This is a genomic window from Marinobacter sp. (genome assembly GCF_034669625.1).
In the GTDB taxonomy this organism is placed as follows: Bacteria; Pseudomonadota; Gammaproteobacteria; order Pseudomonadales; family Oleiphilaceae; genus Marinobacter.
This window is the reverse complement of the sequence record NZ_JAXMOY010000021.1, coordinates 1-51,473: the sequence shown is the minus strand read 5'-3', so window position 1 is coordinate 51,473 and position 51,473 is coordinate 1. Positions and strand designations below refer to the sequence as shown.

The following is a 51,473-nucleotide window of genomic DNA, read 5'->3' as shown; positions in this document are numbered from 1 at the left end:
CATTGGCGAGGGTGATACTGATGATCTGTTCGGTGGTGCCACCTTCGTCGTCGGTAACCGTGACAGTGAACTGATCGGAACCAAACCAGTTGGTATCAGTCGGCGTGAAGGTCCAAGCGCCGGTTTCGGCATCAATGGTGGCGGCTCCATTACTCGCTGCGCCCGTGACACTGAAGTAATTGCCGTCAGTCAGGCCATCGACATCGGTCGCATCCAAATCACCGGACACGGCATCACCTTCGTTACCGGTGAAGCTGGTATCGCCGGTAATGACTGCCGCATCGTCCACGTTCGCCAGGGTGATACTGATGATCTGTTCAGTGGTGCCACCCTTATCGTCGGTGACCATGACCGTAAACTGATCCGTGCCAAACCAATCTGGGTCGTTGGGTGCGAATTTCCAAGCCCCGGTCGCTGAATCAATCTTCGCGACTCCATGGGTAGCTTGGATGGTCACCGTGAAATACGAGCCATCGTTCAGACCTTCCACATCAGTAGCGTTGATATCACCGCTCACCGTATCGCCTTCGTTACCACTAAAACTGGTGTTTCCGCTGATTAGTGCTTTATCGTCTTTACCAGTGATAGTGACTGAGACTACCTGGGTTGAACCATCAGCACTGGTAACGGTGAAGCTATCACTCAGGTCTTCTCCTTCGCCCAAAGCTTGTACGGTAAAGTTCGAGTTATCGAGGCTGTACGTCCAGTTACCGGCATTGTCGAGATCGACAGTGCCGTAGCCACTGGTCGATGCCGCTGACGACTGTGGAATGAACACCGCTTCACCATCATCGGTATCGCTAATGGTCAGCGTACCGCTGTCCGTCAGGCTACCGTCTTCGCTCACCGCAGCCGCGGAATCCCCACTAATCACCGCGGCATCGTTGGCACCCGTAATGGTGATGACCTGGGTTTGTGTGGCGCCGTCATCACTGGTGAAAGTGATGGTATCTGAAAGAGTATCGCCAGCCGCCAAGGCCTGCACTGCAGCGTGGCTGCTATCGAGTGAGTAGGTCCAGTTGCCGCTGCCATCCACTGCGACCAAGCCGTAGTTTGCGGTGCTGCTGATCAAGCTACCTTCACCAGCATCCGGATCGGTGATGGTGACGGTGCCAGCTGCCGTATTGTTTCCAACGTCGTCTTCGGTTACTGACGTGTCTGTAGCGGTCACGTTGATGACGGCAGCATCATTCGTACCTGTTACCGTAATCGTTACTGTCGCAGCATTCGAATCCACCATGCCGTCGTTGGCGGTATAGCTAAACGTATCCACCGCAAACTCACCGGCACGAAGGTAATCAAACATGCCATTGGGATCGTAGGTGAAACTACCATCGGGATTGAGCATCACTAGGCCAAGCGTGCTCGTGGTATCTAGGTTGGTTGCGGTAAGGGGGTCGGATTCGACATCTATGTCGTTGGCCAAAACACCGTTAATTGCTGCGACGGAGGTATCAAGTACAGCATCTTGGGTAGTCTGATAGCCACGCCACGCGGGCTCAGAGGCAGGCGCATCCAAACCTCCGAGAGTTCCGTGGTTGGCAAAAGTAGACTGATCTGTAACGGTGGTGCCAGCGCCTTCGTCGAATCGCCAGTTGCCTACCAGGCCGACTTCATTTCCTGCCAGCAATCCATCCAGGTTTTGTTGAATTTCGGTTTCTGTTCGGGTTGTATCCCAGATTCGCACCTCATCGATGAGGCCACTGAATCGTTGATCTGTGGAGTTCTCGCGACCACCAATTCTCAGTTCGTCGAAGGCTGGGTATACGTCGCCTATCGCCCCCGATCGGCTGAACGTATCAACCAATAGGCCGTTGACATAGGTTTTTACCTCACCTGCAATTCCATCGTAGGTAACAGCGATGTGCGCCCACTCACCAGGCTCAACGAAATAACCTGTGTTGTGCCACCCCCAAGTCGGCGTGGTGTCAGCAATGGCCCACTTTATTTCCCCTGTATCGGCGGTAATACCAATTTCGTATTCACCCTCCTTGCCAACAATGATCTGAGATCCAGTGCCAGACCCGCTATGATTGATCCATGCCTCCATTGTCAGGTGATCAGTCATTACCAAACTGTCGCTGTGCGGGACGACGACGTAGTCATCCACTCCGTCAAACGACAGTCCGACACGATCATCCTGCGCGACCGGCGCATCGTTGACCGGGCTGAGCGTAATAGTTATTTCCTGCTCTGTCGTCCCGCCCTGATCGTCAGTCACCGTCACGATAAAGCTGTCTGTGCCAAACCAGTTGCTATCCGCAGGCGTATACGCCCAGGCCCCCGAGGTCTCACGGATGTCTGCCGTACCGTATGCGCCTTGCGAACTGACGGTGTAGTATGTCCCGTCGGTCATGCCGTCAGCGTCTGTCGCAGAGAGGGTTCCGCTGACAGCGTCACCCTCGTTGCCGCTGAAGCTGGTATCGCCGGTGATCACCGCATCACGATTGAAACTGACCGTTTGAATAACGTCGGGGTTATCACCCCCATCGCCATCTCTTAACTCAAAACGGATCTGGCGGTCGGTGGTATCAGGGGTACTCGATTGGTTTTCATAGAGGATATTTCTTACCAAGGCCTGGACCGCGTCGGAAGTCGCATCTGCATTAAGCGTTACGGTGAGTAACCCCAAGCCAGTGCCATTAGAAGTCGCCCCTATAACGACTCCGCTGTATGTCACGGAGCTACCTGAAACACCGATTTGGCCTACCCCAGCACCCTGATTTCGGATGCTCAGAACATCATTGGATGTGCCGGTACCTCCGAAGAACCCAATTCGCAAGTCACCACCGGCAAAGTTCACCGAATCGACATCGCTGACCGTCGCGTTAGCATCGATAACAACAGCGCCCTCGCCCGGTGCGTATGTTGCTGGGGAGCTGGGCAGTGTGACCACGGGGTTATCGTTAACCGCCGTTAGCTGGATCACCTTGGTGGTCACGTTAGAGCTATCCACCCCGTCATCAAAACTGAAGGAGATGGTGCGATCCAGCTCGCTGGGGGTATCGCTGCCGTTATAAAAAGTGACACTTTGCAGCGCCGCTTCAAACTCAACTACGGTCGCGGTTTGTCCACTGATTACGCTCAGCGTCAGTTGGTTACCAACCAGATCACCCTCAATCTTCGCAGTATTGGTGAAGCCAAGAACATCGTCGGCAGTGTAATTGCCCGTAATTCTCACTACGCCTACATACTGATCTGAAGGATCAGCACCATCGAAACCGTCCGGATCTTCTAGGGTTATACCGGGATCAACAACTACTGCGGATTGTTGCTCGGTATAACTGGTTTCGCCGGCGGATCCTGCCACTAGCGGCGCTTCGTTAACAGCATTGACAATTAAACTGGCGGCATTGCTATCGGAGGAGAATGCGGTGCTACCGCCTCCCAGCCCCGTATATTGAATCTGAACATTGTCGATAGATAACTGGTTATTTCCAGCGCCAGTTACTCCATCGGAGACGTAGAAACGAACCTGCGTGTTTGAGCCAACATAAGCACTTATGTCGAGTGTGAGGGTGTCACTACCTTGGTTCGTACTTGCATCAAATATCACCAGAGTGTCGAAGGTAGCACCGCCGTCTTTCGAAACCTGAGCAAAAAGCTGGGCAGAACTCCCTAGTCCGTTATCGTAGGAAAACGAGAGGGTCGCACCGGTCGCTTTTTCAAGGTTAACTTCACGGGTAATACTATCCCCTTGGTTGGCGACCTGGATCTTCAGCTCATTCCCCGAAACACTGAACCGACCATCTTCTGCCGGGTTAGGCTTAGAGCCGCTTCCATCGACTTCGACCCAGTCAGTACTCCAAACGTTCGTGCCATCGCTATTGCTATAAGAGACACTGCTGAATTCATCCCGCACGACCCATAAACTTTCCTCGATCGCTATCGAGCCGCCATTGGCACCGCTGGTCTGGTCCCAGGCATAGAAGGTAATTCCGTTGATGACCGTACCGTTCCAATCCGCATCAGGCACGAATCGCACTAGCGTGTTCACATCGGCAGCCAGCAAACGCGCAGCCGAGGAGCTTGGCGAGCCAAACGCCGTCCAGACACCACCGCCATTAGTGGTGTACTCCCAAGTACCGTTGGTGTTATCGACCCCAACCACCGCAATACCTGCACTCGACCCACTATCGGCATCGGACACCTGCCCGGCGATCAGGTCCGAGACAAGAGTGCCTGAGTTATTAAGATCGTCTTCGTTGATCGGATTAAGGTCGTTAGCTCCGGTAAGTTCAGGCGCACTGTTACCGTTAGCGATCACGACATTCGCAGCAAACTCCGAGGTATCTCCATACGCAAGCTGGTCATCACTGCCCACCTGCCCGGCATCATCAATTCTGGTAGCCGTTGCAGTAACGTAATCCCCTTCGCTTAACGTAACGCCGCCTAGAATTACATCAGTGAAACTGCCATCGCCGTTAACATCCGTGGTTACTTGCGTGCTTCCCAAAAAGAAGCGCCCTTCGCCATTGGTTGAATCCTGAGTTCCGACCGTATTACCAAAAAACTCGACTCTGTATCCGGTGCTTACACCATTGGCGTCGAGAGTCCCACTCAGAGTTAGGTTCGTACCGGTAAGGTCTGCCCTGGTAATGATGGGGTAATTTTGAAGATTATTAGCACCATCGCCGGAGTCGTTACCGGTCACACCACTGGGGCCTAAATCTATTCCCAAGCCACTATTGGAATGGATCTGGTTGCCAAGCACTTTATTGCCACTGCCGTTTAAAACATTGACACCATCCAGCGCATTGAAGGCAATGAGGTTTCCAGCGCCTGTTTCGGTGCCGCCGATCAGGTTGCCTGTTGCACTTCCCTGGATTTCAATACCGTCATCACTGCGGTTGCCGCGATCCAGCGTGCCGCTTGCGTCGGTGCCGATGTAGTTACCCTGAAAGATATTATTTGAGGTGTTGACCTCGATGCCTTCGAAATTATTAGAGATGACGTTGCGCGCTGAAGCGGTAGTGCCGCCTATGGTATTACCTGAGCCTGAAATGATCGCGATACCAACATCGGCATTACCTGAACCGGAAACACCGTCCGGATCCAAGCCAATGTAGTTCCCCTGAATGAGATGTGCGGTGACTCCTGTGCCAGCAATGTTAATACCTTCATCGCTGGCGTTGGTGATCACGTTGCCCTCGTTAGGGCCAGCGCCTCCAATTGTGGCATGGGAGCCGATCAACTCAATGCCATCATCACCGTTACCAACGCCCGTTGAACCAGCGCCTGACGTTCCGATCCAGTTGCTGGTGAACGTCAGGTGGTCGGCGCCTGCCCGAACGAGAATTCCGTCTCTTGTGAACCCGGTTATCATCATGCCTCGGACAATACTGTTGTCCGAGGTGGCCGAAAAACTGAGGCCGTCGACATTATTTCCCGCAGCACTCCCATCAATACGAATCACAGGTGTCCCGGAGAAATCCGGTTCGGAAGTACCGTCAATCACCAAAGTATCGGTAATTGTGGGCAAGGCACTGCCAAACTCAATGGTGTGCGCACCATTGGCCAAAGCATCGGTGATATTGAACCGAATCACATCGGAGACATCGCCGTTGGGTGTCGCATTTGCCGCTGTGATGGCCTCACGCAACGATATCTTGCCATCGGTGCCTTTATTGAGGAGCAAGGCTTCAATGGAGGATGTGTCACCATTGACCTCATCACTGGTGGTATCGACTGTCAGTTGACTGTAGTTATATAGCGCTAGAGCATAAGGACTTTCCTGATTTGGTTGGCCAGTCGATGGATCGGTTTCCGGAGGAACAGGTGCCTCCCAGTTATTCAAGCCGACGTCACTACCGTCAAAGAACATAGTTGCGGTGCCTGCGGTCGTGCCCATACCGGTGGAAGTCAGGCTCAGCACGAAAACATCATTCATGTCGACCGCTAGGCTATTGCTGCCGACACCGGACACATTGTCATCTACGTTTAACGTCGCGAGGATATCGCCTTTGGCCAGTGACTGACCGCCTATGGTGGTCGCGGCCTCGATCACTTCAATTCCACGCAGTCGATTCGCATCAATACCCAGATCACTGAGATCAATCAACGGTGTCACCGTGCCAGTGGTGGTAGCGCCAACCCCCGTCGGTACAAACAGATCAATAGATGTGGTTGTGGATGTTTCCGCAATGAGCAAAAAGCTGCCAGCAGCAATGTCGGTGCCACCAATGGTGGTGTCCTGTTCGATCAGGGTGACACCCTTAAGATCGTCATCGACCGCACCCTTAAGCAAAACGGAGAACGTTCCTGCGCTGTAATCGTTGAATGCATTCGGACGAAATACCAGAAGATCCTGATCCTCTACCAGCATATCCAAACCGGTAGATGAGTATGTGCCACTGATCGTCTCGTCCTGTAAAAAGGAAACCAGCACATCACCGGCTTTTAAATCGAAGGTGCCATTGGCGCCACCTACGGTCATATCCTGCGAGACGAAATGCAGCGCCCCGGCATCGACTGTATCGAGAGTGAAGTTGTCAAAGTCGATAACCATCGATAAGTCGCCGGCAGTTGGATCGCCGTGATCCAGCGATGCGCCCGAAAACTCAAGTACCTGCCCTTCTGTCCAACTATCCAAGCCATTAGCGCCTGATGACGCAACATTGGAGTCGGTGCTCAACCACAGCATCGGTGACAAACTGCCCTGCCAAGTCGCCTGAACTTGCTCACTGAACGCAATCTGCGCATCAATCTGGCCAACGCTGTACTCCAACGCCCAATCGCCGCCCAAATCTGCACTGCCCGTTAAATCATCCGACGCAGCAATATCGGCACCCGTTAAGGTTGCGATGCGATCGATCAGGGCTTGTCCGTTCTCTGAGGCCGCCAGATCGCAACCATAAAAAAGAATATCGGCATCGGCAGTCAGGTGCTCGGTCCAGGATTGCAGCTGGGCTTGATAAGCAGCGAGATTCTGGTTATTTAGCTGTGTATTACCAAGGTCAACAGCGCCGTCCTCACCGTGGGAGATCAGGTGAACGGCATCGATTGATTGATAGCCTTGCAGGGCGCCGGTGATCTGCTCAACGCCATCACTGGTATTATCGAGCAGGATCACGTTAAAACGGCGACTGTCATCGCTGCTGGATAACAGATCGTCAACAAGTTGCTGGTAATCCGGGGTGTCGGTATCCACAAATACCAACTCAATACGCGGGGAGACTTCTGCGAGCGGAGGTGCAGCTTCGCCCTCTTCGGTTATGGGGTCTGCTATCGCGGCATCTGCTTTCTCTTTGTGCAGCTGGGCGGTCTGTTTTTCCAGAACGGCGGCAGTGTCATCCAGCAGTGAGGCCAGGGAATCATCTGCGGCGGGGTTATCAACGGCTCCGCCAAACAGGTCGGCGGAGAACATCATTCGGGGTTCGAGAGCCTCGATGATTGGCGCGGTGCGTTTTTTCGATTTCCTATCCATGAGGCGCCTTACTCCATTTACTTTTCTGCTTCGCTGACGCTGCTTAACGGCCCGCCAATTCAGGATAACAAGCCATTGGCTCGAAGGTGGCCGCCGATGCGATGGAAGCGGCAATACTTTGTAGCTGGTCAGGGCTGTTCACCTCGGCTGTTAAGGCCACATCCAGCCAATATTGCTCAGTGTCTTTTCTATGAGGCAGAATTTCAGTAGCAAACCCCTTCTGCGCGAGCATTTCCTGGCGCTTATTAGCGAATTCAAGCTTGCGAAAATACCCCAGCGCCAAACGCCCTTTGCTTTCCCCTTGTGCTAGAACGAATCGGTCTGTAATGCCGGCTTGGTCAAGGCGGGCGAGTAACGGTTTCACCTCTTCAGGGGTCGCAGCCTCAGCCGCCAGCACCCGGTACCCTACAACGACGCTTTCGCTATCAGCCCGTAGCAACAGGCTTTCACTTCGTTGTTCAAACTCTTCGGCTAGCAGCGCTGCGGTACTTTCGTCCACAACCGGTCCAACGCTATAACAACGTTCAATTGGAGCCTTACTCGCCACTTTGTCGGCAACTGAAATAGCCTCGTCATCAGCCACCTGCGGGGGTTCAGCCGGTAACTGCGGTAAGAATTTCAATTGGCACCGTAAACCGGCAGGTATGGTGTATTCAGGATTGGGAAGGCTTAAACGAACACCGTATGTGCCGCTGGCAGCATCGGCCACACGATCAACACGCTCTACGGTTGCCCGATAGGTTTCGGAGTTCGCCAATCCCGTAGTTACGTCCGCCTGCATGCCCGGGACAATGCGGCCCAGATAGTCCACCGGCACGATAACTTCCACATGAAGGGGGTTCAGCTGAGCAACACGAGCCACAGGATCGTCTTCCACAAACTCACCTACCGATTTGAAGCGCTCCATGACCACACCATCAACCGGGCTGCGGATACGACGCTGTTCCAAAACCAACTGCGCACGACGGTATTCAAGTTCAGCAATCGCCTTAGAATCTTGCTCTTGCTTCACCTGCAATTCTGCGATGCGGGTTTCGGTGTTGGTTTTATCCCATTCATGCTGGGATATTGCCGATTTGCGTAAAAGTGCCTGCTCTCGTTTTTGAGTGAGCGTGCCGAAGCGGGCGCTTTCCTCACGTAATTCAATGGCCGTATTCTGATTGGCCCGAGCTCTGGCAAGCTCCAGGGAAGCTCGCTCTACACTTGATTCAAGCTCAACAATGACGGCGCCTTTTTTAACCAAGTCACTGCGATGGACATGAATCGCATCCACAACCCCGGGGACAATACTTCCCACGTCAACGATTTCGCTAGGCTCCATGACGCAATCCTGCACCGGAATTCCATCATCCACGTCTTCCGTCAAATACCCGTTGGCCTGAACTCGTCCAATAAACAAAACTATGAGCGCCAGCAGCGATAACGTCCGTGTGTTCATTCTCATAGATAAACTCTTAAACAACTTTTGAATGGATGTTGAATCAACGCCCTTCCTACTCCTCCCAACTCACCGCTCTCGAAAGACCGGCATGTACTTAAATATGGCACAACTTTGCCTTTCCACAAGATCACAACGAGAGCCGACTTAACAACAGCTGGCGACCATTCCTTAACCATTGGCTGGCCAACGGCTCAGCGCCATGATCAAAGCGCACATATGCTCGCTCGCCCACGCCCGCCAATTCCAGATTCAAGGGCAGTGACAAGTCCACATGAAAGACTTCGTTGGCCGCCGTTGTTCCACCGTTATCGCTCATTTTCACAGCGATGTTTCCTCCACCAGCCGTCCCCAAAGCACGGCTGGGCAAAACCGTACTGCCCCCAGGAGTCTGGCGGCCAATATGCGCTGGCACCGTTTCACTCAGCCGCTCAGCGAAACGGACTTCGACCTGATCCACCTGCTTGCTCACCAAGCCTATTTTTGATTGCGGCACGACTGCCCTCACTATCATGCTTTCTGGGCTAATCACATATCCGATTACCTCACCCTTGCCCAGATAGCGCCCCACGAAACGGCTTTCATCAGGCAACACAAAGACACCAGACACTTGGCTACGAACGATCAGAGAAGCTTTCTGTTCTCTTAGCGCGTCCAGCTCTGCGTCAACCGATTGCAGCTCTGCATTCGCCATTTCAGACTGCACCCGCCGTTTCATGCGCTCTGCGGCCATTCGAACGCTCAACTCTCTGCGGCGCGCTTCCAGCTTGGCAATGTGCGTTTCCAGCGACACCGCACGCATTCGGATCACAGGCGTATTAGCCTTTACGGAAGTACCCGGTTCCACCAGCACTTCTTCCACGAAGCCTTCTGCGCCGCTGTACAGGACGGCCTGTTGTTTCACCCAGACAACCCCCTCCGCATGGCTGGTTAAAGAGACCGGCACCAGCAACAAACCGGCACACACACTACCAATCATTAAGGCTGATACGGCCATAGCTCGAGCCCGCCGACCGGCCAGCTGCCGACCTTCAAGCAAGAAACGGGCTCCTCGATAGAGCGGCAGTAAAAGCTGCATGCCGACAGCCCATACCCCCAACGCCACTCCGATAAAGAGATACTCTTCCGCCAGAAAGAGTACGATCACAAACAAAATAAACAGCCGATACAAAAATGCGGCCAAGCCATAAACACCAAACCAGACCGCCTCACCCTCTGCCGTTACCGGCGACCTTGCGGATTGCATCCCGAACAGATACCGCTGGATCAGATAGAGATAGTAGCGGCTGGCACGGGTGTACAGGTTTGGGATTTCGGCGAGATCTTGCAAAACGTAGTACCCATCGAACCGCAACAGAGGATTGGCGTTAAACAGAAAAGTCGATACGGTGCCAATCAACAGCGCATTAAATGCAAGATCGCGCACCAAGCCCGGCTCAACCGCCAACCAAACGAATAACGCCAAGGAAGCGATGAACAGCTCCACCAGCACGCCCACCGCTCCGACCAAAGCCCGCTTATATTTGTCAGCAACCTCCCAGGCTGCAGAGGCATCCACATACGGAACGGGGGCAAGAACCAAGAGGGTAATGCCCATCTCATGCACTTCCCCGCCCCACATCTTGACCGTAAAAGCATGGGCAAATTCGTGAATAACCTTAATGACGATAAAGGTCATCAGCATCAGAACGAGATTGGCGGGCAAAAGAACATCGGCGTTAACCGACGCGCTGATTTCCGGAATATTCGCCACGCCCAAAAGTCCGGCAAACCCCACAACCAAAAGCCAGATAGCAACGCCCACTGGAGAAAAAGCAGGGCGCACCCACGGAACAAAGCGATTCAGAATGGCGTCTGGGTCCAGCAAGGGAATCCGTATCGCCAGTGGGTTCGTGACCGCTCGTTGCATACGAATGCGGCGATCGTTCTGGAAACGGTTAAAAAACTCTTTGGCTTCGCTCGGCAATTCACTTCGCAGTAAATCCATCGCAAACAGTTGCGTCAGGATCAATACGATGTCGTCTTTGGTTGGTGCCTCATCGCCGAGAACAACAAGGGTTTTATTGAAGATCTCTTCGACACTGTGTTCGCCATCGAGGCGGCCGATAAACTCATAGGCCGAGTCATTGAAACGAAGATGGCGCCCGCTGGTCTGATCACGCAGAAGATACCAGCGCTCGCCACGGTACTGCCGAGGATAGGTTTGCACGTGCTTGCGCAACCGAGGGCTCAGCTTTGCAAGCAACGGCCAATTTGGGTTTGCGGAGGTATCTGTCATGTTTGCCGCTACCAACCGGCTGTCCACAGCCAGAGACGAATCCGGTTAACGGTTGAGTGGGTCCAATTCCAGAGCAAACTGTGCTGTCCCATATCAACCTTGGCTACGCCTCTCATACCAGGGCGCAGTGATGATTCCGGCTCATCCAGTGAGGCTTCCACCCGAAAGAAGTTTCGGTTGTCTTGGGAAATAGCCACTGGCACCACTTGATCAATAACAAAACCGAAGGTCGTTCCCGGCATCGCAGCAATGACCAAGTGCCCTGCCTTTCCTTTTTCCAGCCCGGCCGCGTTTTCTTCATCGACCTCCAACACCACCCGGTAGCTTTCCAGCGGCGCAATCTCATACAGCACTTGCCCTGTTTCGACCGGAGCCCCTAAAGACTGGCTGAGATCGCCACTCACCACCACGCCATCAAAGGGTGCATGCAACTCCGTTCGTTTTAGTTGTTCCTCAACCAGCCGTATTTCAGCACTTACCTGATCCAACTGTGCCCGCAGCACACTGAGTTCAACCCTTTCACGCTTGGCCAGTGCGTCCTGATATTCAGCACGAACTTTGTTGTACTCGCTCTGCCACTTCTGGCGCTGGAGCTGCAGGTCACGGTCATCCAACACCGCAATCAGCTGTCCAGCTTCAACCAAATCACCGGCCCTCACCTCAGCCTGCTTAACGTAGCCATTTTGTGGCGCCGCCAAGACTTGACGAACAGCACCTTCGATACGGGCCGTCGAGGTCATCTCATAGGTTCCCTCCACCACAGAAAGTAACGCCAACACCAGCAAAGCCGACAATACGCCCACTTTTGACTTCAAATAACCCGTTCCGAACACACTTGCAGCCATCCCTCTAAGCGCCTCGACACCTTTGGACAACGACGAGCGCTCCTCTCGCTGTTTTAACTCCAAGGCCGGGCCCGCCAGGTTGGCTAACGACTGACACAAGGCGATCGTTGCTTTTTCAAAGGGCTCGTTTCCCGAACGCTCCAGGGTAATTGCACCAATAATGTGGGTTCGACCTCGCAGCGGAATGGTGCAAATAGCCATAGCGTTGTGATGCTCAGCCAATTCGACATGAGCCCGAGAGACGGCGGAATCCCGTACTTTAATCGAGGGATAAACCATGGTGACTCTTTGATCCACCGCCTCCTCCATGGCCGCTTCAACTTTTCGGACAAGCTGGGTGCGAGAATCAAAGCGGGCCATATGAGAAATCGCTTGAAGACGGATGGGCAAACCGCACCGAAATCCGATACTGACCCGCTCACAGCCAAAGTGCTCGGCCAACTGATTCACCGTTTCAATGGCTGCTTCATGAGATGAGGAGTGGCCGAGAATGGCCGTCATTGCGGTTAAAGAAAACGCTCCAGCTTGCTGATCTGCTGCGAGCTGCTGTTGGAGCAGAGTTTCCATCCACAGGCCGCCCCATTGCAGCAGCTGCAAGACTGCGCGCTGCTGGGCCTCGGAACGAGGCGAAATCATCACAGCAACAACCGCTACCGGCTTCTGATCGACCAACAATGGACAAGCAAGCAATTCACATGCACGCTGTTTTTCAGGGCCATAGTGCTGGTGTGAGCGCACGACACCTCTGTTTTTGAGGAGCGCCTGGTTAGCGGTTTCTATCAGAAGGGATTCGCCGTCACCCACTTCGGGCCAGATCGACAGAGCTTGCCCTTGTCGCTGGGCGTCCGCCGGCAAATAAAGTGCCCCACGAATAATCCCCGAAATCATACGACACTGCCACGCCAGCCAGCGGTGCCCCATATCGGCTGACAAAGAGGAAGTATTCGTCGAGTTTCGTCCAGATTCCGAGAGGCTTTCACCCTCTCGTTTTAAGGCCGCCACCTCGACAGGTCCATCAACATAAGAATCTGATGGCTTATCTGAACCAAGGGGCGGTGTGACCAGCGAACGGTTTGACATAGGGTGGCTCTTGAAGTGCAGTCCTTCGCATATGCCCTTAAAACTAGCACGAAGCCACCCTATCGCCAGTTATCGAGTGTTATTTTTTGTACGAGTTTCGAGCACCAAGTGGCCAATCAGGGGCATATCGCCGACGAACCCGCCACTTCGACGACACCGCTGACACCTTCCCAAGCTCCGCCCGGCTTCGCCACACCTTTGGTTCTTAGGCGATAAGTCCCAGGCTCCAGATTCCTTGGCAACTGCCAGCTCACCGTCGCTTCCGATGCGCCTGTATACGGCAACTCAATCGTAAACGGCGGTAAGAACTGCGGATGCCAGGTGTATAAAAGATTCGGGGCACGATCAGTTGCCACCACTGTCCAGCTGCCATCGCTCTGAAGTTGCTCTGCATAGGCATAGCTGTCGTTCAGCATCAGATCATTGCGCGGGTGACTGGCCTGAAACCGGGCAGAGACTTCATCGCCGGGAGCAGCTACAGCAGGCACATCCTCAAGTAGCGTACCGAAAGCCTGCTCACCCGGGCTGTCACTCGGAATATAGGGTGGTCTGCGCAGCACAGGGGTCACCTCGGGCAGATCGGGCCCAACGGGCAAAACGGTGCCGCGGACCATGGAATCCGCAAGTTTCCTGAGTTCTTGGCTCACTGCCGCCAGGCTCCAGGGGCCAAACGCCGTTGAAGCACCTTCATACTGCTGACTGGCGTACTCTTCACGCGTGGTCAAGTAATGGATATAGCCATTCACAAGGCCAGCTATGACCACTGTATCGACACCCACCGGCGCCAGCTCTTCCAGCACCATCTCCCGCAAGCGACGGGCAGACATGGTCGTGACTTCCCAAGGCAAGCCTACCAATGCCAGATTACCAAGCCGGAATATCTGTAATGGATGAACCGCCGGTTCGAAATTAGACGTCAAACCGATCAACCCCGTCACCTTATTCGCCAAACCACCGGCAATTTCCCCAAGATTGGTTGGGAGCAAGACTGGCTTTTCGGCGTGACACCCCATACCCAACAACGGCAAATGCTGCACGTTACACAGCAGAAGGTCGCTTACCAGATTCACTGGCATAGCCATATCGGTCAGCCCCGCGAAGTCCGCAGCGGCACTGCGCAGCAGATCTGGCGAGACACTGCAGGTCAGACCTTCCTGACTGATGGGCCCTGGGCCATCTTCCGCACCGGCTGGGAACGAAACTCCTAGGGCAGCATTACACGTTTGTTTAGGGGCCACATCCAATTCTGGTGCATGTTCAAGCCGAGAAAGAACCTTCGGGTCTGTAACAGTGACTTTGTTCATCTGCACATGCATCAGGCGATAATCCACGCCACCCGTTAACGGCAGACCTTCCTGCCAAAGTTCCAGCGCACGAGCCAGCTGTTTGGTACCGGAAATGGCGTTCGAATCCATCGGCGTTTCACCGCCACCACGTCGCGGGTCGGGATGCGGAAACTCATTGATGAAAATGTTCGGAGAAGCATCGCCCTCATCCGCTTGGGCGAAAGCCGCCACGAAGCTGTCTTTGCCCGGATCCGTCCGGTACTCCGTTACCATGATTTCTTCGAAACCGAGCGAGGCAAAGCCTTTCACATCGGAGCTGACGTAAGGCACTTCCGGCCCCATGACCGTCGGATGTACACCAAACCAGTTAATCACACCTACGGCGCTGCCATTCTTGCGGCGCAGATTGAGCTGCACCATGGTTTTGGCAACATCCACCTCCTCGCCTCGGATATTCAGGTACTGCTGCCGTTCGTGTTCCGGGTTCATCGCGTAAGCCGGGCGCGAACGGTTGATATTAGTGTTTAACAACTCCCCCACAGCCATTTCGATGGGGGCGGTTTGGTTATTGGCTTCTATGTTCTGATGGGCACGACCGATAGCATCGACAATGCCATTCACGATGGTGTCGTACACCAAGGAGTCGAAGCCTAAGTGCAGCGCGTTCCCGGCTTCGTGGTGTGCGTAGCCAGCCGGCCCATTATGGGTGTGAGTGGCCGACAACATGAGGTTGTCAGCGGTATATTCAGCCGCCAGCTCCGGGTGTTCCGCCAAAGCGTTAAGAACACCATTACGGATAGAACCCCACATCAAGCCGATGTCGGCCGATACAAACATCACGCGTTTTTCGTTACAGGGCGACTCCAAGGCAAACGCCCGAGCATACTGACGCTGGTGAAGGCCATGCATCACTTGCCCAGTATCTTCCCAGCCCGCACCACTTTTAAGGGCCACGGGGCCGGTAATATCCGACAACCCACTGCCAAAACGAAACTCCTGGTTATTAGCGCACGATCCTGTCGGCACCTCAGCACGAGCGCTCTGCGTTTCAAGACCCGCCGAAGGTGCATCCAAACCAAGCCCCACATCTCGCAGCGGGCTGTCTATCACGCACTGCGCCAGTTCAGGATTTGCAAAGGGTGTCGCACTTATCTCCGTTTCGATCGGGGTACCGGGGTTTTTATGGTCATTCGCCGATGGTGCAGCTTCGGAACTGTTTTGGTCGCCGCCACAAGCCACCAATAACACACTAGCAAGCGCCAACCCGAAATAACGGGACACTGAACGATATTTATTGTTTTTCATGAGGGTTCCTGTTGATCATTGCCAATGCTGCAGTTGTCAGAACGACGTCGACCAGCCAACCGGCACACTGCCTTCGCGGATACGTTGCGGATGGTCTCCCACATCCACTCGAACCACTTCCTCGGCCCGCTCGATATTGATCACCGACATTTGATCGGTGCCGCTCCAAGAAACGAAACAGTTCTCGCCGGCAACATCTCGAGTGATCCAATAAGGTTTTTCACCCAGACCTTCCAACAATTCATATTCAAACGTTTTACGATCAACAATCGCCACGTAGTCGCTCATGGTGCCGGCAACACATAGCTTTTCATCGCCGCCACCCATCGAGATTCCGTGGTGCGCTGAATCGTTCACGTAAAGTTCGATTGGCATGTCCGGAACCCGGTTCGGAAGATTGGCGACTCGCGTAATTTTGTCGTTGTTCATATCGTATTCGACAAAACCATGAAAGAAGGAAAGCTGGAAGTAGAAGAACTGCTCATCTTCAGTGTGCGCCATTGGGCGAATGGCTGGGCTCATATCCGGGTAACCCGCTTCCGCGAGCTTTTCACTGATATCGAAGCTTTTAATGTCTTCCCAGGTTTCCGTGTCAACCACTTTGAAGATGCGTTCACCCTTAGTACTGGTCAACACGCCACGATCCGCTGGCGTGAACACGTGTCCGATACTGGCGTGATAGATCTTCTTGCCGTCTTTCGAGTAGACATTTTCGTGGGGTGAATTACCGGTTGGGAAACTCGCTTTTTCTTCACCGGTCCACACATCAAGAATATGCACTACCTTGCCTGTCGAGGCGGACACCGCAACCTCGCTACCATCCGGCGACAATGCCATGTGATCAGAGCGAAGTCCCTCTACTTCAAACCGCCACACAATGTTGTTGGAGGCAATATCAATGGCCACAACATCCGCAAAACTAGGGCGCGAAACGATTAACAGCTCTCCGTTCCGAGTGCTGTACATGTCGTCTACGTATTGGTTGTGCCCCTCCCCGATCAACAATGCAATGCCATGAAACGCAACCAATTTGATTGGATTAGCACGAATCTCTTCCATCCGCTCTTCTTTGTCCAGGATACCATTGATACGGCCAAGCTTGACGTAGCTTTCGCCATCAATTACATCAATGACGCCATCCCAGTTGCTGCCGACAAACACCACAGGCGTGGCACCGCCCTCAACCGGTATCGTTACTGAGGATTCGTGATCAGCTTGTGTTTGTTCCTCTGGGGGCTGGGCCGAGATGGCCCCATCATTTTCGCCGGAGCTTTCACTCTCGCCCATGCAACCGGACAGGATCAGCGCCATCAAAAAAGGGACAAGGGGTGCGGCTAAATGCATCGAACGGGCTCCATATTGCTCTCTATTATTTTTCTTTGACCACGCCACAGCGAAAACATGACAATCAGTCGTATTGCATTATGGATACAGCACCCTATTTTCGGCTATGGCAAAAATGACTGAGCGGCCGGCAAAAACGTCAACTCGGCTAAAAAAGCCCCTTCGCTCAACCTTCGGACAAAACTCAGGAACTGCTATCCTGCTTTATAAACAACGTTGCACCACTGGAGAGGACTATGGACGAGAGCGAAATTCCCTTGCTGGATATGGTCATTCGCCTTCTTGCGGCCGTCGGGCTCGCCTTTGCACTCGGACTGGAACGAGAATTAAGAGGGAAACCGGCAGGACTTCGATCTCACATGCTGGTATCGCTTGGGGCTTGCGCTTTCATCATGATGGGCATGCACATCTTACTCGCGACGGCAGAAGGCGACCCTTCCGCCAGCATAGATCCTACCCGCATCGTTGAAGGCGTTGTTGGCGGCATTGGATTTCTGGGCGCCGGTTGCATCATACAAAGCCGCGGCAATGTTCAGGGCATAACCACCGGTGCATCCATATGGATTGCTGGAGCCATCGGCGTGGCATGCGGGCTAGGCACTGTGGTTTTGGCGGGGTTACTGACGGGGTTTGCGCTGATCACCGTGATTGTTTTGGGGCACTTTGAGCGTGAAGTTATCGAGGATTAATCAAGCGGTAGCGCCAACTTAACGGTCTAAACGCTTTAATTGCCTTTCCCGCAGGCAATTCAGTCTGCGAGAAAAGCAATGCTATCTAATAGCTTGGTACAGAGAACCCTCGGCCACCTTAATTGCGCGTTGACGGACAAGGTGCCCCACAGGGTGCACACGCCGTTTCATCACGCTGGCTCAAGGCCGTTTCCACATTACCGTGGCCGGAATTGAACGCAAAGGTTGGACTCGTCAGGTGATCCGCGATAATCAATATCAGAATGATGCCCAGCATTACCAGAACGCGGGTTGGGCTATACGCTTTTTCCATATTTTTCTCCCGCATCAGTTAGGCAACCGGAACCAAGGCCGCAGGCGAATACCGACCAGAGACCCGGCGAATGCACAGGCAAACCAGATCCAGGCGTGCAAGCTGGCAGAGGCAATGCCCGAGAACAATGCCCCAATATTGCAACCAAACCCCAGCCGAGCACCATAACCCAACAGCAAACCACCGACCACAGAGGCCAAAAACTGACGCCCTTCCGGACGGTTACGACTGGCTTCGTTAAAACGGTTTGCCAAACCCGCAGCCAGCATCGCACCAAGAAGCAAGCCGAAATTCATGACCGAGGGTATGTTGGTGAGCAGCGAGTCTTTCAATGCCATGGCAGGATAATCCCAAGTCCAGAATTCAAACTGGGACATATTCACACCAACCACTTCCAAAGCTTTAGCGCCCCAGACGTTGAATGCAAACGTAATACTCCAGGGCGCGCCACCGATACCGAGGGTAAGTGCATTACCTGCAGCCAATATCAGAATCGCCCAAGTAAACGGCCAACGCCCGCTGATCAGTGTACGTAATACACCATGTTGCTGAGATTTCCAAAGCAGCTCGGCCCGTTCGAGATCGCCATGCGCTTTTCGTTCAATACGATTTACCCAGCGAGCAATAAAGCCCAAGCCCAGGAGTTGAACAATGATTGCGCCAGTAACTCCGAACGTATTCACCAAAGGCACCGGATCAAAGCCGGGCTGATCCAACCACCAAGGCAAATGGATCGAGCCCAGCACAGTGCCGGCCACAAAAAACACCAAGGTGATCACCATACGGATATTGCCCGCACCAACGGTGAACAAAGTCCCTGAACCACAACCGCCACCGAGCTGCATACCAAGACCAAAAATAAACGACCCGACCACGAGCGAGGTTCCGACCGGAGCCACCGCACCCACAAGCCCACCTTGACCGCTGTACAACATGGGCACCATGATCAGGGACGACAGGCCGAACAACATCAACTGAGCCCGCATCCCAGCGCCGCGCTTGTTCACCACAAAGTTCCGCCACCCGGCGGTAAATCCAAATGCACCGTGATACAGGGCAATCCCTAACACCGTGCCAATCACGAACAGGGCCACCATAAAGGGGGCGGTTTCAAGCCAAATCAAACCACCCACCAACGCGAAACCGGCCAGTGCGGTGGTTACGATAAATCGATCCACCTGCCAGCCAGGCTGTTTAAGCTCTGGCTGGAGAACTGCTGAATCCGTCATGAAAAGCTCTCTTGCTATACCGGTTAGTTAAAAAGGTCGAGTAGTTTACCAAGACCTTTCTTGGCGATTTGCATGGGGCGACTGCTGTCCTGAGACCACTCCGCCATGGAGCCGTCATACAGCGCCACTTCCTGAAAGCCTGCCATCTCACTCAGCACAAACCAGTCCGTAGCAGCCCAATGACCGGTATTGCAGAAGGCAATCGTGCGGGTTTGGGGATTGAGCTCGGCATCATTCACCTTCTCGGTAATGCTATCCTGATTCAGATAGAACACCTTGTCTTGCTCAGCAACAAAAGCGTGATGAGGTAAATTCCGTGCGCCTGGAATCGTTCCCGGAGCCTTGGCGGCTGGAGATTTTGTTTCACCACGGAAATAATCAGCAGGACGAGCATCCACCAGTTGCGCCTGGGATCCCCGAGCAACCTCGACTTCTTCCAAACTGGCAATCAGGTGTTCCTGAAGCTCCGCATTATATTGCGCCAATGGTAAGCGTGCGCCGCTTCCTTCCGCCAAGTCATACCCTGCGGCCATCCAACCCGCGAAACCGCCATTCAGAATGGTGACCGAACCGTGCCCCATAACCTTAAACGTCCAATACACGCGAGCGGCGCTGCCAAAATCCGTAGGGCCCGTGCCCGCAGGCACCAGAACGACTGTACTGTCGTTGGTAATTCCCAAGCTGCCGATCAGGCGCTCAAGAGAGCGTACCGGTGGCATCAGACCTGCTACGCCATTTCTCGATTCCCGCCAGCCATCGTCGGTATAGCTGCTGTAAACCGCGCCGGGAATATGGGCTTGCTCGAAGCTGCTGCGATCGCCACCACCATCAATGCCGGAACGAATGTCCAGTACCACCAGGTTGTTCTCATTCAGTCGTTCGCTTAACCATTGAGCGTCGACTAAAGCCGGTACGCGCGACTCTGCTCCCGAAGATAACCCACTGAGTAAACACAAAACACACAACGTCAGTAAACGCCGCATCACACACCTCCACACCAGAATTCGCTTTAATGTCTATTATGAATTCTTAAGCCTGCAATGGATAGCGTCCATCGAGCTTTCCAAAACTCCCTCAACATGTCGTTAACTGATAAGGTAAGCTCGAATTTAACGATCGCGTTGAATGGCTAACGACTGTCCACATTCGCTCGATACGCATGAGGATGCAGAATGCCCCATAAGAAGACCCCATCGATCATCGTATTCGATGTCAATGAAACCCTTCTTGACATTACGACTCTCGAGCCTTTGTTTGAGCGCATGTTTGGGAACCGCGACATTCTCAGAGAGTGGTTCGCACAGCTCGTTCTCTACTCCCAGACGATGACGTTGTCAGGCCTCTACACGCCCTTCAATAAGCTGGGCGCAGGTGCTCTGGAAATGACCGCCAAGATTCACCAGGTAACATGCACCGATGAAGACTTTGAAGAGTTGGGGGCGCGAATGCGCAAAATGCCGGCTCACCCGGATGTCATCCCAGCCCTCACCCAGTTGAAGGATGCGGGCTTTCGCTTGGTCACGCTCACCAATTCTCCTAGCAGTGCCTCACCGACGCCCCTGGATGAAGTCGGTTTATCCCATTTTTTTGAGCGCACGTTCAGCGTCGAGGCAACCGGCAAATTCAAGCCAGCCCCGGAAACCTATGAACACGTTGCACAAGAGCTCTCAGTTGAGACTGCAGATCTGTGCCTGCTGGCCTGCCACCTTTGGGACACAATAGGCGCACAAGCCGCTGGCTGCCAAGGCGCGTTTCTTGTCCGTCCTCACAATGCATTTTTACCTGCACCGCGCGTTCCGCAGCCGGACTTTATGGCATCGACACTGAACGAGCTGGCTGAGCAGATCATTAGAGGTTCCGCCGGAGAGGCCGCCAGTCCCTAAACTGACGCGAGAAGCCTTTCCGGCGAAGAGGTTCTCGCACTTCCCGCGCCTTTCAGTTCACCCTGTCAAAATAACGGTGCCTTCAACCTACCCTCACACAGGCACCGCATCCTTTGCCAAAACAGGCTTGGTCTCTTCACGCGAGTAACCTAGGCGAAACGCACCGGTGTCTTCATTGACCAAATAGAATTCCAGTAACATGCGCTCGTCCGTCAGGTTAACCCACACAAAGCCCAATTCATTCTCGGCCTGATACTGAGTCGCATTGCGCTCCGAGTCTTGGAACTCATCGGTTTTTCCGCCCGCCCCTGACACAATAATGTGCGCAGGCCCCATACTTTCCACCGGCTTAATCCACTGCAACGAGTGGTCATGACCTGTGACCAACAGATCCACCTTATTGCTGAACGCGTCTTCCAGAAACAACTTATAACGCTGACCATCGGCGTCGGGGTTGGTAAAGATCAGTCGCATGCCTTCATCCAAATTACCGGCATTACCGTGCTTACCGTTTGATAAATACGGCACATGGCTCATGGCAATTTTCCAATGCGCTAGGCTTTCATTCACCGCTGACTTCATCCACTGCTGCTGCGGGTAACCATAATTTTCCCAGTTAAAACTCTCATCCCGATCCAGGTAAAAACTGGTTAGTGGGTTGGAATCGACCACGAATAGGTCAAGAAAGGGTTTTTGTTCAGCAACCTGCCCAAAAGATTCTTTGTAGAAACGAGCCGGCATGCGCCACTTCGTCGAATAACGCTTCTGGCTGTAGTGATAGTCCACCTGATAATCACCTCGGCGATTATCAGAACCGCCGCCAAATATGGTGCTGGCGCAATCATGATTACCCAAACACATATAAAAAGGCACATCTAAGTTCTGATACGGGTATTCGAAGCTGTCAAAAAACCCGTTGTCGTCCACCGAGGTTACGCCATCCTCGTATATGTTATCCCCGGCACCGAGGACAAAATCGCAACCTTGGTCCCGGATAATCTGCCGCATCGCCTCTGCCACATGGTACTGGCCTATATTGCCCGTACCCATATCGCCGACCGCAATAAAGCTCAGTGATTCAGTTGGCTTTATCGTATTGTCATCAACGGGTGGTTCATCGTTTTCCGGCGGAACGGCGGGGCTCTCGGGTAACACCCCTTCTTCGTCACCTGATCCCCCTTGCCCTCCGCATGCAGCCAGAGCGGAAACACTCGCCCCACCGATCAATAGTTGGCGTAAAAAAGCTCGTCGCTCATTACTCATGCCAGGACCTCCATTTGTTCTTTCTGCTCTGGCGCCAAAGGTGGGGCATTGCGCTTAGGCTGACACGGCGCATGACTAACCTGAACGTGGTTGTCACCACTGGCGGTATACCACCCAATCGCAAACTGCTCTTGATTGCTGGGCTCTGACACGGTTTCCAAGTGGAACCAGTCCGCTTGGCATCGCTCGGGCGTAATATCCACAACCATGTAGCCACGATGGTAAAAATCCAGCCACTTGATGTGCGGATTGGCGGGGATCAGGAAGCTCTTCGCCAGATCAGAGACACCTTTGCTGGGTGCACCGGGAGAGGTAACGGCGGGCGTGACAAATTCGACCGCCAGCGAACCCTCCCCCGTGAATCGGTTATAGGCCGCCCAGTTACCGGGATCGAGACTGATATCCATCGCCCAGGAGGAATGGATGTCTCCGGTCAACACAACCGCATTGTCCAAGCCCATGGCTTCTATGCGTCCAAGCAGAGCACGGCGACTGGTTTCATAGCCGTCCCACTGGTCGTAATTAACTTGTGCGCCACCACCTAAATCCAAGTTGGGCATATCCGGTAAAGCGCCCAGAGTCAGCGGAGCTAACATGACTTGCTGCCCCAAAAGGTGCCATTGCGCACCACGGGTCTGGGAGTGCTCCATTTGCTCGAACAACCACTTTTGTTGATCGTCTCCGAGTAACGAGCGGTTGCGGTCTCGGGCCGTCACGGGTGAATCCGTTTGTTGATCCCGACCAATCAGGCGGGTGTCGAGCATCATCAAAGAAGCAAGCTGCCCGAACTCAAACGACCGATAGATTCGCACTTGCCGGTCAGGCAATACCGGCCTAATGGGCATCCATTCATAATAAGCCTGAACCGCAGCCCGCTTGCGGCCTGCATAATCACCGTCGCCCTCGTTATGATTCTCAGCTCCGCCAACCCAAGCGTCATTCGCAATTTCATGATCATCCCAGACACATATAAACGGGTGCTGGCGATGACACTCTTGAAGGTCGTCGTCAGTGCGGTTTAGCGCATAACGACATCGATAATCTGACAGGGTCACAATTTCGTGGGGCGGGTCGAGAGGACGAAGTTGCTCTACCTCAGGGTCACTATACTCACCGGGACCGTATTCGTAGATGTAATCACCCAGAAACAAAACTGCATCCAGATCACGGCGAAATGCAACTTTGCGATACGCATTAAAGAAGCCGTACGAATAGTTTGCGCAGGCCATCACGGCCAAACGTAAATGTTCAACAGATTGATGGCCGTGGGCCGTTGTTTTTGTCCGCCCTATCGGCGAGAAATAACCGAGCGACTCAAACTGGTAGAACCAGGTTGTATCCGACTCTGGGAGCATCGCGTCAATCTTAACCGTATAGTCTGCTTCTGAGCGCGCGTAGCCCACACCCTCGTAGACCACATTACTCAGCTCGGGATCTCGCGATACACGAACAATAACCGGAACCTCATCAAACCCCTCGGCGGTCACTCGGGTCCAGAGGATAACCTGCCGAGCCAGAGGGTCTCCGCTTGCGACCCCATGCTGGAACGGTGATGGCCCTGCCCAATCGGGCATGACGGGTTTCTCGAAACCAGAAGAACCCGCTGCATCCGCATCGCTTACCGTGGCAACAGAGGAGTCTTCGACCACACCCGCGCCACCAGAACCTGCCCCATTACAAGCAGATAAAGCCACCAGCGATGCGCCGGCAGCACTACCTTTGACCAAAAACTCCCTGCGTTTCATCAACTACTCCCGCGATAATCATCATTGCCAAAGCAAAATATCGTGAAAATGTGTCACCTTTGTGACTCAACGGACAGATAGGATGAATGCTTGTCACGTTTTTAGGAGTAGCAATAAAGAAGAAGGCAGGACGCTTAAAAACTATTCCCAGTGGGCCTGGGAATAGCTGAACACTGGCAGCGAAACGTTCCAACGAATGGCCGCCATACGCATCAAAAGACCGAGGCTGAAGGCCGCGAGCAACGTAATGTTTTCGCTCACGCCCTCGTGAATTAACAATAGGTAGAGTAAGGCCACAACCAAGGAAACACTGGCATAGAGTTCATGACACAGTACCTGAGGAGTACGATTGCACATGATGTCGCGAATAATACCGCCAAAGATGCCCGTGGTAATTCCAGCCATCACCACTACAACGGTGTCATACCCCAGACCCAGTGCGACATTACAACCGATCACAGTGAAGGCCACGAGACCAATGGCATCAAGGACGAGAAAGAGTTGGCTGAGATGCCGCATGAAACGCGCGATCACGACCGTCACAAGGCCGCCAGCAATGGTCATGTAGATATAACGGGGATGCTGAGTCCAGGTCACCGGAAAGTTACCCAGAAGAATGTCTCGGACTGTGCCACCGCCCAAGGCAGTGAAAAAAGCAATTACAGCCACGCCAAACAGGTCCATATTCCTTCGACCAGCGGCAAGGGCTCCAGACATAGCTTCAGCGGTAATGGCAATCATATAGATAGAGGTCAACACACAGGGCTCCTGCGTTTCTGTCGCCTCTCCCCCTGTCCCTGATACCTGAGAGTTTACAGAACCCGGTTCTGCTTGCCCCTTCGGTGGACTGCCTTGGCAGCCTCTCTCCAGACGGCTGTGAATGATGACCGCAGTACATGTGCCTGAGCGTTTATGGGAGGTTGCGCCTTCGGCGGGGCTAGCGAGCCCACTCTCCTGCGGAGCGCGGCATTATAGAGAGGCACAAACAATGCGTCGAGCGATTCAGAAAGCAATCCAATAGAAGGCTCGAAGCTCTCTTTCGCAGAACCGCACGAGACACCAGAGAGCTAGTGATATTACAGATATTTCTTTGGAACCTGCGCTTCCAGTTAACCACGAGGGTGAGGAGATGATCCCCCATCTGAGTGATTCCCCACTGGGGGACGAGCACCCACAATAACAGTGTTGAACTGCGGCCACCCAGCACCATCTTGGTTCGCTGGAATAAAAACGATGGCCCAGGGCAGAACTTAGTTAACAAAACGGTGACAGGAGATATGGAATGTCTAAATTAGGTGAATTGAAGGGACGCCAGGCTTTGGCGCCAACTTTCTCCCAACTACGCACATTATTGGTTGCCGGCACGGTAGCACTAAGCCTTTCAGCTTGTGGCGGCGGTGGTGGCGGCAGCGGTGACGGCAATGAAAATAACAGCGGTACCGGCAACAGCGGGGGTGGCTCCGATCATCAAAACGATGGCCCTGCGCAGGTTCCCACCGGCACACCCATTTCCGAGGTCGAAGGTATAGAAGGCGACGCCGACTATCAGGGGCTGTTGTTTTACACCATGACAACCGACAGCGAAGAAGAGCCGGACCCCTCGGTGTCGTCTTCCGCTCCTGACAGGTACAAACTGGTAGCGGTCAACCCTCAAGGCTCATCGGTGGATAAATCCACCATTTCGACAAACCTGCAAACTTTGCATGGAACACGCGGGGTAGCTCTGTCCTTCCCCAAAGCGGATATCGACACTAGCACCAATTCCATTTCCAACTATCATATGGACCGCATACTCTTTCAAAAGAAAATCGGCAGCACTGATTTTCAGACAAAACTTGTAGAAACCGACAGCAGCAACTGGCCTCCCACGCCACTGAATGTAAACGGCGATCTTCGTCACGTTAACGTCAAACTAAGCCAATATGATTTGCAGAACCCCGGCAAGTCCGTCGTGGCGTATGGAGCTGGCTCACCAGAAAAGTTTCACCAGACTCATGTCGAGAACTCGGCCCAAACCATCGAATTTGTAGACAGCACGGCAGAGGTGTTAACACCATCAGTCCCATTGATGAATGGCGCTACCCACCAGCCTGAGGGTTGGCTGGCCTTTTCTGAGGATACAACCGATGAAGAATATCGGTTGCTGCAATACGATATTGATGGCACTGAGCTCGGTGAGGTCAAGGATGAAAACAACCAACCGGTCGTAAACTCTAGTATGACTGGCACATATCTTCACCCTTTCCCTGGCGGCGTTTTTGCCGACAACTCACAACTCGTGGTGCTTACACTTGAAGAAGCCGGCAGCGGCCCCTACCCAGAGATCTACAAGGTGGTATACCAGTTTACCCCGGGCGCTCCTGGCCAGCCGGGCAGTTTGAATAAACTGCTCAATAGTGCGGGCGAGGCGTTGAAACTGCCCAGCATAAACTCAATTCCGCTGCGCCGAGTGGCCATTTCCTCTGACGCCGTCTATGTGGCGATGGGTACCAGCGGCAACAATGAAGGTAACAGCATCTATCGCCTGGACCAAAACGGCTGGGAAGAACTGCTGCAGACGACATCCAAGGCCGAATCCCTAAACCTAAAACTGGCGGGCCGTTATCTTGTATGGAACGCACCGGCAGATGCTGGCAAACCTTATGAAAGCAGCCTCTATTCCTATGACACGGTCAATGACACCTTGATCGAGCTGGATTACGAAATAGATTCCACCGATCTGGTATTAGATGAACCCGCTGAAGTAGTGAACCTGGGCGACCCTGTCTACGCCAATGCGGACGGCAGTATCTTCTATGGCCGCAAACGCGCCATGAAAATCAAAGTGGGAGAAACAACATACGGTGAGCCACCTTATGAAACAACCATCCCGGACTATGAAACCCGGGTTTGGGTGGAAGCCGTCGTGCGCATGGCAGATGGCAGTGGCGAGCCTGTCATTATAAAGGATGCCACATGGATAGCCGCTTCCACCAATGGCAATGGGCCTATGCAGGCACAAGTCACCCTCGCACAACTGGCATCCAGAGCCGGAGGTGGCATTTTCCCGCGGGGTCGCACCAAGAGCATGGAACTCAGTGAGGTGTTCTTCATCAAGGGCGTTGAAACTGACAGCACCGATAATGTCACCGAATTGGTCGACCCGGCACTGTACGCGATCAGTGCCGGTGATCCGGCTGCTGGCATGGTCAAGCTGGGAGATCTACCAGCCGATACTCGTGGCTACGACAAAACGTTCCTTGGACTGGATGGCTGGAATGACATAACCGGTGAAATGGGCGCTGGCCCCCACCGCCTTTTGACAATAGAGCGCCCAGATTTCAAAAACAGCATCATTTACGTCAATACACGTCAAAAGAACTCATTGAAAGTTCTGGACACCTCCAACGGTGATGGTGCGCCCAATACAGCGAGAGAAGTTCGCGGCTTCTAATCCGCTGGCTCAGCACACAAAGCAGGGCCTCCCGGCCCTGTTTTGCCCCCCCTCCCGAGCTCTTGAATACGAATACCATACCCTTTCAATCCGTTGAGATAGCTTAACTTTAACTGTTCCAGTGCGCCGCAAACGACCTCAATGCGGGCACCAAGAGCCCGCCAACTTCGCCACCCTCTTCACTACCTACAGGTGTTCAGCACTAATATACACCGTGCTACGAGCTCACCTCCGACGGAGCCGGAACTCGTAAACCCAAGGCGTTCCGGGCTTTTTTAGCGATAGGCTGCACGCGCGTTTTGTTGGACTACCGGCCCCCACCCTGCCTTTCTGCAACGTACTGAACAGGGTGTTCGGGTTGATCCGTAGCTGGTTCGGGGAAAATTCTGTTTCCTGGCGGGAGTTTCTCTATAAGAAGGGAAATTGAGTGGATACAATCATGATGGCTGCTTGAACCCAAGTTCATTGGGCACCTCGCCAGAAAATGGCAGGCGCCCAATGAACTTGAACACTTTATTTACAAACCGCGTTTTCACTCATGAATGAGATTTTCCGTGCTATAGAAATAGACAGCGCCTTGATCGTCATTATGTTTCACACCAATCAAGGTGGTGCCACTGCTCATGGCCAACTCGCTGCTGTTAGGATGGATGTCAAACATTTTGCCGGAATTCAGCCGCAAGTCTTGCTCACTCCACTGGCCACCCGAACGCGTGAATACATATGCGGGCTCATTTCTACTGCTGTTCGGTGACGTAGTAGCCATGATTGTGTCGCCGACAATGGCAACACTTCCTCCGAAAAAATCGCCGATTTCGCCGTCGCTTATCGTCAGGATATCTTGCTCACTCCAGTTGCCCCCTGACCTAGTGAACACATACACTGCACCAGTGCCTTGAGCACCCTTTAGACCAGCAAGTATTGTGTTGCCGTCAATCGACAATTCATTGCCGAAATAAGAACCCGTGACTGCATCATTATCATTTGCCATGAGCTTGGCTTGTTGGCTCCAGTTGGTGCCTGAACCAGTGAAAACATAAGCCGAACCAGGCCCTGAATACGGAGCTCCAACCACAATGGTACTACCGTGGAGAGCCACCATTTCACCGAAACGACGCCTCTCTGCAACGACCTGTAATTCGCTGCTACCATCTGGATGTAGCTTTGCCTGCTTGCTCCATGCACCACCAACACGCTGATAAACATAAACCGCGCCTGGGTACGGACCATCCACATGTCCATCAACACGATAGCTATTAGCAATGGGCCGGCCTACGACGATATGATCCCCATCAATGGCCACAGACATACCAAAGCCGACCTCTTCAATGCTTGTATTACTTGGCAACAATTTTTCCTCCAGGTGCCACTGCCCCCCAGACTTGACAAACACGTGTGCCGCTCCATGCACCATGTATCGGTTCCTAGGCCGCTCGCCCTCTCGGTGTGGTTCACCTACAACGATTGTATCTCCTGAAATAGCCACAGAATGACCGAACCGGAATTCAAACCCGCCGTCATCTGCCTCAAGCTTAGCCTCCTCAATCCATTCACCAGAATCATCACGGGCAAACACATACGCTGCACCCTGTGCTAAAGAGCTATTGCCATCAGCACGCCAGGCCCCAACCACCGCGGTATCACCATCAATATCTAGCGAATAGCCGAACCTATGGTTAACATCACCATCACTAGCAGTCACCATTTGACCTACTAGGTCTTCCGATGACTCAATTGTAAGGACTTGTGTTGTTTCATCAGTTTGGTTGGCACTATCGGAAACCTTCAGTTTTACGAGGTATTCACCCGCAGCGGTATAGTTACGAGTCACTTCCGGACCATACCCCCCCGAGCCGTCATCAAATGACCATACGTAGTTCAAATCTGCACCCAACGAACTACCAGCATTCAAAGTCAGCTCCTGCCCAGTTAACTGATAACCCTCCACGTTAAAGCTGGCGGTCGGTCGCTCGGGCGTTACCGACGGCTCAGTCACAGTAAGCTCAAGACTGGTGCTATCGGTGCGCGAAGCCTTATCGGTAACAGTGAGAACCACGGTATAGGAATCTGCTGATGCATAAGTGTTCTGGGTGTGTATGCCAGAATCTATGTTGCCATCGCCGAAATCCCAACTGTAGGTTAAGGTATCGCCAGTTGACCCGCTCGCATCAAACAATTGAGATTCACCTACTTTCAGGGATCCAGTGGTATTAAAGCGCGCTACAGGCAAAGCCGGCGCACCTGGTACCCAAATCGGGCTCTGGCCACTCACATTATCTGGCGGGGTTACACCGTACATAGCCTGCAAATTATCGCGGGCGTCAGCGAAAAGATCCGGCGTATCTACAGTTGCCTGCTTAATCGCGTCAAAGGCCGACTGCCCACTGCCGTTAACTTCTCCATCATTGGCGAAGTCGGTCGCTATTGCGTCAATTTCAGCCTGGCTTAGGCCAGCCGCCAGCGTAGCGGCCGAAAACAACAACAAGTTCGCACTATCCTCTTGTTGCTGCGCCGAACCGCCAACGCTCAGGAGATTCAGGCTATTGGGCTCAGAGGTTATACCCAAAATCGCTGCCAGTTCGTCCCGAGCTTGATCACGTGCTTGGTCAAAAGTCCGGCTCGCGTCCATTAAATGTAACGTTCGGGCGGTAACAAAGTGAGTAAAGAGGTTGACGTTCGTATTTGCCTCAGAAGGCAGAACCAATGCGCTATGCAGCTCGGTGCTATCTAAGGAGCCACCACTGACCTCGTCTGAAAACCCCCCTCGAAATTCGTCAAAAAAGACTCCATTAACGGTCATTCTGGAAGGGCCAGACCAGCTTGAGTCAGGCAATGAAATAGTCCCGTTGTTGTCGGTAGTGGTGGTAATGATATCTCCACTGAGGCTGCCATCATCCGCAAGTCTTTCCGCACTAACGCTGCCCCCAGATTTTAACGGCCCCTTCTGGGCAACCCCGGGTGACTGCTCCACATCATCATTGCTGCTTGAACTGGAACCATCTCCAACACAAGCTGCCAATACCAGCGTAAGCAGACAGCCCAAGAAAATGTGGATCACTGACTTGGCCCAATGTTCTGGTAAAGACGAGTGTCTACGGTTTGGCTTTATAAAGTTATGGTGGTTCATGAGGTTTTCATCCCTGTGGCAACTACTCAAATGGAACTGCTGCTTTTATAGAAATTGAATGTAGCACCCGCTCTCAAGGGTTCGTATCACCCAAACAGGGGATCGTTACTTCACACAGCCACGCATATCACACAAACGGACTAGCCCAATCATTACAAGTTAGGCATATTGGCCCTCGACTGGTAACGTTAACGCCAATGGGAAGTGTCTCTACCGAAAAAACACCAATAACGCACGGCGTGGACTCATGCAGAATATACTGGTCATAGAAGACCACCAAGAAACTAGGGAATGGCTTGTTTCCATTGTTGAAGCAACTTTTTCTGACGCTGATGTATTTCAAGTCGGAACACTGGAACAAGCTTATAGCTGGCTTTCTACTAATAAAGCCAACCTTGCTATCGTCGATTTAAGCTTACCCGATGGCAACGGAAAGGAACTGCTAATTCATCTAAAAGTACACTCTCCTGAAACCTATTTGGTTGTAGCCACCATATTCGATGATGACAAGCACCTATTTGAAGCCCTTCGCGCCGGCGCAAATGGTTACCTGTTAAAGGACCAACCACGCAAAGCCATCATTGATAGCCTTTCAGGAATCGTTAACGGCTCGCCACCACTAACACCCGCCATTGCACGCCGAATATTACGGCAATTCCAACAGCCTGAGACCAAAAGCACTGGAACAGCGTTATCTGAACGGGAAAAGGAGGTTCTTTTTTTGCTTGCTAAAGGCTACGGACGCAGCGATATATCGGACCTATTGGGCGTTTCAGTAAACACAGCGGCAACCCATATTAAAGCTATTTACCGAAAACTTGGGGTTTCAGGTAGAGCAGAAGCAACCCTTGAGGCCGTAAGGATGGGGGTAGTCCCAAGTCCGGGAACACCCACGTAGAGCCAGCCCATGCTAAATCACTCAATTCCCCCTATGCCAGTCGTTTTCACGGGGTTTCTGGCATCACTACTGCTGGTCACTCTTGCGGCCTATATTTCTAGCCAATCTCCATGGCTTGGCTTGCAGCTAGCGTATGACGAAAGCCGACAGCTCCCCGTGGTTGAAAAACTCTATCGTTCTGCAACGGTCGGGGAACTCAGCGTCGGCGATCACTTGCTGAGCATCAGTTCTCCCAACACAAAAGCCTCCGTTAGCCTGCACGGGTTTCAGCTGCGAACAGAGCCACCTAGCTTTGCCCATTACGCCGGCCACAACGCATTACTTGCGCGGGAGAACACTATCTCCGCCATTCTCGAACAACCAGAAGTCATCATCACTACAAACACAGGAAACACTGCAAAATTATCGGTTTTGCAATCCCGCCCAATCTCAAGCCTCGGACATGAATTTTGGCTATTCAACCTGTTTGGGGTAATCGTCTGGAATATCAGCTTGGTTGTTTGGGCGATACAGCCACGTGAAGCAGCTGCCAAACTTTTATGCTCGTCTGGCGCGGGATTCTTTACGGCCACTTTTTTCAACAGTATTTATAAGGCCAGAGAGTTAGCGCTGCCTCAAGACGTATTTCTAATTTACTCTCGAGCAAACCATTTTGGGCTCTCCATCATGCTCTTCAGCCTTCTTGCATTGATGGCCTATTACCCAAGAAGGGTCACTCGGCTCTCCCCTATTATCTACTTAATTCCGCTCCTGATTTTCTATCAGGCCAACGAAAGTTTCCAATGGATTGAGTGGCCTTTCCACACATACTATTTACCAGTATTTGCCCTGTACCTGGCGGGGGTATTTGTCGCTATTATCCAGTGGCGAATGTCCGCCGATACACCATTAGACAGAGCAGCTCTTAAGTGGATGCTACTGTCCATTTTCTTAATTATGGGCATAGGCTTGGCTATTTACTTTGTCCCTTTAGCCCTTCAAAAGCAGGCCATTGTTCCACAATGGGCCATGGTCGGAACCGCTAGTTTGCTTTACATCGGATTTGCATTTGGCATTGTCCGATATCGACTCTTTGATGTAGACCGTTGGTGGCTCGCTGTTTGGGCTTGGTTTTTAGGTGGATTATCCGTTGTACTGTTCGATATAGGCCTCGTAACCTTAATTGAAATACAGCCCAAAATTGCGATGGGTATCGCCGTAGTTGCCGTGGGCTGGATTTATTTCCCTCTACGCCAACGGGTGCTAGTAAACCTGCAGCCAAATAAAAGCCCCCAGCTAGCCGAGCAGGTTGAGCGCATTGCTCAAGCGATGCCATCCCAGCACACAGACCAATTTTGGGTACACTTGCTGGATGAGGCCTACCAGCCAATCAAAGTCAAAATCACCAGCAAAAAGACTGCATCAATCCAACTGCTCGATAACGGCTCCACTATTATCGCGCCACTACTCTGTACCGAAGGCGCCGTATACCTGTCTTTCCCTAACCGTGGGCGCAGGCTATTTTCCAAAAACGATGCGATCCATTTAGATAGCCTTCTAACCATTGCCAAGCGGATTCTGACGGTGCATGAAGCAGAACAAGCCGCGATTCAGCGCGAGCGCGACAGAATTGTCAGAGATCTTCACGATAATGTGGGGGGCCACCTAATGACACTGCTCCGACGCGCGCCATCCAGATCTATTGAAGACCCTGCTCGAAAAGCCCTAAAAGGGCTAAGGGAAAGCATGCGAATTCTCGATGGCAATTCGTTCCAGGACCTGGCCATCGCTCTAGAAGACATGCGAGCCGAGGTAGAAGAAATCTTAATCAATACAAAGGTGAAATTGTGCTGGGAACAAGAGCTCGAGGATGACTCTTTAGAAATCCCGACTCGGCATGTCATCAACCTAGGGCATATTCTGTCGGAGGCAACCAACAATGCGCTTGAGCATGCATGCCCCACATGGATACGGATCCATACTCAAGCCACCGAAGAGAATATCACGCTTGAAATTGTCAACGATGGCGCTAGCGATACCGTACAAGACAAAAAACTAATGCGAGGGCGAGGGCTGAATAACATTTCAGTCAGATCTTCTGAACTTGGAGGAACCTCTCAATTTTTCACTGACGGCACTCAAGCAAAACTATTGGCGGCCATTCCCATCAATCAATAGTCGTCCGAAAAGTTCACTGACACCAAACCGGTTCACGGTAATGTGGGCCCCTGACACTCAGTCAGCATTATATTTGAACGGCGAAGGCGGGATGGGTCACTTGCGCCACAGCCTCAACCGTTGAAATAGTCGTTGTGCACATAAAGTTTCGGCAAACCAACAAAAAGGCACGGAGCTTACGCCCAGTGCCTTAAAGGTAGTCAAAATGCTTGGAGTTACCCAAGACTCATTTTAGTTAATGGTTACTGCCAAACGTTCACCAATTACGCGATAAGCGGCCGCATTATCCAACGTGTACTCATACACCGGCAAAACAGTAGCCGTGCCAGCTTCGGTAAACATTAGCGAAGCACCATCGTTGGTGTAATCGGCTGTGCTGGCCAGCACGATGAAGCGGTTCGTTTCAACCGTCTCGGTTACACCCAGCTGTGAGGTCAGGGTCACATCCGCTGTCACGCCAACATTTGATGCCGCACTGATGTCACTCGCCACCGGATCAACGCTCACGGGGTAATCGCTAAACCACTGGGCGTAATCCGTCGTCAGCCCATGAGTGCCTGCAACGTAGTAGCTTTCTGCTTCGGGTTGATCCCGGAACGTCCAGGGCCAGAACGTTGTGCCACGGTGTTTGGAAGCTTCCATCACCGAAGGTGACAAGTATTTGTAATAAGGGTTAAAAGTAGATGAATACAACTGGGTCGATTTCAGGATCTGACGTAAGTTTTTCGTCATATTACTGTCGGTAACAAAGCCGGCCAGGAACCCACCAGAAACACCGGGCATCACTTCTTGCAACTTCAGTAACTGATCAGAATTGAATGAAATTACGATGACTTGGTCCCAAACGTCGTTGCGATCGATCGCCTGCTTCAAGTGCTCAACTATCTCAAGCTTGCTGCTCTTTATCTCGATGAAATGAACCACCTCTTTATCTTTCAAGGCAGTAAAGAACTCGTCCATCGTCGGTATAGTGTGCGCACCTTCGACGGTCAGCGCTTTCAATTCATCCAGCGTTTTGTCCTCAACCGGCCCTGTGCCGTCAGTGGTCCGATCCACGGTGCCGTCATGTATTACAACAATATGGTTGTCCTTGGTGAGGTAGATGTCTGATTCAACTGCATCCGCTCCCAATTCAGCAGCTTTCAAAGCGCCAGCCAAGGTATTTTCTGCCACCAATGATGGCACCCCTCGGTGACCGATTATCAGCGGTTTTCTCAGTAGCGTGTTTTCCGGCAGCTTAGCCAGGAACTCTCGGGCCTGTTCGGGAGAATCTGTCACCAGGCCGTTCACACCGGCCAGAAGCGCGTCGGTGGTTTGTTCGTTGGTTGGCGCTACCAGCTTGCCCCAAACAGATACCAGGCGGTTCTGTAGGTAGGCCACAGCTGTTTTTTCCAGCAGAGGCGCCGGCAGTATCGCAATTTTAGCTTTGGCCCGATTGGTTTCCTGCGTAATACTTAAAAGATCTGTCGGAGCCGCCGTCAGGCCCGCATCAGTGAAGTCCATTGCCGCGCGGATCATCGGCATTTTTACCCGTGCATCCCGCAAAAGCTCTGGGCTGTCAGATACCAACGTGATGTCGACGAGTTGATGCTTCTCAACCACGGGAACCAGCGCATCCACTGCGGCCTGTGACGTCACATAAAGCATCGGCAACGCTTTGAACTGCTCATTTTCAACAAGGCTGTCCAAATAGCCCAAACTGCCACCGTCCTCGGTCGTCAGCATCAACTGATCGTCGAGCTGTAAAAAGATCGGGAGGGATGGCTCAAGTGCCAGTTCAGAAAGGGTCGGCGCGGCTAAAGCAATACTCGGAGCCATAGAAGCCCCAGTCTCCAGCTCTGCCACATCAGCCATAGGAGATAATGGCAGCAGTGGTGTCAATTGCTCGGTCACCGTTACTTCATCAACTCGGAGAAGACTACCAGCCGCTTGGAAAGCCACGCCCCCTTGGGAAAATTGGCTGTCCAATTCAGAATCCTGCATCAACGTCCCATTCATGAAGTGCTGGACCCGATCCTCATGGACAACGATTGTGGCGGTATACAGCTGATCCGGTGCAATCGTTTCTGAATATCGCTGCTTGTCCACGACGGTCCAATCGCCCTGGTTACGTAGGGCGTGCTCGGTACCGTTTTCAGCGGTCGCGTTCTGGCGAATCGCCATTTGATAATAAGGCTCGACACCCATCCCTACGCGATACTGGAAACCGACCCAACGGGTCTCGGTATTTGCTTCCGGAATCGTAAACACAACGTCAATGCGGTAGTTGCTTTTCTCTTGAAGCGTCTCGGGCAATTTTAGGCTGACCGGGTTGTAGTTGTCTCCCCGACCGTCCACGAACAAGCTGCCGTTGTTGGTGTAAAACATATCCTCGGTGCCGCTCATGGCTACCCAACCTTCAGGCAATTCACCTTCGGTCAGGGCCTCAAAGTCTTCCTCCAACAGCACCTCAGGATTGGGTTCCGGTTCCGGCTCTGGCTCTGGTTCCGGAATAGGAGCCGGTTCTGGATTGGTTATCGATGAATCTGCGCCGTCGTCACCACTGCTGCTTGAGTCGCTGTTACACCCCGCGAGACCGGCGACTGCCGCCAGCATCATCACGTAAAAGAACTGCTTGTCCATGCTTTACTCTCCGTTGCTGCTTGAAACGAGATAGCAGCGTACGTACGGAAAGTGACGAAACTGTTTCGGGAATAAGTCAAACCATCGAATGAAAGCTCACATCAACCACAGATATCAGGCCACGCCGCTCAATGCATGCTTGGGAGGCATTCCATTAACCATCCCCGTATAAGGCGGGTGAATCGAAAAGCCAACCATGCTCTGCAGTTACTCAGAAATAACCGCCCAGTTTCCAGAACCTTGTCGCTGTAACGTAACCATCACAATCTCTATTTAGTATCCGGCCGATGATAGTTTCACAACCCAAGGACGCAAATATGAATAAGCTGATGACAATAACGTGCGCAGCCCTGATGACACCTATGCTCGCACAGGGCGCATTCAAACTGGACTCCCGATACAGTGATCAGGACGGTGACCTGATTGCGGACATTCCTCCCAAGTCTGAGCAGGTCGACCCATCCACCCTGATTTTTGCTTACACTCCAGTGGAAGACCCCTCAGTATATGCCGAGGCATGGTCCGACTTTCTCGACCACCTGTCAGAGCAAACCGGCAAAAAAGTTCAGTTTTTCCCGGTTCAGTCCAACGCTGCGCAAATTGAAGCCATGCGCGCCGGCCGCCTCCATATTGCCGGTTTCAATACCGGCTCCAACCCGATTGCCGTAGCCTGTGGCGGCTTCCGCCCTTTCACCATTATGGCTTCCGCTGATGGGTCATTCGGCTACGAGATGGAAATCATCACCCATCCCGACTCTGGAATTACCGAGGTTGAGGGACTGAAAGGCCGCGAACTGGCGTTCACGTCCGAAACCTCGAACTCAGGCTTCAAAGCACCGTCTGCAATCCTGAAAGCCGATTATGATCTTGTGCCAAACAGGGATTTCACCCCTGTGTTTTCCGGCAAACACGATAACTCCGTCCTTGGCGTCGCCAACAAGGACTATGACGCCGCTGCTGTCGCAAACTCCGTTATGTCACGGATGCTAAACCGGGACGTCGTCAGCGACGATCAGATCGTGTCGCTGTACAAGTCTCAGACCTTCCCTACCACAGGGTACGGCGTCGCGCACAACCTGTCGCCAGAACTGCAGGACAAGATCCAGCAGGCGTTTTTCTCCTTCGACTGGGAAGGCACTTCCCTGGAAGAGGAGTTCTCCAAGTCAGGTGAAGCGCAGTTCATCCCGATTACTTTCCAGGAACACTGGGAAGTCATTCGTAAGATCGATGATGCCAACGGCGTGGTTTACAGCTGCCGCTAAACGCTCAGAGCGCAAACCCTCGTCAGCGGATTGACCATGTCGCGAGATGTGGCCAACCCGCTGATTTATCATTACCAGACATGGCAACAAACTGTGCTTGAACTCAAAGCCTTATCAAAAACCTACAAAACCGGCGACCGAGCACTGACCGATGTCAGTTTCTCGGTGCCTGCTGGCCAGGTTGTCGGCCTGATTGGCCCCTCTGGCGCGGGCAAGTCGAGCCTGATCCGGTGTATCAACCGTCTGGTTGAACCCAGCTCCGGCAACATTTACCTCGGCGAAACAGAACTGACCAAACTCAATGGCCGGGCTTTACGCCAGGCTCGCCGGCGTATCGGCATGATTTTTCAGGAATATGCGCTGGTTGAGCGCCTTACAGTAATGGAGAACGTGTTGTCGGGCCGCCTGGGTTATGTCACCGGCTGGAGGTCTTTCCTGCGTCGGTACCCGCAGACCGACATCGATCAGGCCTTCAGCTTCCTGGAGCGGGTCGGGCTGGGTGATCACTACAACAAACGGGCAGATGAACTCTCCGGCGGTCAGCGCCAACGTGTGGGCATTGCCCGGGCATTGGAGCAAAACCCAGAACTGTTGCTGGCCGACGAACCCACCGCGTCACTCGACCCGAAAACCTCGCGCCAGATCATGCGCCTGATTCAAAGCGTCTGCCGGGAAATGAACCTACCCGCCATCATCAATATTCACGATGTGGTACTGGCACAAAACTTTGCTGACCGGATCATCGGATTGCAGGCTGGCCAGGTGGTGTTTGACGGCCCGGCGTCAGCCTTGACCCATGACGCTCTGACCCGTATTTACGGCGCAGAGGACTGGGACCAGGTGCAACAGAGTAATGAGCCACAGGATGACGAAGCCCTTTTCAGCAACGCCAAAGTACTGGAGAAATCATGACCAGTGAAGTCACTTCTTCGAGGACCTGGAAGCGGCCTCCGGTATTGCTGAAAGACCCCCGTTGGCGCTGGACGATTCTGTTAGGCAGTGCGGTCTATCTGATTCTGGCGATCAGCTCCGTGGAGGTCGACTGGTTTCGGGTTTATGAAGGTCTTGAGCGCGGCTGGAAGTTCATTCAAGGATTTCTGACGCCGGATTTCAGCTCCCGCTGGCGGGATATCCAGGCCGGGCTGGTCGAAAGTCTGACCATGACTCTGACCTCCACCGTGGCCGGCGTATTGGTCTCGGTGCCGATCGGCATAGGTGCCGCCCGCAATCTGGCCCCGGCGCCGGTGTATATGTTCTGCCGTGGCATCATTACGCTGTCGCGCTCATTTCAGGAAATCATCATCGCGATCCTGCTGGTCGCCATGTTCGGATTCGGGCCCTTTGCTGGGTTCCTTACACTGACGTTTGCCTCTATCGGGTTTCTTTCCAAGCTGCTGGCGGAAGACATCGAGGACTGTGACAGCGCCCAGATAGAAGCCATTCGTGCGACCGGCGCGGGTTGGTGGCAAGTCGTTAACTATGCCGTCCAGCCCCAGGTGATGCCCCGCCTGATCGGCCTGTCTCTGTATCGGCTGGACATCAATTTTCGGGAGTCGTCGGTGATCGGTATCGTCGGTGCCGGCGGTGTGGGAGCCACGTTGAACACGGCTATTGATCGCTACGAGTACGATTCGGCTGGCGCCATTCTCATCATCATCATCGCTATTGTACTAGTGGTGGAATACTCCTCATCCTACATCCGACGGTGGGTACAATGACGTCCAGAACAGACACACAAAGCTGGCAGTTCCGCACCCCAAGACAACACATGCTACGTTGGGTCGGCTGGTTCTGGCTGGTGGCACTGGCAGTGTTCTGCTGGAACCTGATGACCGAAGACACCATCTGGGCCTTTGTCGCGGACGCACCCCGGCAGGCATCGGATATCGGCGGTCGCATGCTTCCGCCGCGTTGGGGCTACCTCAATCAACTCTGGCAGCCGCTGTGGGACACACTGAACATTGCCACCCTGGGCACGCTGATCGGAGTAATCATCGCAATACCCGTGGCCTTCCTGGCCGCTGGCAACACGACCCCTAGCCGCCAATTTGTACGTCCGTTGGCCCTGCTGATCATCGTGACCTCACGCTCGATCAACTCGCTTATCTGGGCCCTACTGCTAGTCGCAATCATCGGCCCGGGGCTTTTGGCCGGCATTGTCGCGATAGGTCTGCGCTCCATTGGCTTCGTCGCCAAGCTTCTGTACGAGGCCATTGAAGAGATCGATGAAAGTCAGGTAGAAGCCGTGCGGGCAACAGGTGCCTCCGAGGCCCAGGTGATTGATTATGCGATTATTCCGCAGATCCTGCCGGCGTTCTGGGGTATTTCAGTGTTCCGCTGGGATATCAACATACGCGAATCCACCATTCTCGGGCTAGTCGGTGCAGGTGGTCTGGGCCTGCAACTTCAATCGTCCTTGAGCACTTTAGCCTGGAACCAGGTAACGGTGATATTCCTCGTTATACTGGCCACGGTGGTTGTTTCCGAGTGGGTGTCGGCTAAAGTTCGGCGCGCAGTGCTCTAAAACGACACTACCGCCAGCAGGAATAGTCTATGACACCTTCAACGCTCTGGGCCTTTGAGGCTTATCAACGCATTCGCTCGCGGCTTCCAAAGCCGGTTGCAACCACGGTTAGGCCACAGCGGGTGCCATCGCTGGCGGCTATTACCGATCGTTTCGACGGCTTTATCTTCGATGCCTTCGGTGTGCTCAATGCAGGCAACATTGCCTTGCCTACGGCCGTCGCGCGGCTCCACGATCTGCAATCGATGGGCAAGCACTGTTTGGTGCTATCCAATGCCGCCTCGGCTCCCCAACAGGAGCTGGTGCAGAAATACCGCAACCTCGGCTTTCCCATCACACCAGACCAATTAATTTCCAGTCGCATGCTGGTAAACGATGCTCTGACATCCGAACCGGAGCGCACATGGGCCATTATGGCACCTGCATGGGCACACGCCGACCAACTGCCCTGCCGCAGTTTTATCATTGCCGACCTCACGGTAACAGCCAATCGCGACAGACTCGATAACGCCGATGCCATATTGATGTTAAGCGCCCAGGGATGGACCGAAGAACTGCAGCAAGGCCTGGTCGACAGCCTGCATCGCCGACCTCGGCCTGTCTGGGTGGCAAACCCCGATCTGGTGGCGCCACGGGAGACTGGCCTGTCGCTGGAGCCGGGCCATTTCGCCCACCACCTGATAGACGCTATCGGCCTCGATGCAGTGTTCTTCGGCAAACCCTTCAACAACGCGTTCGATGCGGCCAAAAAACGGCTGGCTCACATACCCACGTCCAGATTGCTTATGGTGGGGGATACCCTGCACACGGATATCCTCGGCGGGCGCAATTCAGGCATAAGTACCATGCTGGTAACCGCCCATGGTGCGCTTCAAGGTCTGGATGTGAACGCCTGCTTAGAAGCATCGGGCATAGTTCCGGATTTTATTGGTCCGGAGATTTGATCGGCCGAGGCTATGCTAGCTTGAATATGCTCTACGCAATCCCGCATTTTTTTGGGCACTTTGTTACGGGACACAGGAGACAAATACACATACAAACCACTCTCCTAATCGCCCCGGGCTCAAACTGGAACTCCATGAATATTCCACCAGGTCAATGGCCCAAATAACCTCAAGATCTAAAAGCCAGCCACAGATCACAAAACGCACAGCCAGATATCTTGCTATTCGTCGATCAAAAATTATACACAAAAACAAACCATCGATGCTTTCTGGGCGAGCGCGAATCAGCGCCCCTTTTAAACCCCATAAATAACAAGAGAGTATAAAAATGGGCCCCAACAGGACTCTTTTAGCTACGGCAATCCTCAGTTCCACAGTTTTACTGTCCGCCTGCGGTGGCGATTCAGATGGGTCGAAGGCCGCATCCGCCACAACCGAAAATGATTCAACAAAACCATCGACAGTCATTACATCCGCTAACGGTTCAATCGAAGTACTTTCTAATCGCAAAGATCTGATCAGCGGTGGCAATGCGCTTGTCCGTATCACCACAGCGGAAGGACTACCCGGGCGCATCCGGATTAACGGTGAGATCACTCAGAGCATTCCTTTCTCAACCTCACTGACGGAATGGAATGGAATAATCGATGGCCTGAAGGTTGGAGAAAATAAAGTTGAAGTTGTATTTGCAGACCAAAGCGTCTTGGACACAACCATTACCAACCACCCCTTAGGTGGCCCTATCTTTTCAGGGCCGCAGGTCTCACCTTGGAGCTGCAATAATCCGAACGCGGTAGACAGTCAGTGCAATCAAGCACCAACATACTCCTTCAAGTATGTGCCTAAGTCTGAGCTGACCAAATGGTCGGAGGGCTTTGACCCTGAAAATCCGGGATTACCAAGCACATATTTGGCCTATGATCCCGAGAATCCGCCGGCACCCGACAAGATTGCAACCACAACGACCGAGACTGGAGAAGTAGTCCCTTTCATCGTGCGCGTTGAACAAGGAGTTATTAACCGGGATCGATATCAGGTTATGTCTCTGTTCCAACCCGAGATGGAATGGAACGCGCTTGAACCACAGCCTCAGTGGAATGGAAAGCTATTAATTCACCACGGCGGCAATGTTGGGGTGAGTTACAGCATGGGCAACCCACCCAACGGTGACATAGCCGGTACCGCTCCCGAGGGGATGGAGCTCCTTTTAGGAGACAGCATCACCGCAGCGCTGGCTAGAGGATTTGTAACCCTGTCTACTGCTCAAGCCAACCTAGGCCACAATGCCAACCTTGTGACAGCTGCCGAATCACTGGTCATGTCAAAAGAGCACGTAATAGAACAATATGGCCCACTGCGATACACCATTGGAACAGGGTGTTCAGGTGGGGCCATCGCACAGCAACACGTTGCCAACGCTTACCCAGGCATCTATCAAGGGCTGATCGTACAGTGCTCCTACCCTGACGTTTGGACAACCGCCGTTCAGTTCGCCGATTACAACCTTCTCAACGAGTATTTCGGTCTACAGATGCCCTCTGAGCCAGAAGGTTTTCTTGAGTTCTTCGAAGGCCTTTTGACCCCCAACATTATCGCACTTCAGTGGCCCGCAATTTACGGGCATCTCCCCATCAATCCTGTGGTTTCTGACCTCGCCTTCTTCCCGTCAGCCGATCCTGATCAAGAAAGCTGTCCGGGGCTGAACGATTCAACCCCGGTATACCACCCCACAGAACGCCCTGATGGGCTGCGCTGTGGCCTCATCGACTATATGCGCAACCAATTTGGCGAGCGCCCTCCTGAGGCTTGGTCTGACAACGAGAAACTATTGGGTCATGGTTTCACCGGTATTCCGCTCGATAACGTAGGCGTACAGTACGGCCTCGGCGCTCTTCAAGCAGGCACGATAACCGGTGACCAATTCCTGAAGCTAAACAGAGATATTGGCGGCTTCGATGTCGATATTAACTATCAGGACGAGCGAACCCAGGGCGACCTGATAGCTATAACCAATGCTTACCGAACCGGAGCGATCAATACCACAGAACACCTTAACACCGTGCCCATCATTGACCTCCGCGGCCCCGACCCCGGATTTGCCCATGATGCATTTCACTCATGGCAGGTAAGAGCGCGGCTTGAGACGACCCATGGTCACGCACGAAACCAAGCTATCTGGTACGGTGCTTTTCCTATCGCTGGAGACACCATCTTCACGACAGAAGCCTTACTCGTCATGGATAACTGGCTATCGCAAATCGAAAGTGATGACACGTCCACACCTCTTCCAGAAAAGATTGTCGTAAACAAACCGGCGCTAGCGCGCGACCGCTGCCTCTCCGTTTCTGCTTTGTTTTCTGATGAAGGGCCCAAAATCCCATTCACTGGCAACATAGTTTTCCCTTCTCCCATTCTGCCGGGCTTAGACCTGTCACTCTTAAACCCACTGCCAGCAGAGCTTGGTCAAATAACAGATGCCGTTACAGGGCAAGTCTGCGGTCTTAACTTGGGCGAAGCGGGCTTGCCTTCTCAGATTCTGGACCCACTCGCACCAATCACTGATGCAATTCGAGAAGTTCAGGCGACGGTGGTTCAGACTCGTTTTGGCACTCCACGTACAGTGGCGGGAGACGATATAACCACCATGAACAACAAGTGCAATCTAAAACCCGTTGATCCAGCCGACTACCCAATGAATCCAGTTACCGGCATATTTAACAGCGAAACATTTGCGGAAAAAGTGCGGGAGGTATTCCCTGAGGGCGTATGTGACTTCAGCAAAGCGCCTGTTGGGTCTACAGAAACCATCAGCTGGCTTCAATACGGCGATGCACATCAGGTCGTAACAGGCGGCGAGCCTTTGCCAAGGAACGACTCTCCTGTTCTTGGCTGGGCCTCAAAATCCTTTAAACCAACTCTTAGTCAATAAAGGAAATCTGCGAAGCATGTAGTGGGTCATGGCTCCGGAGGCATCGAGTTCTCGCTGTCGATTCCGTGCAAGGAGCCTAGGCCTAGCGGTCACTTTTGGAAAAGAGCCCAAGTTGGGGCTTTCACGTTTTGGCGCAAATACGTCACATATTTGTCACAGGGGTATTCCCTCACCCCAAACGCAAAAAAGGCAGACCAGTAAGTTACTGATCTGCCTTTCTTTTATATGGTAGCGGGGGCTGGATTCGAACCAACGACCTTCGGGTTATGAGCCCGACGAGCTACCAGACTGCTCCACCCCGCATCAAACTGGTCGTATTATTTCGGGGCTAACCCCGATCAACGTGGCGCGAATATTACAGAGAACTACTCGATGCGTCAACCAATATCTTCAAACAAATCGGTTGGGTAGCTTAAGAGATCATCTGTACCGTTATCCGGCTGAAACAGACCGACCGTCTCGATAGCCTGCCGAACCGGCCGGAAAGACCGGCGGTGTTCCGGGGTTGCCCCCAGCCGCATCAAGGCTTCCTGGTGAACCGGCGTTGGATAACCTTTATGCTTAGCGAAACCAAAGCCCGGGTATTTATCCTCCAGCTCATCCATCTCCCTATCCCGGGTCACCTTCGCGATAATCGATGCCGCACTGATTGCCTCGACCCGGCTATCGCCTTTAACCACAGGCTCAGAAGGCCAGTTCCATTCTGGGCAACGATTACCATCCACCAAAACGTATTCCGGCGCGATAACCAAACCGTCTACCGCTCGTTTCATCGCGAGCATGGTTGCCTGATAGATGTTCAAGCGATCGATCTCTTCCGGCTCGCAGCGGCCGAGATTCCAGGCTGCAGCCTTTTCAATAATTTCGTCGTACAGCGTCAGCCGTTTCTTTTCAGTCAGCTTTTTGGAATCTGCCAACCCGGCGATCGGTCGTGCCGGATCGAGAATCACGGCGGCCGTCACTACAGCGCCCACCAATGGCCCCCGCCCTACTTCATCAACACCGGCTAAAAGCTTTCCCTGATAGGAACACTCGAACGGCGGCAATTCGTTGGCTGCCATCAGCGCTTGCTCTCGATTAACTTAGATACCGCTGTCGCAGCGCGCTCATCGGCATCCTGTTTAAGGGTCATGTGCAGCTCCGTAAAGGCTTCTTTAAGGCGTGCGCGACCTTCCTGATCATCAAGCCGTTCTAGCACGGCAGCCCCCAGCGCTTCAGGCGTCGCATCGTCCTGCAATAACTCAGGAACTAGCTCCTTCTTTGCGAGCAGGTTGGGCAAAGCGACCCAAGACACTTTCACCAAACGTGAGAGCAATTTAAAACTTACATTACTAAGCCGGTATCCCACCACCATCGGCTTTTTCAGCAGCATGGCTTCCAGCGTGGCCGTTCCTGACGCGAGCATCACCACATCACTGGCTGCCATTACCTCACGAGAACGGCCGCGTACCAAGGTGACGGATAGTTTGACCTCAAGCGATTCCACCAAATTCTGAATTTGCCGCTCGCGGTCCCGGTTTACGCACGGAATGACCAACTGGATATCCGGTCTGCGACCTTGCAGCCAACGTGACGCTTCCAAAAACAACGTTCCCAAACGTTCGACTTCCCCACCCCGACTACCGGGCAGTACCGCCAGTACCGGCTTATCGGCATCAAGACCGAGACTTTCACGAGCCGCCAAGGTGTCAGGCTCCATCGGCACTCGATCGGCAAGGGGATGGCCCACGAAGGCGACAGGCACATTGTGCTCTTCATAAAAACGCGCCTCGAAGGGAAGCAGCGTGAGCATCAGGTCTATCGATTTGGCGATTTTAAAAATGCGTTTCTGACGCCACGCCCACACAGAAGGGCTGACGTAATGAACGGAAGGAATGCCTGCCTCACGACAACGGCGCTCGATCGTGAGTGTGAAATCCGGCGAGTCGATGCCAATAACCACATCGGGAGGTGTCGTGAAAAAATAATCCAGAAGTCGGGCTCGAATACTGAACAATTCCCGAATACGGCCCAACACTTCGACAAGGCCCATAACCGAAAGCCGCTCCATCGGCACTAGGGAATGAAAGCCTTCGGCAATCATCTCGTCGCCGCCAATGCCAACAAAGCGGGCATTTGGATACCGCAAACGAAGTGAACGAATGAGCCCGGCACCGAGAATATCCCCAGATGCCTCACCCGCGATGATGGCAATGCTTACCTTGCGAAAACTGACCGGTTCAACCGAATCGTTTGTCACCGACCGTCTCCTGCCAATTCAGCGAATGATGCCGCGATCCGATCCCCGGAGCGAGGCAATCAGTGGCTTCATAACAGGGACATCTGCATAGCTATTTTCAAGCTCGGCCAAGGCTTGCTCAGTGGTCAGACCGTTGCGGTAAATAACCTTGTAGGCACGTCGCAACGCCAACAAGTCTTCTTTGCTAAAGCCTCGACGCTTCAAGCCTTCAACGTTCATACCGTGCGGCTGAGCTGACTGGCCACTGGCCATGACATACGCGGGAATGTCCTTCAGAACGATACTGCCACCGGCCGCCATACTGTGGGGCCCGATGCGGCAGAACTGGTGCACCATGGTGCCGCCACCAAGAATCGCGCAGTCACCCACGGTGACATGGCCCGCCAAAGTGGCGCAGTTCGCTAAAATGGTGCCATTACCCACGACACAATCGTGAGCAACGTGCACATAAGCCATCAATAAATTGTCACTGCCAATGCGAGTTTCACCGCGGTCTTGAGTGGTGCCACGATGAATGGTGCAATTCTCACGAATGGTGTTGTTGTCGCCGATGACGAGCGTTGTAGGCTCACCCGCGTACTTCTTGTCCTGACACTCTTCTCCGATACTGGAGAATTGGAAAATACGGTTATTTTTACCAATAACCGTCGGACCCTTTACAACAACATGGGAAAGAATCTCGGTGTTTTCACCGATCTCCACATCAGGACCAATATAACTCCAGGGTCCTACCGTCACGTTGGCCGCCAGCTTGGCTGATGGGTCCACAATCGCTTGAGGATGGACACCCGACCAGTCATTTGTCGCCATCAAACTTCTCTCTCAGCGGTTAGTATTTCTGCCACACACACAACGTCGCCATCGACCAACGCGCGGCAATTAAATTTCCACAGGCCACGCTTGGCAGAAACAAGCTCGGACTCTAACTCCAAGCGGTCTCCGGGACGCACAGGGCGTTTAAAACGAGCCTTATCGGAACCAGCCAAATATTGTATCACGCCGTCTGAGGGTTTCCGCCCCACCGTCACAAATCCGAGAATGCCAGAAAGCTGGGCCATCGCCTCAACGATCAACACGCCAGGCATAATCGGATTATCCGGAAAATGGCCGGTGAAGAACGGTTCGTTGAACGATATGTTTTTATAGCCTTTGATCAAAACGTTTTTCTCGACCTCGGTTACCCGGTCGACCAGCATAAACGGATATCTATGTGGCAAATATTCCAGAATCTCTTCAATGTTCATCATCTTGACCGGCCTCAGCCCTTGAATTTCTTTTCGAGTTCTTTGATTCGTCGCGCCAAGCCATCCAACTGCCTGAAGCGCACCGCATTCTTTCGCCACTGCCGGTTTTTGTCCGCAGGCAAACCTGACGAGTAGACACCCGATTCCGAGATATCATTGGTGACCATACTCATCCCTGTTAGATGAACCTGGTCTGCAATCTCCAAGTGTCCGGCTACCGCTGAAGCACCACCGAAGACACAGTACTTGCCAATGCGCGTGCTACCCGCGATGGCAACCATCGCAGCCATGGCACTGTGATCGCCAATTTGCACGTTATGAGCAACCTGAATCAGGTTGTCGAGTTTGACCCCATTACCAATAACCGTGGGCCCCAACGCACCCCGATCAATCGTGGTGTTGGCACCTATTTCGACATCGTCACCCAGAACAACACCGCCCAACTGGGCAATGCGGTGCCATTCGCCTTTTTCATTCGCAAAGCCGAAGCCGGCACCCCCGATCACCGCACCACTCAGAATGCTACAGCGCTGACCAATCTGAACATCATGGGCCAAAGTCACACGTGGATTCAGTACCGTGTGGTCTCCGATGCAAGAACGTGCGCCAACAACCGAGCCGGCACCGACAACCACCCGTTCACCGACCACAACCTCTGCCTCAATAACAACGTGAGGCCCAATACTGGAGGTGGAAGAAATCGTGGCGCTGGGATCAACAACCGCAGTAGGGTGAATTCCGGCTTGGGCAACAGGCGCACGGTCAAACCAATGGCTCAAACGAGCATAGCCCATGTACGGATTGTCCAAGATGAGGACATTGGTCTGAGCTTCATCGGCCATTGCCGGCGAGACGATGACCGCCCCCGCTTGAGTCTCTTTCAGATACTTACCGTAGGATGGGTTCGCCAGAAAGCTGATATGACCAGGACCTGCTGCCTGCAGGGTTGCCATACCAGACATCCGGGCGTCAGGATCTCCCCGGAGGCTGGCCCCCAACGCATCAGCAATTTCCTGAAGACGATAGGATGTTTCTGCCATGATGATCTCCAAATACCGGGACCGGGGAGGCCCTGTTTTTTAGCGGTTCAGCTTTTCAAGCAACTGAGGGGTCAGATTCATCTCCGGCTTCACGTGTACAACCGCTTCGCTCGGCAAAATCAAATCCAAATCGTGCTCATCCACGAGCTCTTTAACAGCGGCATCGACCTCAGGGCGTGCAGCTTCCAGGAACTGCTGCTTGCGCTGCGCCACAGTTGAATCAAGACGCTGTTTCAGAGCGCTGAATTCCTGAACCTTTTCCTGAAACTCTGCAGCTAGCTTAGTACGCTCGCTGTCGTTCATCATCGCCCCGTCTTTTTCAAGGCGGTCTTTCAATTTACGAGCCGCTTCCTGAACTTCACGCACCTTATTTTCATCGGCTGCAAAGTCCTTTTGCAACTGTTTAGTGAACGCCTGCGCGTTGTTAGACGCAAACAATGCCTGACGCAAATCGACCACGCCCACTCGGGTTTCTGCCGCGGCCTGGAAAGACAAAGTCAGTAATAGCGCACCTAGTACCGCTGAAATACGGTTCATCAAAACTCTCCTTTGTTCATTTTTTCGTTTTTATACTACGCGTCAGAATGTTTGCCCCAGCGAGAACTGGAACACCTGAGTATCGTCACCACTCTTGTCGTTCAGTGGCTTAGCGAGACTGAACGCAAGCGGACCAACAGCTGTTATCCACTGGAAGCTCACACCCGCCGACGTACGCACTTCGGTCAACTCAGGATCAAAACCGCGATCGGTATCGAACACCTGACCTGCATCCAAGAAAAACGACGTACGCATGCTCCGTGAATCACCGGCAAACGGCGTTGGGAAAATCAACTCAAGGCCCGCCTCGGTCAACAGGTTACCGCCAAACGGATCCGGATCGGACAAATCGCTGGACTGGTTGGTCGCTTTATTGCCCAAAGAGTTGGCTTCATAGCCTCTCACGGAACCATAACCGCCCGAATAGAAATGTTCGAAGAACGGCATTTGTGAACGGTCACCGTAGCCATCACCAAAGCCAACTTCAGTTCGAGCCCGCACAACCCAACGATGGGTATCTACCAACGGGAAATAGAAGTTCGTCCGATGACTAGCCTTGTAGAACGTGAGGTCACTGGCTGGCACAGCCACATCCAGCGACAGGGAATGACTGTAGCCCTTAGTCGGAAGCACACCACGGTTCAACGTGCTTCTACGCCAGCTACCAAACAGGAAGTAATTGGTAAACGAATCCCCTTCGTCTTCAATGAACGTTTCGACTTCCTCAGACGAGAAAACACCTTCCTTGATGTCAGAACGGGTAACGCCCACACCAAAGTTTAGACGAGTAATGGAATCAGTCGGATAACCGAACGTCATCCGGGCCCCGTATTCATCCAGCAAATAGGATGAAATATCCTCTTCCTCATAATCCGTTTCGCTCGCGAACAGGCTGAAGCCACGACTTACCCCATCGACGGTGTAATAGGGGTCCGTGTAGGAGACATTCGCACTCTTGACGGAATCGCTGAAGTTCACACCGAACGAGACCTGTTTGCCGCTACCAAAGAAGTTATTCTCAGAAACCGAAGCTCCCAAGATGACACCGGAGTTCTGGGAAAAGCCCACCGAAGCTGACAAGCTCCCTGTTGGCTGCTCTTGAACGCTGTAATTAACGTCCACCAGATCGTCCGAACCCGGAACCGGCACGGTTTCAACATCAACCGTCTGGAAGAAACCCATGCGTTCAAGACGTGTTTTCGAGAACTCAATCCGATCAGAAGAGGCGACACCGCCTTCCATCTGGGTCATTTCCTGACGCAGCACTTCGTCTTTGGTGGACACGTTTCCGTTGAAATTAACGCGACGCACGTAGGCACGCTTACCAGGTTCGATATAGAAGGTGACCTTCGCGGTGTGATCATCGTTAGGCTCGGGCACCGCATTCACGCTGGCAAAGGCATAACCCTCTCGACCAAGGCGGAACGACAGTGCCTCGGAAATAGCGGTCATCTGCGCCCGAGAGAACACATCGCCTTCTTTCACAGGAATGAACTTACGCAGCTCTTCCTCTTCCAAGATCAGGTTGCCGCGCAGCTGAATATCGGAAATGGTGTACTGCGAGCCTTCATTGAGCGCCATCGCAATGAAAACTTGCTGCTTATCCGGAGAGATGGAAACCTGACTGGATTCCACATTGAAATCCAGATAACCGCGGTCCAGATAGAACGAACGCAGGGTTTCCAGATCACCACTGAGTTTTTCCCGAGCGTACTTGTCGCTGTTGGTAAGCGAGTTCCACCAACTGCTACTGCGAAGCTCAAAGAGGTCCGTCAAAGTCTCATCGTCAAATTCACGGTTTCCGACGATGTTGATGTTCTGAATGGCCGCAACAGAACCCTCATTGATATCCAAACGGATAGCAACGCGATTTTGCGGTAGCTCTTCGGCCGAGGCTTTCACTCGAGCGTTGTAGCGACCCTGTGCGATATACGACCGCAGAATTTCAAGTTCCAGGCGCTCAAGCGTTGCCCGACGGAAAACCTGCCCTTCATCAAGGCCGGCACCTGCCAGAGCATCTTTCAGCATGTCGGTTTCAATATTTTTGTTGCCTTCTATTTCGATGGACGAAATAGAAGGCCTCTCACGGACCGACAGAATCAATACGCCAGCGTCTCGGCTGACCTCAATATCCGTAAACAAGCCCGTGCGAAACAGGTCTTTGATTGCCGCAGCCAAACGAGCGTCATCAATTTGTTCGCCCATGTTGATCGGAAACGCGGAAAACACCGAACCCGCAGATACCCGCTGCAGGCCTTCGACCTCTATGTCCGCAACCGTGAATTCGTCCGCCAACGCTGGCTTCATACCGGTTGCGGTAATCGCGAGGCCAACAGCTACAGCTAGAAGAGAACGTCTCATTCAGTTATATCGCCTGGTTAATGTGCGGTAAG

The 51,473-nt window shown here is 53.1% G+C and carries 32 protein-coding genes, 1 tRNA gene and 2 riboswitches; of the genes, 11 read left to right on the top strand and 22 right to left on the bottom strand.

The window, feature by feature from the left end:
* The 6 genes from VOI14_RS14380 to VOI14_RS14355 form a co-directional block, all read right to left on the bottom strand.
* A partial coding sequence (locus VOI14_RS14380) for a VCBS domain-containing protein (RefSeq protein ID WP_323752734.1) occupies positions 1-7,426 on the bottom strand: 7,426 nt, incomplete at its 3' end.
* A gap of 43 nt (positions 7,427-7,469) precedes the next feature.
* Positions 7,470-8,870: an efflux RND transporter periplasmic adaptor subunit gene (locus VOI14_RS14375; RefSeq protein WP_323752733.1), complete on the bottom strand. Its 1,401-nt coding sequence runs from the start codon at positions 8,868-8,870 to the stop codon at positions 7,470-7,472.
* A gap of 124 nt (positions 8,871-8,994) precedes the next feature.
* Positions 8,995-11,142, bottom strand: coding sequence for a hypothetical protein (locus VOI14_RS14370; protein ID WP_323752732.1), 2,148 nt, complete (start codon positions 11,140-11,142; stop codon positions 8,995-8,997).
* 8 nt (positions 11,143-11,150) lie between these two features.
* Positions 11,151-13,067 carry an efflux RND transporter periplasmic adaptor subunit gene (locus VOI14_RS14365; RefSeq protein WP_323752731.1) on the bottom strand — a complete coding sequence of 639 codons (1,917 nt, stop codon included), beginning with the start codon at positions 13,065-13,067 and terminating at the stop codon, positions 11,151-11,153.
* A gap of 116 nt (positions 13,068-13,183) precedes the next feature.
* Complete coding sequence (locus tag VOI14_RS14360) at positions 13,184-15,658, bottom strand: neutral/alkaline non-lysosomal ceramidase N-terminal domain-containing protein (RefSeq protein ID WP_323752730.1); 2,475 nt, start codon at positions 15,656-15,658, stop codon at positions 13,184-13,186.
* 36 nt (positions 15,659-15,694) lie between these two features.
* Entirely contained in the window at positions 15,695-17,002 is a 1,308-nt protein-coding gene (locus VOI14_RS14355; protein ID WP_323752729.1) for a hypothetical protein, read from the bottom strand.
* A 236-nt stretch (positions 17,003-17,238) separates the two neighbouring features.
* Here VOI14_RS14355 and VOI14_RS14350 point away from each other — a divergent pair, with 236 nt between their 5' ends.
* Positions 17,239-17,691 carry an MgtC/SapB family protein gene (locus tag VOI14_RS14350; RefSeq protein ID WP_323752728.1) on the top strand — a complete coding sequence of 151 codons (453 nt, stop codon included), beginning with the start codon at positions 17,239-17,241 and terminating at the stop codon, positions 17,689-17,691.
* A gap of 118 nt (positions 17,692-17,809) precedes the next feature.
* Here VOI14_RS14350 and VOI14_RS14345 read toward each other — a convergent pair whose 3' ends face one another.
* The 3 genes from VOI14_RS14345 to VOI14_RS14335 are packed head-to-tail and all read right to left on the bottom strand — an operon-like array spanning position 17,810 to position 20,216.
* The gene (locus VOI14_RS14345) at positions 17,810-18,004 is read right to left on the bottom strand and encodes a hypothetical protein (protein WP_323752727.1); all 195 of its coding nucleotides are present in this window, start codon (positions 18,002-18,004) and stop codon (positions 17,810-17,812) included.
* 14 nt (positions 18,005-18,018) lie between these two features.
* Positions 18,019-19,233, bottom strand: coding sequence for a YeeE/YedE family protein (locus VOI14_RS14340; protein ID WP_323752726.1), 1,215 nt, complete (start codon positions 19,231-19,233; stop codon positions 18,019-18,021).
* Between the two features lie 23 nt (positions 19,234-19,256).
* A complete protein-coding gene (locus VOI14_RS14335; RefSeq protein ID WP_323752725.1) occupies positions 19,257-20,216 on the bottom strand; it encodes a sulfurtransferase in 960 nt (319 codons plus the stop codon).
* 189 nt (positions 20,217-20,405) lie between these two features.
* On the opposite strand from VOI14_RS14335, the gene VOI14_RS14330 reads away from it, so the two are divergent.
* On the top strand, positions 20,406-21,116 hold the full coding sequence (locus tag VOI14_RS14330) for a haloacid dehalogenase type II (RefSeq protein ID WP_323752724.1): 711 nt from the start codon (positions 20,406-20,408) through the stop codon (positions 21,114-21,116).
* 93 nt (positions 21,117-21,209) lie between these two features.
* Here the strand turns inward: VOI14_RS14330 and VOI14_RS14325 are convergent, their stop codons facing one another.
* From VOI14_RS14325 to VOI14_RS14315, 3 genes are all read right to left on the bottom strand, one after another.
* Complete coding sequence (locus VOI14_RS14325; RefSeq protein ID WP_323752723.1) at positions 21,210-22,379, bottom strand: metallophosphoesterase; 1,170 nt, start codon at positions 22,377-22,379, stop codon at positions 21,210-21,212.
* On the bottom strand, positions 22,376-24,124 hold the full coding sequence (locus VOI14_RS14320; protein WP_323752722.1) for an alkaline phosphatase D family protein: 1,749 nt from the start codon (positions 24,122-24,124) through the stop codon (positions 22,376-22,378). The genes VOI14_RS14325 and VOI14_RS14320 overlap by 4 nt, the downstream gene beginning before the upstream one ends.
* Before the next feature lie 141 nt (positions 24,125-24,265).
* Positions 24,266-24,883 carry a trimeric intracellular cation channel family protein gene (locus VOI14_RS14315; protein ID WP_416361434.1) on the bottom strand — a complete coding sequence of 206 codons (618 nt, stop codon included), beginning with the start codon at positions 24,881-24,883 and terminating at the stop codon, positions 24,266-24,268.
* A gap of 22 nt (positions 24,884-24,905) precedes the next feature.
* A riboswitch (glycine riboswitch) is annotated at positions 24,906-25,004 on the bottom strand.
* A riboswitch (glycine riboswitch) is annotated at positions 25,005-25,091 on the bottom strand.
* A gap of 315 nt (positions 25,092-25,406) precedes the next feature.
* Here VOI14_RS14315 and VOI14_RS14310 point away from each other — a divergent pair.
* A complete protein-coding gene (locus VOI14_RS14310) occupies positions 25,407-27,557 on the top strand; it encodes a hypothetical protein (RefSeq protein ID WP_323752721.1) in 2,151 nt (716 codons plus the stop codon).
* A gap of 532 nt (positions 27,558-28,089) precedes the next feature.
* On the opposite strand, the gene VOI14_RS14305 is transcribed toward VOI14_RS14310, so the two are convergent.
* Positions 28,090-30,684: a PKD domain-containing protein gene (locus VOI14_RS14305; protein WP_323752720.1), complete on the bottom strand. Its 2,595-nt coding sequence runs from the start codon at positions 30,682-30,684 to the stop codon at positions 28,090-28,092.
* 247 nt (positions 30,685-30,931) lie between these two features.
* Here VOI14_RS14305 and VOI14_RS14300 point away from each other — a divergent pair, with 247 nt between their 5' ends.
* Together VOI14_RS14300 and VOI14_RS14295 are read left to right on the top strand one after the other, a co-directional pair.
* Positions 30,932-31,582, top strand: a complete 651-nt coding sequence (locus tag VOI14_RS14300; RefSeq protein WP_323752719.1) for a response regulator transcription factor — start codon at positions 30,932-30,934, stop codon at positions 31,580-31,582.
* Between the two features lie 9 nt (positions 31,583-31,591).
* Positions 31,592-33,739 (top strand): hypothetical protein, encoded by a 2,148-nt coding sequence (locus tag VOI14_RS14295; RefSeq protein ID WP_323752718.1) that lies wholly within the window; start codon positions 31,592-31,594, stop codon positions 33,737-33,739.
* 231 nt (positions 33,740-33,970) lie between these two features.
* Here the strand turns inward: VOI14_RS14295 and VOI14_RS14290 are convergent, their stop codons facing one another.
* Positions 33,971-36,361 carry a glycerophosphodiester phosphodiesterase family protein gene (locus VOI14_RS14290; RefSeq protein ID WP_323752717.1) on the bottom strand — a complete coding sequence of 797 codons (2,391 nt, stop codon included), beginning with the start codon at positions 36,359-36,361 and terminating at the stop codon, positions 33,971-33,973.
* 317 nt (positions 36,362-36,678) lie between these two features.
* Between VOI14_RS14290 and phnD the strand changes: the two genes are divergently transcribed.
* The 6 genes from phnD (at position 36,679) to VOI14_RS14260 (ending at position 44,020) form a co-directional block, all read left to right on the top strand.
* Complete coding sequence (phnD, locus tag VOI14_RS14285) at positions 36,679-37,623, top strand: phosphate/phosphite/phosphonate ABC transporter substrate-binding protein (RefSeq protein WP_323752716.1); 945 nt, start codon at positions 36,679-36,681, stop codon at positions 37,621-37,623.
* Between the two features lie 36 nt (positions 37,624-37,659).
* On the top strand, positions 37,660-38,535 hold the full coding sequence (gene phnC, locus VOI14_RS14280; RefSeq protein WP_323752715.1) for a phosphonate ABC transporter ATP-binding protein: 876 nt from the start codon (positions 37,660-37,662) through the stop codon (positions 38,533-38,535).
* The gene (gene phnE / locus VOI14_RS14275) at positions 38,532-39,341 is read left to right on the top strand and encodes a phosphonate ABC transporter, permease protein PhnE (RefSeq protein WP_323752714.1); all 810 of its coding nucleotides are present in this window, start codon (positions 38,532-38,534) and stop codon (positions 39,339-39,341) included. The genes phnC and phnE (VOI14_RS14275) overlap by 4 nt, the downstream gene beginning before the upstream one ends.
* Positions 39,342-39,391: 50 nt before the next feature.
* A complete protein-coding gene (gene phnE / locus VOI14_RS14270) occupies positions 39,392-40,147 on the top strand; it encodes a phosphonate ABC transporter, permease protein PhnE (protein ID WP_323752713.1) in 756 nt (251 codons plus the stop codon).
* Between the two features lie 29 nt (positions 40,148-40,176).
* Positions 40,177-41,091 carry an HAD-IIA family hydrolase gene (locus tag VOI14_RS14265; protein WP_323752712.1) on the top strand — a complete coding sequence of 305 codons (915 nt, stop codon included), beginning with the start codon at positions 40,177-40,179 and terminating at the stop codon, positions 41,089-41,091.
* A 328-nt stretch (positions 41,092-41,419) separates the two neighbouring features.
* Entirely contained in the window at positions 41,420-44,020 is a 2,601-nt protein-coding gene (locus VOI14_RS14260) for a DUF6351 family protein (RefSeq protein ID WP_323752711.1), read from the top strand.
* A gap of 226 nt (positions 44,021-44,246) precedes the next feature.
* On the opposite strand, the gene VOI14_RS14255 is transcribed toward VOI14_RS14260, so the two are convergent.
* The 8 genes from VOI14_RS14255 to bamA form a co-directional block, all read right to left on the bottom strand.
* A tRNA-Met gene (locus tag VOI14_RS14255) sits at positions 44,247-44,323 on the bottom strand.
* Positions 44,324-44,397: 74 nt separating this feature from the next.
* Positions 44,398-45,081, bottom strand: coding sequence for a ribonuclease HII (gene rnhB, locus VOI14_RS14250; RefSeq protein WP_323752710.1), 684 nt, complete (start codon positions 45,079-45,081; stop codon positions 44,398-44,400).
* The gene (lpxB, locus tag VOI14_RS14245; RefSeq protein WP_323752709.1) at positions 45,081-46,259 is read right to left on the bottom strand and encodes a lipid-A-disaccharide synthase; all 1,179 of its coding nucleotides are present in this window, start codon (positions 46,257-46,259) and stop codon (positions 45,081-45,083) included. Before lpxB ends, rnhB begins: the two co-directional genes overlap by 1 nt.
* 18 nt (positions 46,260-46,277) lie before the next feature.
* A complete protein-coding gene (gene lpxA / locus VOI14_RS14240; RefSeq protein WP_323752708.1) occupies positions 46,278-47,069 on the bottom strand; it encodes an acyl-ACP--UDP-N-acetylglucosamine O-acyltransferase in 792 nt (263 codons plus the stop codon).
* Positions 47,069-47,506, bottom strand: coding sequence for a 3-hydroxyacyl-ACP dehydratase FabZ (gene fabZ / locus VOI14_RS14235; protein ID WP_323752707.1), 438 nt, complete (start codon positions 47,504-47,506; stop codon positions 47,069-47,071). Before fabZ ends, lpxA begins: the two co-directional genes overlap by 1 nt.
* Before the next feature lie 11 nt (positions 47,507-47,517).
* Entirely contained in the window at positions 47,518-48,543 is a 1,026-nt protein-coding gene (lpxD, locus tag VOI14_RS14230) for a UDP-3-O-(3-hydroxymyristoyl)glucosamine N-acyltransferase (protein ID WP_323752706.1), read from the bottom strand.
* 39 nt (positions 48,544-48,582) lie between these two features.
* Complete coding sequence (locus VOI14_RS14225; RefSeq protein ID WP_323752705.1) at positions 48,583-49,080, bottom strand: OmpH family outer membrane protein; 498 nt, start codon at positions 49,078-49,080, stop codon at positions 48,583-48,585.
* 42 nt (positions 49,081-49,122) lie between these two features.
* The gene (gene bamA, locus VOI14_RS14220; RefSeq protein ID WP_323752704.1) at positions 49,123-51,441 is read right to left on the bottom strand and encodes an outer membrane protein assembly factor BamA; all 2,319 of its coding nucleotides are present in this window, start codon (positions 51,439-51,441) and stop codon (positions 49,123-49,125) included.
* Positions 51,442-51,473: the final 32 nt, after the last annotated feature.

Excerpts from the sequence above, each read along its gene's own strand:
- VOI14_RS14375 (WP_323752733.1), bottom strand. The coding sequence starts at position 8,870 with ATGAGAATGAACACACGGACGTTATCGCTGCTGGCGCTCATAGTTTTG.
- VOI14_RS14370 (WP_323752732.1), bottom strand. The coding sequence starts at position 11,142 with ATGACAGATACCTCCGCAAACCCAAATTGGCCGTTGCTTGCAAAGCTG.
- VOI14_RS14365 (WP_323752731.1), bottom strand. The coding sequence starts at position 13,067 with ATGTCAAACCGTTCGCTGGTCACACCGCCCCTTGGTTCAGATAAGCCA.
- VOI14_RS14360 (WP_323752730.1), bottom strand. The coding sequence starts at position 15,658 with ATGAAAAACAATAAATATCGTTCAGTGTCCCGTTATTTCGGGTTGGCG.
- VOI14_RS14355 (WP_323752729.1), bottom strand. The coding sequence starts at position 17,002 with ATGCATTTAGCCGCACCCCTTGTCCCTTTTTTGATGGCGCTGATCCTG.
- VOI14_RS14350 (WP_323752728.1), top strand. The coding sequence starts at position 17,239 with ATGGACGAGAGCGAAATTCCCTTGCTGGATATGGTCATTCGCCTTCTT.
- VOI14_RS14345 (WP_323752727.1), bottom strand. The coding sequence starts at position 18,004 with ATGGAAAAAGCGTATAGCCCAACCCGCGTTCTGGTAATGCTGGGCATC.
- VOI14_RS14340 (WP_323752726.1), bottom strand. The coding sequence starts at position 19,233 with ATGACGGATTCAGCAGTTCTCCAGCCAGAGCTTAAACAGCCTGGCTGG.
- VOI14_RS14335 (WP_323752725.1), bottom strand. The coding sequence starts at position 20,216 with ATGCGGCGTTTACTGACGTTGTGTGTTTTGTGTTTACTCAGTGGGTTA.
- VOI14_RS14330 (WP_323752724.1), top strand. The coding sequence starts at position 20,406 with ATGCCCCATAAGAAGACCCCATCGATCATCGTATTCGATGTCAATGAA.
- VOI14_RS14325 (WP_323752723.1), bottom strand. The coding sequence starts at position 22,379 with ATGAGTAATGAGCGACGAGCTTTTTTACGCCAACTATTGATCGGTGGG.
- VOI14_RS14320 (WP_323752722.1), bottom strand. The coding sequence starts at position 24,124 with ATGAAACGCAGGGAGTTTTTGGTCAAAGGTAGTGCTGCCGGCGCATCG.
- VOI14_RS14310 (WP_323752721.1), top strand. The coding sequence starts at position 25,407 with ATGTCTAAATTAGGTGAATTGAAGGGACGCCAGGCTTTGGCGCCAACT.
- VOI14_RS14305 (WP_323752720.1), bottom strand. The coding sequence starts at position 30,684 with ATGAACCACCATAACTTTATAAAGCCAAACCGTAGACACTCGTCTTTA.
- VOI14_RS14300 (WP_323752719.1), top strand. The coding sequence starts at position 30,932 with ATGCAGAATATACTGGTCATAGAAGACCACCAAGAAACTAGGGAATGG.
- VOI14_RS14295 (WP_323752718.1), top strand. The coding sequence starts at position 31,592 with ATGCTAAATCACTCAATTCCCCCTATGCCAGTCGTTTTCACGGGGTTT.
- VOI14_RS14290 (WP_323752717.1), bottom strand. The coding sequence starts at position 36,361 with ATGGACAAGCAGTTCTTTTACGTGATGATGCTGGCGGCAGTCGCCGGT.
- phnD (WP_323752716.1), top strand. The coding sequence starts at position 36,679 with ATGAATAAGCTGATGACAATAACGTGCGCAGCCCTGATGACACCTATG.
- phnC (WP_323752715.1), top strand. The coding sequence starts at position 37,660 with ATGTCGCGAGATGTGGCCAACCCGCTGATTTATCATTACCAGACATGG.
- phnE (WP_323752714.1), top strand. The coding sequence starts at position 38,532 with ATGACCAGTGAAGTCACTTCTTCGAGGACCTGGAAGCGGCCTCCGGTA.
- phnE (WP_323752713.1), top strand. The coding sequence starts at position 39,392 with ATGCTACGTTGGGTCGGCTGGTTCTGGCTGGTGGCACTGGCAGTGTTC.
- VOI14_RS14265 (WP_323752712.1), top strand. The coding sequence starts at position 40,177 with ATGACACCTTCAACGCTCTGGGCCTTTGAGGCTTATCAACGCATTCGC.
- VOI14_RS14260 (WP_323752711.1), top strand. The coding sequence starts at position 41,420 with ATGGGCCCCAACAGGACTCTTTTAGCTACGGCAATCCTCAGTTCCACA.
- rnhB (WP_323752710.1), bottom strand. The coding sequence starts at position 45,081 with ATGGCAGCCAACGAATTGCCGCCGTTCGAGTGTTCCTATCAGGGAAAG.
- lpxA (WP_323752708.1), bottom strand. The coding sequence starts at position 47,069 with ATGGCGACAAATGACTGGTCGGGTGTCCATCCTCAAGCGATTGTGGAC.
- fabZ (WP_323752707.1), bottom strand. The coding sequence starts at position 47,506 with ATGATGAACATTGAAGAGATTCTGGAATATTTGCCACATAGATATCCG.
- lpxD (WP_323752706.1), bottom strand. The coding sequence starts at position 48,543 with ATGGCAGAAACATCCTATCGTCTTCAGGAAATTGCTGATGCGTTGGGG.
- VOI14_RS14225 (WP_323752705.1), bottom strand. The coding sequence starts at position 49,080 with ATGAACCGTATTTCAGCGGTACTAGGTGCGCTATTACTGACTTTGTCT.
- bamA (WP_323752704.1), bottom strand. The coding sequence starts at position 51,441 with ATGAGACGTTCTCTTCTAGCTGTAGCTGTTGGCCTCGCGATTACCGCA.